Raw genomic sequence first — 55,395 nt, 5'->3', positions numbered from 1 at the left:
AACGGCCGGCCGTTCCCCAAGGAGCGCTGGCTGGCGGCGTCCTGCCACAGTGCCGAAGAGCTGGCGCTGGCGGAGCAGATGGGCGTGGACTTTGTCACCTTGTCGCCGGTGCAGGCGACCCGGACCCACCCCGAGGCGGTGCCGTTGGGGTGGGATGAGGCGCAGCGGTTGATTGCCGGGTTCAACAAGCCGGTCTACCTGCTGGGTGGGGTAGGGCCGGGCGAGCGTGAACAGGCCTGGGAAGCGGGGGCGCAGGGTGTTGCCGGCATCCGGGCGTTCTGGCCCGAGATCTGAGTCGCCTGTAATTGGGGCCGCTTTGCGCCCCTTCGCGACACAAGGCCGCTCCTACAAAGGAATCGCGTAATCCTGAATGAATCGCGAACCCCCTGTAGGAGCGGCCTTGTGTCGCGACGGGCTGCAAAGCAGCCCCAGAAATATCAGCCTTTTGGTTTCTCAGCAGGCTGCCACAAAACCTCAGCCACCCCTTGCCGCCGCCCAATGATCCGGGCCGCCACGAACAGCAGATCCGAAAGCCGGTTGATATACGCCAACCCAACCCCCGCCAACGGCTCCAGCGCATTCAGCTGCTGACACCGCCGCTCCGCACTGCGCGCCAGGCTCCGGCACACATGCGCCTGCGCCACCAGCGCCGAGCCACTGGGCAAGATGAAGTTCTTCAACGGCCCCAGCTCTTCATTCCACACATCGATCGCCGCTTCCAGGCGTTCCACTTCCGCCAGGTTCAACGCCTGATAACTGGGCATCGCCAATTCACCGCCCAGGTCGAACAGGCGGTGCTGACACGGCGCCAACACTGTGCTCACTTCATCCAACCCTTGTTCGGCCAGCCCCGCCAGCAACAAACCCAGCTGGCTGTTCAAGCTGTCCACCTCGCCAATCGCTTCGATCCGTGGGTGGTCCTTGGGCACCCGGCGCCCGTCGCCCAGGCCGGTTTCGCCTTTGTCGCCGGTGCGGGTGTAGATCTTCGACAGACGGTAGCCCATGTCACTTCTCCGTTTTGGCCGGCGCCGCCGTTGCCGGCTGGCCGAGGGGCAGGCGCAGGGTGAAGCAGGTGCCCTGGCCGGGCGTGGACTGCACTTCCATCTGCCCCTTGTGGTTGTTGGTGATGATGAAGTACGAGACCGACAGGCCCAGGCCGGTGCCCTGGCCGATTTCCTTGGTGGTGAAGAACGGCTCGAAGGTGCGTTTGCGCACCCCCTCGGGCATGCCGACGCCGTTGTCCTCGACCTGGATTTCTGCCCATGGCGGGTTCAAGCGGGTGCGCAGGGTGATGCGCCCAGGCTCGCTCGGCTGAGGTCGCTGGTGGATGGCCTGGGCGGCGTTTTTCAGCAGGTTGAGCAGCACCTGCTCCAGTTCGTTGGCGGTGCACGGTACCGGCCCCAGCTCGGGGTCGAACTGACGCACGATGGCTTGGCCCTTGAAGTCGAAGCCGATGGCCAGGTCGAAGTCGTTGCTGGCAATCTCCACTGCCTGGTCGATCAGCGCCGGCAGGTCGCACGGCGCCAGCTGCCGGTTGCTGCGGCGGCTGAAGCTGAGCATGTGGGTGACGATCTTCGCTGCCCGGGCACCGGCCTGCTGGATGCCGTCGAGCAATTGCGGCACTTCGCGGCTTTCCAGATAGCGGTTGACCATGGGCAGGTCGATGCCCAGTTCTTCGGCCTGCTCCAGGTTGCGCGGCAGCTCTGGTGACAGGCGCCGGCGAATGTTCTGCACGTTATGCAGGATCGCACCCAGCGGGTTGTTGATCTCATGGGCCATGCCGGCGGCCAGGCCGCCAACCGAAAGCATCTTCTCGGATTGCACCATCATTTCTTCCAGTGACAGGCGCTGGGTGATGTCGTCGATGCGGATGACCACGCCACGGCCGCCGCCACCGGTCAGCGGGTAGAAGGTCAGGGCGTAGTGGCGCAGGTCGTCGCCCTTGGGCCAGGTGACCCGCTCGATCTTCGCCACCCGGTGTTTTTCCACGGTCTCCTTCAACTGCGGCAAGAACGGCTTGAGCGGTTCGAAGGCGATGAAGATCGGCTGGTTCAGCGCTTCGTCCAGTGGCGTGCCGGAAAGCACCGTGGCTTCGTGGTTCCATTGGGTCACGTAGAGCTGTTCGTCGAGGGCGATCAGCGCCGAGGGCATCGAGTCGATAATGCTGTTGAGGTAGTTCTGGAAGCCGGTGAGCTTTTTCTCGATCTTGCTGCGCACCTGGACTTCCAGCTCCAGCTTGCGGTTGGTGTGGCGGGTTTCCTCGGCCAGGCCCTGGGCCTGGTCATAGGCTTCCTGGAATTCGTCGCGGGTGCGCTTGAGTTGCTGTTCGCGGGCTTCGATGCGCGAGAGCATGGTGTTGAACGCTTCGGCCAGGCTGCCGATTTCGTCGTCGTTGCCTCGCTGGGCACGCAGGGCATAGCTCTCTTCGCGGGTGACCTGGCGGCTGAGCTCTTCGAGCTGGTTGATCGGCTGGGTGATCAGGCGTTTGATCTGTCGGGCGATGACGATCCACAACAGGATGCTGAACACCAGGATGCCCAGGCTGGCGCTGAGGGTACCGGTGTAGAAAGCCGTGGGCAATTCGCTGCTTGCCACCAGCAGCAGGTGCGCCGGCGGGTTGGCGTCACGTGGCATGCGGATCAGCTGGGTGCTGCGAAACTCCATCAGGCGCCAGCCGTCGATGTCGCGAAAACGCCTGGGCAGGGCCAGCGGCTCGCCGTGCTGCAGCTGCGCCAGTATACGGCCATCACCACCGTAGACGGCGGCGGCGCGCAGCGGCGTGTAGCTGTCCAGTTCCTTGAGCAGGGCGCTGGCGGTGTCCGGGGTGTCGCCGGCGCGGGCCGCCAGCTGCGGGTTGGCCACCAGTCGGCCGATGGTGTGCAGCGCCTGTGGCGCCATGCTTTCCTGGGTGATCCAGTATGCGGCGCTGATGAAGGTGAGGTTGGCCACCAGCAGGATGGTCACCAGCAACACCAGCAGGGCCGCCAGCAGCTTCTGCCCGACCGGGAGGTTTTCCAGGCGTTGGCGCAAGGTCATGGGCTAGGCAATGTCCGTATCCGGTTGAAAGGGCCGCGTCAGTCGCAGGGCAAACCACGCACGCGCAGGTTATCGACCAGGCGCTGCAGCAGGCGTTCCAGCTCTGGCAGCTGCAGGCCATGACGGCCAGCGGCGCGACAGGCGTGGCCAAGCAGGTAGTGCACCTCGGTGCGCCGGCCAGCGCGTACGTCCTGGTACATGGAAGAGTAGTTGGCCGCGGTGGCTAGGATCACCCGCTGTACTTCTTCGTCCAGCCCGTCTGCCGCTTCTGGCTGGCCACAATGGTGCAGCAGCTGGGACAGCTCGACGCACAGGGCATCCACTTCATCCAGGTGCCCCAGCAGCCCGCCGTTCTGGCAGTCATGCAGCACGGTCAGCGGGTTGATGGCGCAGTTGAGCGCCAGCTTGCGCCACAGGCGAGTGAGGATATCCACCGTCCACTCGGCGGGGATGCCGCCCTCGTGCAGGTCATCGAACCAGGTCGGGATGGTCGGGTTGCGTGGGTCGCCCAGCCAGTTGAAGCCGTGGCCGGCAAAGCGTACCTGCCAGTCACCCTCGCGGAACGCCCCTTCGGTACTGGAGGCGAAGATGCAGCGCACGTGGGGCACCAGGTCGGCGACTTCGTCCTGGCTGCCCAGGCCGTTCTGCAGCAGCACCACTTCGGCGCCCTCGGCCAGGCGCGCTGCCACGCCGGCAATGGCCGGTGCAGCGTCGTAGGCCTTGCAGGCCACCAGCAGACGGTGGATCGGGCCGTGTGCCTGCGCGGTTTCGGCGGGGATGGCGTAGTGGTGGGGCTGGTCCTGTTCGACCAGGGTAAGGCCGCCGGCCTGCTGGTAGGCCTGCAGCCGTTGCCCGTCACGCAGGATCAGGCGCACTGCCTTGCCGGCGCGCGCCAGGCGGCAAGCCCACAGGCTGCCCAGGCTACCGGCGCCGAGAATATGCCAGGTGCTGCTCATATGCGTTTCGCAACCCGTTATAATGAGCCCGCATTTTAACCGTCAAACCCGGCGCGCTCCATCTTCAGGCTGAGCGCGCTTTTATTTTGGGAGAACAACCATGCCTTCGTTCGACGTGGTATCGGAACTGGACAAGCACGAAGTGCAGAACGCGGTCGACAACGCCATCAAGGACCTGGACCGTCGCTACGACCTCAAGGGCAAGGGTACTTTCGAGTTCAAGGACAAAGAGCAGACTGTGATGCTCACCGCCGAGGAAGAGTTCCAGCTCGAAGCGATGCTGGAAATCCTGCGCCTTGCGCTGGTCAAGCGCAAGATCGACGTGAAGTGCCTGGAAACCAAGGACCCGTACGCCTCGGGCAAGGAAAAGAAACAGGAAGCCAAGTTCCGCGAAGGCATCGACAAGGACCTGGCGAAGAAGATTGTCGCCACCATCAAGGATGCCAAGCTGAAAGTGCAGGCCGCCATTCAGGGCGAGCAGGTACGCGTTACCGGCAAGAAGCGTGACGACCTGCAGGAAGCCATTGCCCTGCTGCGTACCAAGGAATTCGACATGCCGTTGCAGTTCAACAACTTCCGCGACTGATCGCAGGGTTGTCCGGAACCCCGATGGCGTAATGATGTCCATGGGGGCCATGGCCGCCGAACCGACGGCGGCCTGCTATACGTGTGCATGCCCTTCGGCATCAGGAGATGAATATGGATTTGAGCGCTGAAGTCGATCAACTGGTCCGCCAATCGCAGACCTGGGTCCCCTTGATCATGGAATACGGCAGCCGTCTGCTGCTGGCCCTGCTGACCTTGGCGATCGGCTGGTGGCTTACCAACGTGGTCAGTGATCGACTCGCCAGGCTGGTGGGTTTGCGCGTACAAGACCCGGCATTGCAGGGCTTCATCCGTACCCTGGCTAACATAATCCTCAAGGTCATGCTGGCGATCAGCGTTGCCTCGATGATCGGCATTGAGACCACTTCGTTCGTGGCCGCGATTGGTGGTGCCACGCTGGCCATCGGTCTGGCGTTGCAGGGCAGCCTGGCAAACTTCGCCGGTGGTGTGCTGATCCTGCTATTCCGCCCGTTCCGCATCGGCGACTGGATCGAGGCGCAAGGCGTGGCCGGTACCGTCGACAGCATCCAGATCTTCCACACCGTGGTGCGTACCGGTGACAACAAGACCGTGATCATGCCCAACGGCAGCCTGTCCAACGGCATCATCACCAACACCAACCGCCAGCCGACGCGCAAGGTGGTGTTCGACGTGGGCGTGGACTACGAGGCCGACCTGCAGAAGGCCCGCAATGTATTGCTGGAGCTGGCGCAGGACCCGCGTGTGCTGCCTGACCCGGCGCCGCAGGCGGTGGTCGCGACCCTGGGCGACAGTTCGATCACCGTGTCGTTGCGCTTGTGGACCAAGACTGCCGATTACTGGGATGTGATGTTCATGCTCAACGAGCATGCGCGTGACCGGTTGAAGGCCGAAGGGATCGACATTCCGTTCCCGCAGCGGGTGATTCGCGTGGTGCAGGAGACTGCAGCGCAGTAATACCGCGTTGTCATTGATCGGGGCCGCTTCGCACCCCTTCGCGCCGAACCGCCGCGAAGGGTCGCAAAGCGGCCCTGGCTTTTTGTGCCCGGGATTACACTTGTTCACAGCAATACCCTGCCATTTCTGGCATATAACCTGGCCCCACCTGCCACACCCGATACGCCATCATGAAACCACTGCTGTACATTACCCCCCTGCGCGCCTTGCTATTCGGCCTGACCCTGGCCCTGTTCGAGCTGCTCACCTACCTGGCCAGCGACGCCGTCATGCCGGCCATGCCGGTGGTGGTCGGCGATCTGAACGCCAGCCCCGAATACATTCCCCACGCCCTCAACCTGTACCTGCTGGGGGGCGTGGTGCTGCAATGGCTGATCGGCCCGCTGGCCGACCGCTATGGCCGGCGCCCGTTGCTGCTGATTGGTTGCGCGTTCTTCGGCCTGGCCTGCATGGCCACCTTCTGGGTCCACGACATTGGCCTGTTCAACTTGCTGCGCCTGCTGCAGGGCATCGGCCTGGGCTTCGTGGTCACGGTCAGCTACCCGGCCCTGAACGAAGCCTTCAGCGAAGCCGACGCCGTGCGCATGATGGCGCTGCTGGCCAATATCGCCTTGCTTTCGCCACTGCTCGGGCCGCTGGTGGGCACCTTGCTGCTGCAGTGGCTGGATTGGCGCTGGCTGTTCGTGGCCTTTGCCATCGGCGCGGTTCTGGCCTGGCTGCTGCTGTACCGGCTGATGCCGGAAACCCTGGGCGTGGAGCGGCGTGACGGCTCGCGCCTGGCGTTCACGCCGATCCACCTGCTGCCGCTGCTGGCCGGTTACGGCCAGTTGCTGGCCAACCGCCGTTTTGTCGCTGGTAGCGCGGCCCTGGGCCTGGTCGGTCTGCCGCTGATCGGCTGGATCGGCCTGTCGCCGGTGCTGCTGATCCACGACGAGGGGCTAAGCACCATGGCGTACGCCTTGTGGCAATTGCCGGTGTTTGGCGGGCTGATCCTTGGCAACCTGATCATCAACCGCATCGCCGACCGCTATCCGCTGCCGGCGCTGGTGCGGGGTGCATTGTGGCCATACCTGGCCGGTCTGTGCCTGATGGTGCTGGCGACCTGGTACTGGCCGAGCGTGACCAGCGTGGTGGCTGGCATGTCGCTGTACGCGCTGGGGTTGGGCGTGGCCAACGCGGTGCTGTATCGCATGACGCTGTTTGCCAGCGAGCAGAGCAAGGGCCTGGTCTCGGCCATGCTGGGGATGATCACCATCGCCTTGCTGGGGCTGGGTGGGGCGGTGCTGGCGATGATCGGTGCCGGGGCCAGTTTGTTGCACTTTGCCCTGGCGGCGGGTGTGGCGGGTGCCTTGGCACTGTGGCCGCTGTGGTTCGTCGTGGGTGGACGGCCTGGGGAAGGAGCTGTTGCTCAGTAATCTTTATTGCCTGTACTGGCCTCTTCGCAGCACAAGGCTGCTCCTACAGGTACACCAGGGCTTTCGGAACCTGTGATGTACCTGTAGGAGCAGCCTTGTGCTACGAAGAGGCCGGTACAAGGTGGTACAAAGCTGTCAGGGCCGCTCGGCCGCTGAACCTTCCTCTGCCACCGGCTTGCCTGGCCCGGCCTCCTGGCGCCACTGCAGGGCAATCAGGATCAGGGTCGGCACGCCCAGCAGGGCAGTGATCAGGAAGAAGTCGTGGTAACCGAACTTCTCCACCATGACTCCCGAATATCCCCCGATCAGCCTTGGCAACAGCAGCATGATCGAGCTGAGCAACGCGTACTGGGTGGCCGAGAACTTCAGGTTGGTCAGGCTAGACAGGTAGGCGACGAAGGCCGAGGTGGCCATGCCGGAGCTGAAGTTGTCCAGCGAGATGGTCACCACCAGCATTTGCAGGTTCGGGCCCATGTCGGCCAGCATCAGGAACAGGATGTTGGTGCCCGCCGAAGCCGCACCACCGATGAACAGGATCGGCATGATGCCGAAGCGCACGATCAGCAGGCCGCCAACCCCGGCGCCGACCAGGGTCATGATCAGGCCGAAGATCTTGCTGACGCTGGCGATCTGGTCCTTGGTGAAGCCCATGTCGATGTAGAACACGTTGGCCATCACGCCCATCACCGTGTCCGACATGCGATAGGTGGCGATCAGACCGAGCAACAGCAGGGCCTGCCAGCGGTAGCGGGCGATGAAATCGTTGACCGGGGTCAGCACCGGAGCCAGGCCGCGGCGGCCCAGGCTCGACAGGCACGCCCAGGTCAGCAGCACGTAGAGGATCAGGCGCAGGAAGGCGCGGTCTTCCAGCAGCAGGTCCAGTGGCGTTGCATCGCCGGAGATGACGCTGGACCAGCCGGTATTGAACATCTGGGTGAAGCTGGCCGGTACCGAGACCAGCAGGATGATCAGCACGAATACCGAGGCCAACTGGTGCACCAGCCCATAGCGCGCTGCCGACAACTGGGTACGCATGGGTACGGGCGGTTCGCGCATGATCAGGGTGGTGAACACCGCGGGTAGCATCATTACCGCGAACATGACGTAGGTGCCGGCCCAGGCCTTGTGCAGGTAGCTGAAGCCGGTGGAGCCGAACCACTCGGCGAAGAACAGGGCGCCAGCCGTGGCCAGCAGGGCCGCCACTCGGTAACCGGCCATGTAGCTGGCGGCGAGCGCGGCCTGGCGCTGGTCGTCGGCGATTTCCAGGCGGTAGGCATCGACGGCGATGTCCTGGGTGGCCGAAGCGAAGGCCACCAGCACCGCCAAGGCGATCAACCATGACAGGTGTTGCTGCGGGTCGCACAGGCTCATGCCGACCAGCCCGATCACCACCAGCGCTTGCGACAGCAACAGCCACGAACGCCGGCGCCCCAGGCTGCCGAGCAGCGGCAGGCGCCATTGGTCGAGCAGCGGCGACCACACCCACTTGAAGGCGTAGGCCAGGCCGATCAGGCTGGCATAACCGATGGTCTCGCGGGCCACGCCCGCTTCGCGCAACCACACCGAAAGGGTGGAGAACACCAGCATGTAGGGCAGACCGGCAGCGAAGCCGAGCAGCAAAAGTACCAAGGTTGACGGGCTGGCATAGGCAGCAAGCGCAGCGCGCCAGGTTTTACGGGGCATGGGCCAACATCTGCCTCAAGTTTACGAAAACAAAGCGCGCACTCTAACCGCTGTGCTCCATCGGGCGCCAGCCATGGCGCGTCATATCCACACGATTGTTGGTTACATTCACACCCTCCGCGCGCAGCCGCGCCCGTTGTTCATCCCCCGACGGGGTACCCAGTGCCAGGCTCAGCCGACCACCTGCGCCGAGCACCCGGTGCCAGGGTAGACGGGTGTCAGCGGGCAGTTGCCCAAGGGTGCGCCCGACCCAGCGTGCTGCCCGCCCAAGCCCCGCCAGCTCGGCCAGCTGGCCATAGCTGACCACCTTGCCGGCCGGCACTTGGCCGAGTACCGAATACAGCGCCGTTCGTCGGCCCTCGGCGGAGTCGAGGGCGTGGTCATATCCATCAGACATCAGGCCCTCCCTGGGCTGCAGATGAAACCGGACCGGCGGTCTGGCAAATGAGAGTTGAACTCAACGGCATGCTCCCGGTCTGTCCTTGCTCTGGTCGTCGTTATCTGGATAATGCCCGGCTTTTTTCGTCAAATCGAACCCGTAGTCTGCAAACAATAGCCCGCTTATGTATTCTAGATCCTTGTTGTGCCTGCTTGCTGTTTCCCTGTGCGCCTCTCCGGTGTTCGCCGACACCGTGTGGATGAAGAACGGTGACCGGCTCAGCGGCAAGATCAAAGTCTTCGACGGTGGCAAGCTGCTGCTGGAAACTCCCTATGGTGGTTCCATCGCCCTGGACTGGAAAGAAGTCCAGACCCTGGAGAGCGACCAGGAGATGCTGGTCAAGCAGGACGCCTACAGCGGTGAGCGGGCCAAGTCGCTGAAGGCCGCCGAGCCCGGCAAGGTGACCTTGGCCAATGGCGAGGCGCCGAAGACCGTGGAGCTGGCCAGCATCGAGCAGATCATGAAGCCCAAGCCGCTGGTCGAGGACTTCGTGTGGAAGGGCAACGTCGACGTGGCGCTGGACTACAAGCGCGCCGAGAACGACACCGACGACTACGACGTCGGCTTCAAGACCAGCGCCCGCCACGGCCGTTGGCGGCACAACGCCGAAGGCGAATACAACCGCGAGACCAAGGACGACGTCACCACCACCGACAACTGGAGTGCCGAGTACGCCCTGGACCGCTTCCTCACCGAGAAGTGGTTCTGGCAGGGGCGCATGGAGTACAAGCGCGACCGCATCGAAGACCTGGCCCGGCAGCGCACCGTGGGTACCGGCCCGGGTTACCAGTTCTGGGACAACGAGTTGGGCGCGTTCTCGCTGGGTTCGCTGATCAACCGTACCGACTTCGAATACCAGGATGGTTCCAAGGACAACTTCTATTCCGCAGCGGTGAAGTGGGACTACACCCGCTACCTGATTGGCAAGAACGTGCAGCTGTTCACCAATGGCGAGTTCGCCAAGCCACTGGGTGGCGTAGCCGACTACGCGCTGGATGCCGAGGTTGGCCTGCGTTACAAGGTCACCGAGTGGGCCTCGCTCAACCTCAAGGCGGAGAAGGACATCATCACCGGTACCCGAGAGAGTGACCTGGACAAGACCCGCTATACAGCGGGCTTCGGCGTTACCTGGTAAACCGCCGGGGGCGCGTTGCGCCCCTTTCGCGACACAAGGCCGCTCCCACAAAGGCAAGATGTACATCGGTCCATGTGGGAGCGGCCTTGTGTCGCGATGGGCTGCAAAGCAGCCCCATTGGCACTGGATCTGATAATGCTTATCTTGTCCCATCCAGCCCGATATCAGGAGCCGCCCGCAAGTGAGTACTAACGCCATCCGTCCCGCCCGGGAGCTGCTGCTGAAGGAATACCGCGGCGTGCTTTCGACCCATTCCAAGTCGATGCCCGGCTACCCCTTCGGCTCGGTGGTGCCGTACTGCCTGGACGCCCAGGGCAACCCGCTGATCCTCATCAGCCGCATCGCCCAGCACACCCACAACCTGCAGAAAGACCCCAAGTGCTCGCTGCTGGTGGGTGAGCGCGAAGCCGAGGACGTACAGGCCGTGGGGCGCCTGACGGTGATGGCCGAGGCGCACAAGCTGGTGGAGGCGGCCGCCATCGAGGCCTCCGCCGAGCGCTACTACCGCTATTTCCCGGACGCAGCCGACTACCACAAGGCCCACGACTTCGACTTCTGGGTGCTGCAGCCGGTGCGCCACCGCTACATCGGCGGCTTCGGCGCCATCCACTGGCTCGACCAGGTGACCCTGGCCAACCCGTTCGCCGGCAAGGCCGAGGCGAGCATGGTCGAGCACATGAACAATGACCACGTCAACGCCATCGCCCATTATGTGGAACTGACCGATTTGCCACGCCATGCGCCGGCGCAAATGGTCGGGGTGGACAGCGAAGGCATGCACCTGCGTATCGGCCAGGCGGTGTACTGGTTGCCTTTCCCCAGCACTTGCAACACGCCGACACAAGTCCGCGAAGCCCTGGTTTTGCTGGCCCGCGCCGACCAGTGGCCGGTTGCGTCGGAAGTCGAGGGTTGAAAAGCCGGGCGCACGCATCCATTTGTTGGTCTTACAGGAAGGTTCTCTTCCAACGAGGATTGCTTTGATGCGTGCTTTTCTACTGCTGTTTCTCCTGTTTCCCGTGCTGGAGCTGTTCGTCTTTGTGAAGGTCAGTGCCGCCATCGGTTTCTTCCCGGCGCTGCTACTGATCATCGCCGGCTCCGCCCTGGGTGTGCTGGTGATGCGGGTGGCCGGGCTGGCGACTGCACTGCGCGCCCGTGAAAGCCTGCAGCGTGGCGAACTGCCCGCCGAGGACATGTTCCAGGGCATGATGCTGGCCGTTGGCGGTGGCCTGCTGTTGCTGCCAGGTTTCATCAGCGACGTGCTGGGCCTGCTGTGCCTGTTGCCATTCACCCGTCACCTGGCCGCGCGCAAGTTGCGCGAGCGTGCCGAGGCGCAGTCGATGCGCCAGCGTGCGTTCCAGGACGACCCGTTCCAGGCCCGGCCGCGTGAGGGCGGGCACCAGCCGAATGTGATCGAGGGCGAGTACGAGCGCCGCGACAAGTAATACCCGGGGCCGCTTCGCGCCCCTTTCGCGACACAAGGCCGCTCCCACAGGGGACGTATACCTCCTGTGGGAGTGGCCTTGTGTCGCGAAAGGGGCGCGAAGCGGCCCCAGCTTTTTGCGGGATCAAGGCGCTAATGAAAAATTTTCTGCAGCAAGCCTTGTAATTGAATATGGCGGCCTCATGTAGTGGTCACCGCAAGGTTTCTGGTGGCAACACCAGTCATTACTCAGGCGGTTCGCCTAGGGCGAGCGGCCTTCCGGCAACGCCGGAATTGCATCAAACCGCCGGTGTCGACACCGGCCGATGAAAACCACTATTTGGGAGAGATCGACAATGAAGCTTCGTCCTCTGCATGACCGCGTCGTCATCCGTCGCAGCGAAGAAGAATCGAAAACCGCTGGCGGTATCGTCCTGCCGGGTTCGGCCGCTGAAAAACCAAACCGCGGCGAAGTCGTCGCCGTCGGCACCGGTCGTATCCTGGACAACGGCGAAGTTCGCGCGCTGGCCGTGAAAGTGGGTGACAAAGTGGTTTTCGGCCCTTACTCGGGCAGCAACACCGTGAAAGTCGATGGCGAAGACCTGCTGGTCATGGCCGAGAACGAAATCCTCGCCGTTATCGAAGGCTGATTTCCCGACTTCCCGTTACTCCAAAGAAATTCCAAGGATTAAACGATCATGGCTGCTAAAGACGTAAAATTCGGCGATTCCGCTCGTAAGAAAATGCTGGTTGGTGTCAACGTTCTGGCTGACGCGGTAAAAGCGACCCTGGGCCCGAAAGGCCGCAACGTGGTGCTGGCCAAGAGCTTCGGCGCGCCGACCATCACCAAGGACGGCGTTTCCGTCGCCAAGGAAATCGAGCTGAAAGACGCCTTCGAGAACATGGGCGCCCAGCTGGTCAAGGAAGTTGCTTCCAAGGCCAACGACGCTGCTGGTGACGGCACCACCACCGCTACCGTCCTGGCTCAGGCCATCGTCAACGAAGGCCTGAAAGCCGTCGCTGCCGGCATGAACCCGATGGACCTGAAGCGCGGTATCGACAAGGCCACCGCTGCCGTTGTTGCCGAACTGAAGAACCTGTCCAAGCCATGCGCCGACTCCAAGGCCATCGCCCAGGTAGGTACCATCTCCGCCAACTCCGACAACTCCATCGGTGAAATCATCGCCGAAGCCATGGAAAAAGTCGGTAAAGAAGGCGTGATCACCGTTGAAGAAGGCTCGGGCCTGGAAAACGAACTGTCGGTCGTAGAAGGCATGCAGTTCGACCGTGGCTACCTGTCGCCGTACTTCGTCAACAAGCCGGACACCATGGTTGCCGAGCTGGAAGGCCCGCTGCTGCTGCTGGTCGACAAGAAGATCTCCAACATCCGTGAGCTGCTGCCAGTTCTGGAAGCCGTTGCCAAGGCCGGCCGCCCACTGCTGATCGTTGCCGAAGACGTTGAAGGCGAAGCCCTGGCTACCCTGGTAGTCAACAACATGCGCGGCATCGTCAAGGTTGCTGCGGTCAAGGCTCCGGGCTTCGGCGACCGTCGCAAGGCCATGCTGCAGGACATCGCCGTCCTGACTGGCGGCCAGGTCATCTCCGAAGAAATCGGCCTGTCCCTGGAAACCGCTACCCTGGAGCACCTGGGTAACGCCAAGCGCGTCATCCTGTCCAAGGAAAACACCACCATCATCGACGGCGCTGGCGCCGACACCGAGATCGAAGCACGCGTCAAGCAGATCCGCGCCCAGATCGAAGAGACTTCCTCGGACTACGACCGTGAGAAGCTGCAAGAGCGTCTGGCCAAGCTGGCTGGCGGTGTTGCCGTGATCAAGGTCGGTGCCGGCACCGAAGTTGAAATGAAAGAGAAGAAAGCCCGCGTTGAAGACGCCCTGCACGCTACCCGTGCAGCCGTTGAAGAAGGCGTGGTGCCTGGCGGTGGTGTGGCCCTGGTTCGCTCCCTGGCTGCCCTGGCCAACCTCAAAGGCGACAACGAAGACCAGAACGTCGGTATCGCCCTGCTGCGTCGCGCCGTTGAAGCGCCGCTGCGCCAGATCACTGCCAACGCCGGCGACGAGCCAAGCGTGGTTGCTGACAAGGTCAAGCAAGGTTCGGGTAACTTCGGTTACAACGCGGCTACCGGCGAATACGGCGACATGATCGAGATGGGTATCCTGGACCCAGCCAAGGTTACCCGTTCGGCGCTGCAAGCTGCTGCTTCGATCGGCGGTCTGATGATCACCACCGAAGCCATGGTTGCCGACCTGCCGGAAGACAAGCCAGCTGCTGGCATGCCTGACATGGGCGGCATGGGTGGCATGGGCGGCATGATGTAAGCCAGCCTTACCCCCTGCACCATCAAAAAGCCCCGGGTCGCGAGAACCGGGGCTTTTTCTTTTCGGCGTGTTTTGTGTGGCGCCTGTGAGATCGAGCGCCGCCCGCGCGGCGCTTCGCGGGGCAAGCCCGCTCCCACATTTGTTGCAACGTGGCCATGCCTGTGGAAGAGGCGTTGCCAGCCTTGGCACAAGGCTTGAGACAAGTGGGGCTGCAGCAATGCCAACTCAGAAATCCAGTCAACCCAACAAAGCTGACAACCATGGCCTTTCAGGTTCGGTACGTTGCAACAAATGTGGGAGCGGGCTTGCCCCGCGAAGCGCCGCGCGGGCGGCGCTCGGTTTACGCACCACATCTAACTCAAGGCAGGCACCTGGCTCAGGCGACGCTGCGCTCGACGGCGGGCACCTCAGCTACCCCACGCCGATAAAGAACCAGGTAATACGACCCCAATCCGATCAACCAGCAGAACACCGCTGTCCACACGTTGTGCGACAGGAAGTGCGCCCCCTGCATCATCCGTCCCAGTGACAGCACCGACCCGGCCACGAAGGCTACCGTCAACGCCACCCGTGCCAGCCGCGGCTTGCGATCACGCAACATGAAGAACAAACCAAACAGGCAGAACCCGGTCGCGGCATGCCCACCCGGCCAGCACAGCCCGGGCTTGTCGGTCACCGGCCGTGGTTCCAGCAGTTTGCTGTAGGTTTCCTTCCCGCCAAACTGGGTCAGGCTCCACGGGCATTGCACCTGGGTCACTTTCTTCAGCGGCGTGACAAATGCCGTGGACAGGCCCAGCGCAAGCACCAGGCAGCCTAGCTCACGGCGCCAGCCGAACAGGCGCTTCCAGAAGAAGCTGGCAGCAAAGGTCACCAGCGACAATACCCCCAGCAGGATCACCCCCTGCTTGACCCGGTCATGCAGGATGTTCTCCAGCAAATAGCTGTGGCGGCCGATGAACTGCCCGGCAGCAGGGTCGAAGAACAGGTTGGCAATGTCCATGTCGACCGAGGTCAGTTCAAGCAGGATCAAGCCCAGCGCGGTCGCCAGGGGTAGCCCCAGATACAGCCAGAAATTGATCGGGCGAGGTCGGGTTGGTTGCAGCATGACGGCTCCAGGGCGCAAAAAAGATCGGGCATTGTCGGCCGCCCGCTATCCTGTGTCCGTGAAGGATCAGTGAAAAAACCGTCAAGTGCGGTGAATTTTCCCTGGGGCTGGCACCCTGCAGGCATAGGCCTTAAGCTGCGCCTGCCGCGCACCACAGCGAGAAGCGCCGCACAGGAGAAACCGATGCGCATTCTTTTGGTTGAAGACAACCGCGATATCCTGGCCAACCTGGCCGATTACCTCGGCATGAAGGGCTACACCGTCGACTGCGCCCAGGATGGCCTGTCCGGCCTGCACCTGGCTGCCACCGAGCACTATGACCTGATCGTGCTCGACATCATGCTGCCCGGCATCGACGGCTACACCCTGTGCAAGCGCTTGCGCGAAGACGCCCGTCGCGACACGCCGGTGATCATGCTCACCGCCCGCGACCAACTGGACGACCGCCTGCAAGGCTTCCGCTCCGGTGCCGACGATTACTTGCTCAAACCCTTCGCCCTGTCGGAGCTGGCCGCCCGCATCGAAGCGGTGCTGCGCCGGGCACAGGGCGGCGGGCGCCGCACCCTGCAGGTGGCCGACCTCAGCTATGACCTCGATACCCTTGAAGTCACCCGCCAAGGCCGCCTGCTCAAGCTCAACCCGGTTGGCCTCAAGCTGCTGGCAGTGCTGATGCAGAAAAGCCCGCACGTATTGCGCCGTGAAGTGCTGGAAGAAGCCCTGTGGGGCGATGACTGCCCCGACAGCGACAGTCTGCGCAGCCACGTGCACCAGCTGCGCCAGGTGATCGACAAACCGTTCGAAAAACCGCTGCTGCATACCGTCCATGGCGTCGGCTATCGCCTCGCCGAGGGCCGTGATGGAGTTTAAGCAAAGCCTTGCCCAGCGCATCATCATCGCCTTTGCCCTGATGAGCGCGCTGGTGGCCGGGGCCTTCGCCTTCGGTATCGTCGGCACGGTGCACCTGGTCGAAGAGCGGCTGATTTCCTCGGTGCTGGGTGGTGACCTGCAGCGCCTGCTGCGCATGGACAGCGTCAGTGACTGGAGCCACCGGCCACGCCCCGACCAGCTGTTCTATTTCAGCGGCGGGCGTGACGACTTCGAGCTGCCCAAGGACCTGCGCCACCTCGACCGCGGCTTCCACGAGGTATTCCGCGACCAGCTTTCGTACCACGCCATGGTCGAGATCGTCGATGGCCGCCGCTATGTGCTGCTGCAGGACCAGAGCGACTTCGAAGAGCGCGAGCGCGTGCTGTTCGCGGTGGTGGTGGTGGGCTTCGTGCTCAGCCTGGTGCTGGCGGTCATTCTCGGCTGGCTGGTGGCGCGCCGGGTGATGGCGCCGGTGATCCGCCTGGCGCGCCAGGTACGCCACCGTGACCAGTTGCTGGGCCTGGCCCCGCCGCTGGCGCCGGACTATGCCGCGGACGAAGTCGGCCAGTTGGCGGTAGCCTTCGACGATACCCTGGGCCGCCTGCGCGATGCGCTGACCCGCGAACGGTTGTTCACCAGCGACGTCAGCCACGAACTGCGCACGCCCTTGATGGTGCTGGCCACCTCGTGTGAACTGCTGATGGAGAACCCGACGCTGGACGCCCGCTCGCGCAGCCAGGTGGAGCGCGTGGCGCGGGCCACGGAAGAAATGCGCGAACTGGTCAAGACCTTCCTGATGCTGGCCCGGGCACAACGCGACGAGGGTGCAGTGGCTTCGCGGGCCACCCTGAGGGAGGTGGCCGATGAACTTGTCGGTGTCTGGCGCGACACCATCGAGCAGAAGGGCCTGGCCTTGTATTACGATGGCCGTGTCAGTGCCAGCCCGGTGTTGTACAACGCCACCTTCCTGCAGTCGGTGATGGGCAACCTGTTGCGCAATGCTGCGCACTATACCGACAGCGGTTACATTCGCTTGAGCCTGGAAGCCAATGGCTTCAGCGTGGAAGACAGCGGTGTGGGCATTCCTGAAGAGCAGCGCGAAGCGATGTTCAAGCCATTTGTGCGCGGCGATGAGCGGCGTGGCGAGGGCCTTGGGCTGGGCTTGTCGCTGGTGCAGCGGATCTGCGACGACCAGGGTTGGCAGGTGACCCTGACCTCGACCTTGCCGCATGGTTGCCGTTTCCGGGTTGACTTGAGCAATACCGCATCCAAAGGCGACCCGGAAGCGCTGGCTGAGTATCAGTTGTAACGAACCGTCCGGCGCTCAACATTTTTTTCACATCGGCATGACCTGATTCCTACGCTTGCTTACCTAATGTGGGTGGAATGGAGTCAGGAGATGCCCTATGCGTAGCCCCATCAAGCTTGAGTTTTCCGAGAAGTACGACAAAGAACATGCCCGCGAGTACTTTCTCAAGCACCAGGCTGGCCTGGCGCGACGCCTTTCCCACAAGCGAGATGAGCAACTGGCGCGTCGCGCCTTGGCATTGGCTGGTGAGCCTGGCCTGGTCCTCGACCTGCCATGCGGTGCCGGCCGCTTCTGGCCGTTGCTAGCAGAAAAGCCCAATCGGGTGATCATCGGCGCCGACAACTCCGAAGCGATGATCGAGACAGCCTGTACCGCACAAGCGCCAGAGGTGGTGGCACGGGTACGCCCTTTGCAAACTTCGGCGTTTGCTATCGACCTGCCGGACAACTCGGTGGACAGCATTTTCTGCATGCGCCTGTTCCACCACATTGGCGAAGCGGCGCACAGAAAAACCATTCTTTCGGAATTTCAAAGGGTTAGCCGTGATAGTGTGATCCTGTCGTTGTGGGTGGATGGAAACTTCAAGGCTTGGCGCCGGAAAAAGCTGGAAAAGCGCCGCAGCGCCAGGAAGGGCGACCAGGATAATTACCAGAACCGTTTTGTGTTACCGGCCGACACGGTCGAAGAAGAATTCCGAGCCGCCGGCTTCAGAATCCAGGAACGCCTCGACTTCCTGCCGTTCTATGCCATGTGGCGGGTCTATGTATTGCGTAAGGGGTAGTGTTTGATGGCTGTAGCCCAGAAAGGGGAGTCGCGGTTCGATTTTTACTGGCGCCAGCAGGGCGAGTGGGTCGAGGAGCCTAACCAGCGGCGCGGTGGCGAGAGTGGTGTGCAACGCCTCAGCGATGGCAATGGCAAGCTGCTGTATGCCAAGCGCCAGGTCGGGCATATCTACCGTAGCCTCCTGCACCCTTTCGGCCGGCCGACCGTATTGCGTGAACTCGATGCGTTGAACAGCTTCGAGCAACTGGGCGTGCGTGTACCGCGCATCGTCTTCTGTGGCGCCGAGCGTGATGCCGATCACCAGTGGCGTGCGCTGTTGGTGAGCGAAGCACTCGACGGCTTCGTCGAACTGGACACCTGGCATGCCGAAGGTGCCCGTGAGCGTTATCCGCAAGTGGTGCATGAGCGCATGCTCAAGGACCTGGCGGACAACCTGGCACGCATGCACCTGGGACACTGGCAGCACGGCTGCCTGTATGGCAAGCATGTGTTCATCAAGGTTATTGGCGAGGGCGATCAGGCCCGGGTCGAAGTCGCGCTACTGGATCTGGAAAAGTGCCGGCGGCGCATCAGCTGCCAGCGCGCGGCGAGCAATGACCTGCGCCAGCTGCGCCGCCACTCGTCGATCAATGACGCAGAATGGCAAACCCTGCTCTACTTTTACCAGATGGCGTTTGGCAGCGCTGTCAAAGGGTTAGGGTAATGAAACTAGAAATAGCTCGAGCTTTGTTCCTGGTAGCTGGACTGGCGGTGACCACCGTGGCAGTGGCGGCCTGGGAAGAGCCGAGGCCGACCGTGTTCAGCAAGGCCGAGATGGCCGACCAGTGCGCGTTGCCGCGGGATGTGAAACCGCAGCAACAGGCCAAGGTCGCGCCAGATCATGACCTGTTGCTGTTCCTGTTCGGCATGCGCCAGGGGTTGCGGCCGTTCGGTTGAACCCGGTGGTAGATGGAAATGCCTTGCCGGCTTCTTCGCGGGTAAACCCGCTCCCACAGGTACGGCACCGGATCCGAAATTGGTGCAGTACCTGTGGGAGCGGGTTTACCCGCGAAGAGGCCGGTTCAGGCAACCGATGTCTCTCTGGCCACCTCCTTGTGCGCCAGCAAGGTGTAGATACAAGGCAGCACAAACAGGGTAAACAGCGTGCCAATCGACATCCCGGTGGCAATCACCGTACCGATGTCAAAGCGGCTGACAGCCCCCGCCCCGGTCGCCAGAATCAGCGGCACCATGCCGAACACCATCGCCGCCGTGGTCATCAACACTGGTCGCAGGCGAATCGCAGCGGCTTCCTCGATCGCTTCACGCGCGCCCAGGCCGAGTTCCTTGCGCAACTGGTTGGCGAACTCGACAATGAGGATGCCGTGCTTGCTGATCAGACCGATCAGCGTCACCAGCCCGACCTGGGTGTAGATGTTCATGCTCGATACGCCAAGGAACAGCGGCAGCAGCGCGCCACAGATCGACAACGGCACTGTCACCAGAATCACCAACGGGTCGCGGAAGCTTTCGAACTGCGCCGCCAGCACCAGGAAGATGATCGCCAACGCCAGGCCGAAGGTCACCCAAAGCGCGCTGCCTTCCTGCACGTACTGGCGGGCCACGCCGGCGTAGTCGAAGGCGAAACCTTCCGGAGCCTCTTCGCGGGCGATACCCTGCACGGTCTTCAGTGCCTCGCCCAGGCTGACCGTGGGCACGCCCTGGATGATCGCCGAGTTCAATTGCTGGAACTGGTTGAGCTGGCGCGGGCGGGCGCGGTCGGTGAGGGTGATCAGGGTCGATAGCGGCAGCAGCTGGCCCTGGTCGTTCTTCACGTAGTAGTTGTTCAGCCAGCCGGGGTTGTCGCGGTACGGTCGCTCGACCTGGGCAATCACCTTGTAGCTGCGGCCTTCGAGGGTGAAGCGGTTGATTTCCGCCTCGCCCAGCAAGGTCGCCAGGCTACTGCCCAAAGTATCCATCGACACCCCCATCTGCGCCGCCTTGGCCCTGTCGATATCCACCACCACCTCGGGCTTGTCGAAGGCCAGGTCGATGTCGAGGAAGGCGAACTTGCAGGACTCCTGGGCGCGAGCCTTGATGCGCTGTGCCACATCCAGCAGTGCGGGGTAGTCGCCAGCGCTGTTGATCACGAACTGGAACGGCAAGCCCTCGCCGGTGCCGGGCAGTGAGGGCAGGTTGAAGCCGAAGATCTGCAGGCCAGCGATTTCCTCGAGCTTTGCCTGCACCAGTGGCAGCAGTTCCATTTGCGTGCGCTCGCGCTCGTTCCAGGGCTTGAGCAGGAAGCCACCGATGCCGGTCTGCACGCCATTGAAACCGTTGATCTGGAACGACGAGTAATACTCGGGGAAGGTCTTGAACAGCGGGGTGAATTCGTCGGTGTAGGCGTTGAGGTAATCAAGGTTGGCCGGCTGCGGCGAGCTGCTCATCATGAAGATCACCCCCTGGTCCTCGTTGGGCGCCAGTTCGTTCTGGGTGAACTTCAGCAGCACCGGGATCAGGCACAGGATGATCACGGCGAACACCAGCACCACCGGCCGGCTGTCGAGGGTTGCGTGCAGCAGGCGCTGGTAGCGCACCTTCAGGCGTTCGAACAGCACGTCCAGGCGATGGGCCAGGCCGCTGGGGTTCTGCTCCTGGCGCAGCAGAAGGGCACACATCATCGGTGACAGGGTAAGGGCAACGATACCGGAGATGATCACCGCACCGGCCAGGGTCAGGGCAAACTCCTTGAACAGGGCGCCGGTGAGTCCGGTAAGGAAGCCTATCGGTGCATACACCGCCGCCAGGGTGATGGTCATCGACACCACCGGCATGGCGATTTCGCGGGCGCCCTCGAGGGCTGCGTCGAACGGCGACTTGCCTTCTTCCATGTGCCGGTGGATGTTCTCCACCACGACAATCGCATCGTCCACCACCAGCCCGATAGCCAGCACCATGGCCAGCAGGGTCAGCAGGTTGAGCGAGTAGCCCATCATCTGCATGAAGAACAGCACGCCGATCATCGACAGCGGGATGGTCACCACCGGGATCAGCACCGAGCGCAGGGCACCGAGGAACAGGAACACCACCACAATGACGATCAATACCGCTTCGCCGAGGGTCTTGATCACTTCATCGATGGAGGCCTGGATGAACAGCGTGGCGTCGTAGGCGATCGATACCTTCAGTGCCGAGGGCAACTGGCTTTCCAGCTCGGGCATGATGTGCCGCACTTCCTTGATGACGTCAAGCGGGTTGGCGGCCGGTGTGGCCTTGATGCCGATGTACACCGATGGGGTGCCGTCGAACGAGCTGACCGTGTCGTAGTTTTCCGCACCCATCTCGACCCGTGCCACATCGCCCAGCAGCACGCGGCTGTCGCCACTGGTCTTGACCGGCAGGGCGGCGAACGCCTCGGCTGACTTCAGCTCGGTGCTGGCGTTGATGCTGGTGACCACGTATTCGCCCTTCACCTCGCCGGCGGCGGAAAGGAAGTTGTAGCGACGCACGGCATTGGTCACGTCGGTGGCCGACAGGCCGTAGCCGGCCAGTTTCACCGGGTCGATCCAGATGCGCATGGCAAACACCTGGTTGCCGAGGATTTCCGCTTCGGCCATGCCCGGCAGGGTCGCCAGCTTGGGCTGGATCACCCGCGACAGGTAGTCGGTGATTTGCGGGTTGCTCATCTCCTTGCTGTAGAAACTGATGTACATCAGCGCCGAGGCATCGGCGGCTTCCTTGCTCAGTACCGGGTCTTCCGAGTCCTGGGGCAGCTTGTTGCGCACTTCGTTGGCCTTGGCCAGCAGCTCGGTGAACAACCGGTCGCTGTCGGCGCCGACGCGTGCGTAGATGGAAATGATCGAGAAGTTCTGCCGGCTCACCGAAGTCATGTAGTCGATGCCTTCGGCGCTGGCCAGGCTTTGCTGCAGCGGCTGGGTGATATAGCCCTGGATGGTCTCGGCATTGGCACCGGGGTAAGCGGTGGTCACCGTGATCAGGGCGTTTTCCATTTGCGGGTACTGGCGGATCTGCAGCTTGTTCCAGGCCTGGAAGCCCAGCAGCAGGATCAGCAGGCTGACCACGCTGGCCAGCACCGGGCGGCGGATGAATGGGTCGGTGAACGCCATGCCAGCCTCCTGTCAGTCCTTGCCCGGCGCGCCCTGTGCGGGCTTGAGGGCTTTGTCCTGGCCGATGCGGATCGCGGCGCCGGGGGTAAGCTTCAGTTGGCCGGCGGTGACCACCTGTTCCCCGGCCTGCAGGCCCTTGCTGACCACCACCATGCCGTCACGGCGCTCTCCGGTCTGCACCGTGCGCTGCTCGGCGGTGAGCTGCGGCTGGCCGTTGTCGTCGTTTTCCGGCTTGCCGTCCTTGTCCTTTTTCGGTGTGGCGACATACACCGAGTTGCCATACAGGGTGTAGGTGATGGCGCTTTCCGGCACTACCACTTGCGGCTGCGGGTTGGGCAGCAGGATCAGCAGGCTGGCGAACATGCCCGGCAGCAGCTTGCCGTCCGGGTTGGCCATGGTCGCGCGCACCAGCAGGTTGCGCGTGGTTTCCTCGACCTTGGGGTTGATGGCGCTGAGGCGGGCGGGGAAGGTCTGGCCCGGGTAGGCAGCCACCTGCACCAGCACCTGCTGGCCCAGGCTCAGGTGCGGCAGGGACTGTTCCGGGACGTTGAAGTCGACGTAGAGGCTGGACGTGTCCTGCAGGGTGGCGATCACCGTGCCGGCGGCCAGGTAGTCGCCAACGTCCACCTGGCGAATGCCAATGGTGCCGTTGAACGGGGCGCTGATGCTCTTCTTGGTCTTTGACGCCTTGAGCTGATCGACCACCGCCTGGTTGCGCCGGTACTGGGCGGTGAGGCGGTCGAACTCGCCCCGGGAGATGGCCGAGTCGCCGACCAGCTGGCTGCCACGGCCGAAATCGACCTTGGCCAGGCCCAGGTCGGCCTGGGCGGTGCCGAGCAGGGCGGTTTCCTGGTCGTCATTGAGTTGCAGTAGCAGTTGCCCGGCCTTGACCTGCTGGCCCGAGTCGAAGTGCAGGGCCTTGACGATGCCTTCCACCTCCAGGCTCAGCTCCACGCCCTGTAGCGCCTTGAGGCTGCCGACGGCAGGCAGGCGCTCTTGCCACGGGCGCTGTTCGGCCAAGGCGGCCGCCACGGTGATTGGCGGCTTGGGGGCAGTGAACATCTGGATCTGCTGGTAGATCGAAAAGGCTTTGTAGCCCCCCAGGGCCAGCACGATCAGCAGAACCACGGCCAACATGATGAGCATGCGGCGGCGCAGCATAGGTCCGGTTCCTTGGATTCGGTTGTTATTCGCTTGGACACGACAACGGGCGATCCTGCCCACGTGGATGGGGGAATTATTGACTGTTTTTTGATGGAAGGGGAGTGGAATGCCGGTAAGGACCCCTTCGCGGCTAAAGCTGCTCCCACAGGGACCGCGTAGTCAGCGGGTTGCGCGGTCCCTGTGGGAGCGGCTTTAGCCGCGAAGAGGCCAGTACGGCCAACCCGAAAATCAGACGAGATGCAGGTGGTTGTCCCAAAAACCGGACGGCAGGTTCATCGGCTGCCCGACCAGCTCGGCCTTGCGGCAATCATAGAACCGGCAACGGCCCTGCCCGGAGGTGACGACAAAACCGTCCTGCACCGCGCCCACCCCCGCGCAATCGGGCATTGGTGCATCCAGCCGTACCGCGCCGCTGTCCAGGTCCCAGACGAACAGGCGGTTGGCCCGTGGCGCAGTCAGCGCTACCAGCCGCAGCTCGCTGTGAATAGCCACGCTGGCGGTGTACTGGGCCATGGCCTGCAACTGCCGTTCTGGCACCGGGAAGGCCTTGAACGGCTCACCCGGGCGCTTGATTGCCAGCAGTTCGGCGGTTTCATCGGCATCACCCATGAACTGCTGGCAGGCGGCGATGGTGCCATCGCTGCCCACCGCCAAGTGGCGCACGCTGTTCATCGGCTGGGCCAGGGTTTCCTTGCTCAGCAGGGTACCGCCGCGCTGCATCAGCACCAGGCTCGGTTCCATTGCGTCGAGGTTCATCTCCACACGGCTTTCGGCTTCGGTGCGGATACCGCCGTTGGCCACGACCAGCGTCTCGCCGTCCGGCAGCCAGGCCACTTCGTGCGGGCCAATGCCGTGGGTCGGAATCTCGCCGCTGTGCACCAGGCGCTCGCCATCGAAGCGATACACACCGAGTACGCCACGCCCCGGGTCGGTGGTGTCGTTCTCGGTGGCATACAGCCATTCGCCACCTTTGTGGATGACGGCGTGGCCGTAGAAGTGCCGGTTCGGCTGTGAGGTGACGGTCTGCAGCAGGCGCCCGTCGCGCAGGTCGACCAGGTAGCTTTCGGTGCCGGGGCGGCGGGCGACGAACAGGGCGATCGGCAGTTGCGGGTGATGGATGATGGCATGGCAACGTTGGGCGACCTGGGTGCTGAACACCTGGGTGCCGTCCAGGCGGAACCCGACCGCGTAGTGCTTGCCGTCGCCGTCGTCACGCGCCGACAGCAGCAGGGGCTCGCTGCCTTTGTTGCGGAACAGGCTCCAGCCGCCCAGGGTGAGGGCGCTGAGCAATACGCTACCGAGTTTGAGGGCCTGGCGTCGCAGCATGATCAGTCACCGTCGTTGGCATTGAAGCCCAGCTGGATGTTCAACGCCTTGGCCAGGTCGCCTTCGTGCAGGCGGTGGACGGCGTTGAGGCTGTCGTAGATCTGGTTCAGGGTTTGCTGGCCAGCGTCGTCCGCCAGCAGCTCGCCCAGGGTTTTCTGGTTATCGGCCAGCAGTTTGAGCGAGGCAGCGTAGGCGGCGTCGATCTTGTCCGCCAGGGCTTTCTGATCGCTGGACAGCAAGCCGCGCAGGCCTTGGTTGTCGACCCCGACCCAGACCGCTTCGGCGGCCTTGAGGCTGGCCTCCAGGCTTTTGAGCGAGTTGTGGCTGCGCCAGGCTTCGGCCTGCAGTGGCTGCGGGATACCCTTGCTCTGGCGGCCCATCGGCGCACCGAGCTTTTTCTTCAGGCTGTCCAGGGCGGTGACCTGGGCGCGTAGCAGGTCGGCGATGGCCTCGTGGGAATCGGCGTAGCGCTGGTTGGGGAACTTGGTCATCTGCGAGAGCATGCCGTCGGTGCTGTTCCAGCCCTTGAGGATCTCTTCGGCCAGGGCCTTCTGGTGTTCACCGATGGCCACCAGCAGCGGGCAGTAGCGGGCTTTCTGCTCGGCAGTGGCGATGTCCGGCTTGCTGTCGAAGAGGATGTACTCGTAGGCCGACAGGCCACGTACCACCACGCTGGCCTTGCCCAAGGCCGCGGCATCGACCGGCTGGTCGGTGCTGACCAGCTGCTCAACCTGGCGGCCGACAAGGTTCTTCTTGTCGGGCCAGAACTGTACCTGCCAGGCGCGGTTGCCTTCGGCCAGAGGGCCGACCAGCAGCGGTTGCAGCTCGGCCCATGCCTTTTGCGCGTTGAGGAAGTCGGCACGGGCCTTGTCCAGGGTTTCCTTGCCTTCGCAGTAAGCCAGGGCGCTAGCGGCCAGCATGCGGTCGGCTTCGACCCAGCGGCTGTAGGTGGGCAGGATTACCTGCTTGGCGATGGCAGCGGAGGTCACGGCTTGCGGGTCCTGCGGCGAGCAGGCGCCGAGGGCGAGTGCGGCGAGGCTGGTGAACAACAGTTTGGGTCGGAACATGCCCGGCTCCTTTGCGCTTTAAAGTGAGTTCAGGAAAGCCAGCAACGCGGCACGCTGCCCGGCATTGAAAGTGAGTACGAAATTGCGTGCCGCCTCGGCCTCGCCACCGTGCCAGAGCACGGCTTCGAGCAGGTTGCGGGCGCGGCCATCGTGCAGGAACTGGCTGTGGCCACTGACCGTTTCGCTCAGGCCTATGCCCCACAGTGGCGGGGTGCGCCAGTCCTGGCCGTTGGCTGCGAATTCGGTGCGTTCATCGGCCAGGCCCGGGCCCATGTCGTGCAGCAGCAGGTCGCTGTAAGGGCGGATCACCTGGTTGGCCAGTTCCGGCTCGGCGGCGTTCGCGGCGGTGGTGAACTGTGGTGTATGGCATCCCTGGCAACCGGCCTGGTAGAACAGGTTCTTGCCCGCCAGCACTTGCGGTGAGCCCACGTCACGACGGGCCGGTACGGCCAGGTTGCGGGTGTAGAAGGTGACCAGCCGCAGGATGTTGTCGCTGACTTCCTTTTCGCCGTCGGCACCGTCGCCGTTGGCTGCGGCCAGGCAGTCGGCCTGCGCCGGGGTGCAGTCGTCGTTGGGCTGCAGGGTGGTGGTCAGGCCCATGTCACCGGCAAAGGCGTGCACGTTCTGCTGGTTTACGTTGGGCTGCCCGGCCTTCCAGCCGAAGCGGCCGACCACGGTCTTGCCCAGGGCGTCGTCCCACACCCGGTTGGCCCGGCCACGGATGCCGTCGCGGTTACGGTCGTCGGGGTCTTCGTTGGCCAGCAGGTCGGCTTCGGGGATGGCTTCGAGCAGGCCCAGGCCGATCATCGGCGGTGCCACCCGCGCCGAAAAGCGTGTGTCGGGGTGCATCACGCCATAGCCGAGCTGGGTGATCTGCAAGGCCGGCTTGCGCAGCTCGACCTGGTGGCCGTCCTTGAACGACACCGTTTCGCTGGTGTAGCTGACCCGCACCTTGCCTTCCGGTGTGACGCCCGGGATGGCCATGTCCTGCAACTGGGTGCCATAGACCGGCTCCGGCACCACGCCAAGGCGTTCAACCACCTTGGCAAGGTAGGGCTGGTCGGGGATCGAAAGGCGTACCAGCATCGATACGGCGTTGCTGTCGCCTGGCTCTGGCGGGTGGCCTCGGCCGTCGCGCACGTGGCAGTTCTGGCAGGCATTGGTGTTGAACAGGGGCCCCAGGCCGTCACGTGCGGTGGTGGTGGATGGGGCGATCACCCAGGGGTTGCGGAAGAAGCTGTTGCCTACGGCGAAGTCCAGGCGCCGCTCGGGCGAGAGGTTGGCCGAGGGCAGGGAATAGGCATGGCGGTCAGTGCGCTGCACGGTGGCTTTGCCGCCCGACAACGCTTCACCGGGCTCGGCCTGGGTGAAACGCGGGGCGTCGTCACAGGCGGCGAGGGCAAAGGTCAGCAGCAGGGGGGAGAGTCGGGACAGCGACAAGGACATCGAGAATCCTGGGCGTGAGCGAAAAACCGGCGTGCAAGCTTAGCAGGGTGAGGGAGTTTGAATAAGAGCAATTTGCAATTGCTGGATGAAATCGGCGCCAGTTGGCCATGCAGGCATGCTCGGTCTCTTGTGGGAGCGGCCTTGTGTCGCGAAAGGGCCGCAAAGCGGCCCCCCGCATTGTTTGCATCGGTGCCGAAATCCTGGGAATGCTTTGCAGCCCTTTCGCGACACAAGGCAGCTCCCACAAGGGTGTGTGTTGCCTGAACGAAAAAGGCGACCCGAAGGCCGCCTCTTCCAGAACCACTACAGCAGGATCAGAACTCGTGATCCGCGGTATCCGGGTTCAGGTTGGCAATGCCCAGCTTGCCCGCGGCCTGCTCGATCGCACCGGTCTGCTTGACCAGGGCGGCGATGGCGTCGCGTACGATCTGGTTGCCGGCAGCGTTGTCGGCTGCGATCAGCTGGTCGTAGTGCTCGCCCTTGAGAGCGTGGTCGACGATTACCTGGATCTTGGCTTCGGTGGCTTCCAGGTCGGCCTTGAGGGTGGCGTCGGCGGCCGGGTCGACCTTGGCCACCAGCGACGACAGGCTCGGGCCGGTCACCTTGCTGCCGTCCGGTCGGGTGTACTCGCCCAGGTAGACGTTGCGGATGCCCTTGGCGTCGTAGAAGTGCGAGTAGTGGGTGTTGTCGCTGAAGCAGTCGTGCTCGTCTTCCGGCGAATTGGCTTCAAGCGAAACCTTCATGCGCTCGCCAGCCAGTTCGCCCAGCGACAGGCTGCCCATGCCGAACAGCATCTTGCGCAGGCCGTCGTTGACCGACTCGGCTTCCAGCTTGGCGCGGTAGTTGTCGGCGACGTTCGGTGCCCAGTTGCCGACCATCTCTTCGAGGTCCTTGACCAACAGGTCGGTGACCGCTTTCAGGTAGGCACGACGGCGGTCGTTGTGGCCACCGGTGGCGCCGTTGCCTTCCAGGTAGTCCGACGCTGGACGGTTGCCCGCGCCCGGGCCGGTGCCGTTCAGGTCCTGGCCCCAGAGCAGGAACTCGATGGCGTGGTAGCCGGTGGCGACGTTGGCCTCGGAGCCGCCCAGCTCGTTCAGGCTGGCCAGCTTCTCGGGGGTGATGTCCTTGACGTCGATCTTCTCTTCGCCCACCTGGATCTCGGTATTGGCGATGATGTTGGCGTTGGCCGCCGGGTTGCCGAGGGCGTGCTCATAGCTCTTGTCGACGTAGTCGATCAGGCCTTCGTCCAGCGGCCAGGCGTTCACCTGGCCTTCCCAGTCATCGATGATGGTGTTGCCGAAGCGGAAGGCTTCGCTCTGCAGGTAAGGTACACGCGAGGCGACCCAGGCTTCCTTGGCTGCCTTCAGGGTTTCGTCATTGGGCTTGGCCAGGAACGCGTCGACTGCGGTCTGCAGGGTCTTGGCGGTGCTCAGCGAGTCGCTGTACACGGCGTAGACAAGCTCGGCGTAGTGTTTGACCACGGCTTTGCCGGCAGCTTCGTCGACAGCCCCGGGCGCCGTTGCAGTGGTGCTGGCGGCAGCAGGTGCCTGGGCTTGCGGCGCGGCGGCCTTGTCGTCCTTGCCTTCACCGCAACCGGCGAGAGCGATGGCAATGGCCAGCAGACTGGCGGAGGCCAGAGGCATTCGAATCATTATTGGTTTCCTGCGTCGTGTGGTTGGACCAAGGGGTGGACCGTGCGCCGTGGCACGCGAAACGGCAACATCATGCGAAAGATTTGCATTTGCTGTAAAGGGGCGGGCGTGCAATTCGTGTAAATGCCAGTCACGGCCTGTAACCGGTCAGGCGGCTCAGAGTATCGAAACCTGATTGCGCTGCGCCTGCTTGAGGAAGTTGGTCAGCTCACGGGCCGACAGCGGCTTGCTGTAGTGGTAGCCCTGGCCTTCGTGGCAACCCTGGGCGACGATGTAGGTTTCCTGTTCGGCTGTTTCCACGCCTTCGGCGATCACCTGCATTCCCAGGCTCTTGCCCAGCTGGATGATGGCGCGAACGATGGTGGCGTCGTCATCGTCGTCCAGCAGGTCCTGGACAAAGCTCTTGTCGATCTTGATCTTGTCCAGCGGCAGCGATTTCAGGTAACTGAGCGATGAGTAGCCGGTACCGAAGTCGTCGATGGCAATCAGTGCTCCGGAGCGGCGCAGGCTCAGCAGGTGCTGGGCGGCGGTGCTGATGTCTTCCATCAGGCCGGTCTCGGTGACTTCCAGCTCCAGGCTGCGTGGCGGCAGGCGGTAGGCCTGCAGCAGGTTGTTGACTACCCGTGGCAGTTCGTTGTGGTGCAGTTGCACCGTGGACAGGTTGACTGCCATGCGCAGGTCGCTGAAGCCCATGTCATGCCATTCGCGCAATTGCCGGCAGGCCTGGTCGAGCACCCATTCGCCGATGCTGATGATGCTGCCGTTCTGTTCGGCCAGGGGAATGAACTGGTCTGGCGGTACCATGCCCAGTTCCGGATGCTGCCAGCGCAGCAGTGCCTCGACACCGACCACGCGGTGATCGCGGTAGCTGATCTGTGGCTGGTACACCAGGTACAGCTGGTTGCGCGGCAGGGCTTCGCGCAGGTCCTTTTCCAGTTCGCGACGGCGGCGCATCTCGCTGTCGACGCTGGCGATGTAGAACTGGTAGCGGTTGCGTGAACGGGCCTTGGCCAGGGTCATGGTCTGTTCGGCTTTCTGCAGCAGCTTCTCGGTGCTGTCGCCGTCTTCCGGGAACAGGGTGATGCCGATGGTGGCGCGCAGGCGAATCTGCCGGTGGTGGTCGAGGTCGAACGGCACTTCCAGGTCGTCGAGGATACTCTGCGCCAGTTCGGCCGCTTCGTAGGGCTGCTCGATATTGGCCTGCACCAGGGCGAACTGGTCACCGCCCAGCCGGGCCAGGGCGCCCAGGCGGCCGCTGTGGGCGCGCAGGCGGTCGGCCAGGGCCAGCAGCAACTGGTCGCCGACCTGATAGCTGAACTGTTCGTTGATGCCCTTGAAGTCGTCCAGGCCCACGCACAGCACTGCCACCCGGTGTTGCAGGCGGCTGCCGTCGACGATGATCTTGTCCAGTTGCTGCTGCAGTTGCTGGCGGTTGGGCAGGCCGGTGAGGAAGTCGTACTGAGCCATGCGTTGCAGGCTGTTTTCCGCTTCGTGGCGCAGGTGAGTGTTACGCTCGATCGAGGCCAGTAGCTGGTTGGCGGTATTCACCCACAGGCCCAGTTCGTTCTTCTCGTGGCCCTTGAGCAACGGCAGTTGGTGCTGGCTGGGGCGGTCAGGGTTGATCTGGGTGAGGTGCTCGATGATCTTCGACAGCGGTTTGGTCAGCAGCCAATGGTAGACCAGATACAGCACCAGGCCCATGGCCAGGGCCCGCAGCACGCCGGAAATAAAGATGATCACGGCGTTGATCAGGAAGTCTTCGCCGTAGGACGAGGTGTCGAGGGTGATGCTCAGGTCGCCGTAGTATTCGCTGTAGGGGCCGCGGCCGACCAGTTGCGTGGTGTAGGTACGTTCCTGGCCGAGGATCAGGTCGGTCAGCCAGCGCATGGGCATGTCCTGCAGTGGGCGGGACTTTTCTGCCAGCATGGTTTCGTTGGGGTGGCCGATGGAGGCCATGCGTACCGATTCGTCCTGGAACAGGCCTTCCATTACCTGCATGCCCATTTCGCGGTCGAGGCTGTACACCGCCTGGGTCGAAGGGTCGCGGAACATGTCGAGGATGCGGTGGGCATCGTTGTTCACGGCCTGGCGGGTCTTGTAGGTGTCGTAGATGATTTGCGCACAGCTGAGCACTACGCCCACCGCCAGCGCAGACAGCAGCACGACCCTGAGCAACTTGACCGACAAGCTGTTCCGCAATTCCAGCTTCAATGGGGTTTCCTTAATCCATGCGCATGGCATCATTTTGCCATCAACGATGACGATACACTACCGGCCAACCTTGAGCAGTGTATCGGTTGCCTGACCCCGCAACTTGAATGCGCTGTATCAATCGTCCAAAGCTTTGATGTTAGCGTGGTATGCGGGCTGAGCAAGCGTTTTGCGGGTGGGGCGCAGGTGAAAACTGTGCTGGCCGATTGGCGCTCCAGTTGGTTTTGTCGTGGGACGCGGCGACGTTGGCGTTTGGTGATGTCACCGTGCTGCGGCTGAACGGTTGTTATGTATGCGCGGTGATAGCAGGCGAGTCGGCCAAGTGAACGGCGTTGGGAAAGAACTGCGGTGTCAGTAGGGTGGCAGCCATCAACAGCGGCAGTAGGCCCATGATGCTGAAATACACTGCCTTGTTGACGTTGGCAAAGTCGCGTCGTACCAGGGGCCAGAAGGCCAGAAAGATCACACTGAGTAGTGCCAGCCAGGCTTGGCGTGGGATATAGGCCCAGCCGTTGTCGCCGGACTCCCAGATCGCCCAGCCGTAGGTGGCCAGGGATGCTACGCCGTAGAGATAGATGCCGAGCGACTTCTTCAGGCCCATGAGTGCCGCTGCCAGCAGTAATGCGGTACCCATCATCGCGTAGTAAGGCGAGCTGGCGGCACTGACCAGCACGCCTCCCTGGCAGGCCAGCATCAGGCCAAGCAGGGCCAGCAGAATCGTGTACACCCCGAACAGTAGGCTCGAGATCCTCGTCCCTTTAGCCAACATTCCTTGATCCATTGCAATCATCCCTGTGTGATTCGGTGCCCCAGTGCATCCGATCGATGCGAATAATTGCTTGTTGTTGCAATGAAATACAATAAGTGACGCTAAATTTACTTCCGCTGCTGGTTTTCAGGTATTGTTTTGTATCTTGTGTGAATTGGGTGCAATAGCTAAGCTGCCCCTCTGATCTGGCGCGCGGGTAATGAAAGGAAGGTGGAGGAATGGGTTACGCCTGCTGGCTTTCCTGCAAGGCATCCTGACGGGTCTTGAGCCGGCCGACTTCGTCCAGGTGCTTCCAGAGAAATTGAGCGGCTTCCTCGCGCCGACCGGACTCGATCAAGTCGAGCAGGTGCAGATGCTCCAGGCATTGCGTCCTCAGGCGACTGCGGTCGACGTTGGCTTTGTAACTCATGAAGCGTCTGAGCTGGTTTTGCCTGCGTATGGCATCGATGAAGAAGAGGTTGCCCGAGCATTCCACGATCATTTCGTGAAACCGGGCGCCAATTTCGAACAGTTGGGCACGTGACAGCGTGTGAATTTCGCCGTCGAGCATGGCCTGCTGTTGCGCCCTTGCCTTGGCAAATGCGGCCTGGTTGACCTTGTAGTCCGGCTCGCGCAGTGCGGCCGGCTCGATGGCCATGCGGAAGCGGTAGCTCTGGATGTGGGTCTGGGCGTTGTGTACGAATTCGTTGAGGCTCCAGCCTTGTCCGGGCTTGCGCTCGACCATGGCTTCGCTTGCCAGCCGGTTGAGGACCTTGAGCAGTTGCCCGCGGGGCACGGAGTAGCGTCGCAGTAATTGGGCCTCAAAGAACTCGGCAGGGATTTCCCCGCTGAGTATGTCGTCCACCACGCGCAGGTAGAAGTCTTCGAACGGGTCGCAGGTGGGGGTGGTTTCCTGGATCTGCCCGGCGTCCTGTTTCAAAAAATAGCCGCGATTGGGCTCCTGCACCGCGATGTTCCACTCGGCAAGCAGGGCAAATACCCTGCGAATCGGGGAGCGGGAGACATCGAAGGCTTGGGCGAAGGTCTGCTCGCGCAATGGCTCGCCGGCCTTCATCGACCGGGTGCGGATCATCTCGATGACGCGAGGGGCCAACTGCAGGGCGAGGTCTTTCTTGATCACAGGCTGAATTCCGAAGGGTTGACTTCAGTCGACCCAGCAGATTTGGGGCGAACTGAGGCAGGAAAATACCACACACGGAGGATGTGAGTATTTGTACGCAGCGAGCTGGCGCAGTTGCTGCCAGCGCAGTGCCGGAGCCGCGACTCAGGCTTTGGATCGATGAATGTTTTCTTCCCGGGATGGATCTATACACATGCTCAAATTCAATGCTCACCTCGGCTTCCAGTTCAACGAACTGCCTTTTATGCAGCGTATCGAAGCCGCCGCTGCCGCAGGATTTCGTGCGGTGGAATTCCCGTCGCCCTATGAATTCGATGCGAGCCTGTTGGCTGATCAACTGGCGCAATATTCGTTGTCACTGGTCCAGTTTGCCGCACCGGCTGGCGTTACCAAGGGCATTGCTGCGGTGGCGGGCAAGGAGCCCGAGTTCCGTGACGGGTTGCGCCAGGCAGTCAGCTATGCCCGCACACTGGCGTGTGCGGATGTGCACCTGATGTCCGGGATAACCGACGAGGATGGCGCCGACAAGGTCTATGCGAGCAACCTGGACTATGCCGTGAAGTATTTCGAGGACCAGGGGCTGCGGCCATTGATCGAGGTGATCTGCGCGCAGGAAATGCCGGGGTATTACCTGTCCGATTTCAGCAAGGCGCAGCGGGTGCTGGAGATGCATGCGAGTGTCGGGTTGATCCTTGATCTCTACCATGCACAGTTACTGACCGGAAATGCTGCCGATGTGCTGTCGCAGTTCTTTGATCGGACGGTGCATGTGCAGGTGGCCGACTGTCCGGGGCGGCATCAGCCGGGGACGGGGCAGATGGATGTTGCTGGGTTGTTTGCGGCTCTGGAGCAGCGCGGGTATGCGGGGTGGGTTGGGTGTGAGTATCGGCCTACGGGTGCTACTGCGCAGAGCCTTGGCTGGCTTGAGCGGTACGTTTCCTGAAGGCACCGCAGCCCCCATGAAAAAATCCGATGCCAGGGGACTGGCATCGGATTTTCGAAGAAGCCCGGCGCGGATGGCAATGCTGGAATGACAGCATTGCGGCACGGGGCCGGGTCTTTCGTCAGGGCTGAACGACTCAGGCCTTGAAGGTCTTGCCTTCGAACTGTTCGGCAACGAAGGCCCAGTTGACCAGGTTCCAGAACGCCTCGACGTACTTCGGACGCAGGTTGCGGTAGTCGATGTAGTAGGCGTGTTCCCAGACATCGCAGGTCAGCAGCGGGGTGTCGCCGCTGGTCAGCGGGCAGCCGGCGCCGATGGTGCTGGCCAGGGCCAGGGAACCGTCAGCCTTCTTCACCAGCCAGCCCCAGCCGGAACCGAAGGTGCCAACCGAAGTCTTGGTGAACTCTTCCTTGAACTTGTCGAAGGAACCGAAAGCGGCGTTGATGGCGTCAGCCAGGGCACCGGTCGGCTGGCCACCGGCGTTTGGTGCCAGGCAGTTCCAGTAGAAGGTGTGGTTCCAGACTTGAGCGGCGTTATTGAAGATGCCGCCCGAAGAGGTCTTGACGATCTCTTCCAGGGTCTTGCCTTCGAATTCGGTGCCTGGGACCAGGTTGTTCAGGTTCACGACATAGGTGTTGTGGTGCTTGTCGTGGTGATACTCCAGGGTTTCCTTGGAGATGTGCGGCTGCAGGGCATCGTGGGCGTACGGCAGCGGCGGCAATTCAAAAGCCATGGTAGATCTCCTGATTCAGGTCTGTTTGCGGTTTGCGCAAGGCCGATCACGGGCGGCCCGATAAGCGTCGGCGAATCTGTACTCTTTGCGACGCAAGGGCTGGATCATAGCACCGGGCCCGGCGCATAACCACGCAACAAAGATAGGGAATAGAGGTTCCAGAGCGGGTGGGGCGTGCCGACCAGTGGTGCTCGGCTTACCCCTTGTGGCGCCTGGCAGATCGAGCGCCGCCCGCGCGGCGCTTCGCGGGGCAAGCCCGCTCCCACATTTGTTGCAACGTGCCGAACCTGCCAGGGCATGGTTGCTTGCCTTGGTGCCGGTCTTGAGGCAGGTGGGGCGGCATCAATGCCCACCTCGAAATCCAGTCATGCCAACAAGGCTGCCAACCATGGCCTCACAGGCATGGCCACGTTGCAACAAATGTGGGAGCGGGCTTGCCCCGCGAAGCGCCGCGCGGGCGGCGCTCGATCTGCCAGGCGCTAAAAATGTTGTGACAAGCCCAGGGTCAGTTGAAGATCAACTGCGCCGCCACCGCGAACATCATCACCGCCACCATCAGGTCGAGCATGCGCCAGGTCGCCGGCCGTGCCAGCCACGGTGCCAGCCAGGCCGCGCCGATCGCCAGGGTCGAGAACCACAGCAGCGAGGCACTGGCGGCGCCGGCCACGTAGGCACCAGGTGCGGTCTGCTGGGCGCCCAGCGAGCCGATCAGTAACACCGTATCGAGGTACACGTGCGGGTTCAGCAGGGTCACTGCCAGGGCGCTGAGCAGCACGGCACGGCGCGAGCGCATGCCTTGGCCTTGCTGGTGTTGCAGGCTCTGGCTTGAGCAGGCGCTGCGCAAAGCCTTGCTGCCGTACCAGATCAGGAACACCGCGCCGCCCCAGCGAGCCACCGCCAGCAAGGTCGGGTTGTGCGCCAGCACTGTTGCCAGGCCGAACACTCCAGCCGCTACCAGGATCGCGTCACAAATGATGCACAGCGCCGCCACCGGCAGGTGATGCTCGCGACGCAAGCTCTGGGCGAGGACGAAGGCGTTCTGTGCACCGATGGCCATGATCAGGCCGAAGGCCACGAGCATGCCGTTTAGATAGCTTTGCCACATGGCGTGCTCTCCAGAAATGAATTGCCGTAAAAGATGCTGGCCATTGTGATGAACCACGCTGTATAAGAAAAACAAATAAAGCTGATCTGTCATTAGGAAAATCGATGTTCGACTACAAGCTGCTGGCTGCCCTCGCTGCGGTGATCGAACAGGGTGGATTCGAACGCGCGGCGCAGGTACTGGGCTTGTCGCAGTCGGCCATCTCCCAGCGCATCAAGCTGCTCGAGGCGCGAGTCGGGCAGCCGGTGCTGGTGCGTGCCACACCACCAAGCCCGACCGAAGTCGGCCGCCAGTTGCTCAACCATGTACAGCAGGTGCGTCTGCTGGAACGCGACCTGCAGCGCCAGGTGCCGGCGCTGGACGAGGAGGGCATGCCGGAGCGCCTGCGCATTGCCCTCAACGCCGACAGCCTGGCCACCTGGTGGGCCGGCGCGGTGGGCAACTTTTGCGCACAGCAGAACGTGCTGACCGATCTGGTGGTGGAAGACCAGGAAGTGGGCCTGAAACGCATGCGTGCGGGCGAAGTGGCGGCCTGCCTGTGTGGCAGCGAGCGGCCGGTGGCCGGGGCGCGTAGCCTGCCGCTGGGCGCCATGCGTTACCGGGCGCTGGCCAGTCCCGGGTTCATGGCGCAGCATTTTCCGCAGGGCTTCGCCGCCAGCCGCCTGGCTCGTACCCCGGCGATCGTGTACGGCCCAGACGACTTCCTGCAACACCGCTACCTGGCATCACTGGGCATCGAGGGCGGCTTCCTGCACCACTTGTGTCCGTCGTCCGAAGGCTTCCTGCGTATGACCGAAGCCGGTCTGGGCTGGGGCCTGGTGCCCGAACTGCAGGCTCGCGAGCAACTGGCAGGCGGTCAGTTGGTAGAAATCTGCAGCGATACCCCCATCGATGTGCCGCTGTACTGGCATCATTGGCGCAATGGCGGGCAACTGCTCGCGCAACTGACCGACCACCTGCGGCACACCGCACGGCAATGGCTGGTGCCCTTGTAGGCACGGCTGGCGTCAGTTGCATCTGAAATCTGGCAAGACGGAGTCTTACATGCGAATTCTGGTCACCGGCGCGAGTGGCTTCATTGGCGGGCGCTTTGCGCGCTTTGCCCTGGAGCAGGGCCTGGACGTGCGGGTCAGCGGCCGTCGAGCCGAAGGGGTCGAGCACCTGGTCAAGCGCGGGGCCCAGTTCATCCCTGGCGACCTGGGTGATGCCGAGCTGGCCCGCCGCCTGTGTCAGGGTGTCGAGGCGGTGGTGCACTGCGCTGGCGCGGTGGGCAACTGGGGGCGCTACCAGGACTTCTACCAAGGCAATGTGGTGGTCACCGAAAACGTGGTCGAGGGCTGTTTGAAGGAGCACGTACGACGCCTGGTGCACCTGTCGTCGCCGTCGATCTACTTCAATGGCCGCTCGCGCCTGGACATCCGTGAAGACCAGGTGCCGCGCCGTTTCCACGACCACTACGGGCAGACCAAGCACATGGCCGAGCAGAAAGTGTTCGGTGCCCAGGAGTTCGGCCTCGAGGTGCTGGCGCTGCGCCCACGCTTCGTCACCGGCGCCGGCGATGCCAGTATCTTCCCGCGGCTGATGCAGATGCAGCGCAAAGGTCGTGTGGCGATCATCGGCAACGGCCTGAACAAAGTCGATTTCACCAGCGTGCACAACCTTAACGAGGCGCTTCTCAGCGCCCTGTTCGCCGACGACCGGGCGCTGGGGCAGGCCTACAACATCAGCAATGGCCAGCCACTGCCGCTGTGGGACGTGGTCAACTACGTGATGCGTCAGATGCAACTGCCGCAAGTTACCCGTTACCGCTCCTATGGCCTGGCCTACAGCCTGGCCGCGCTGAACGAGGCGGCCTGCATGTTGTGGCCGGGGCGCCCGCAACCGACCCTGTCGCGCCTGGGGATGCAGGTGATGAGCCGCGATTTCACCCTGGATATCAGCCGCGCCCGGCAGTACCTGGACTACCAGCCCAAGGTCAGCCTGTGGACGGCGCTGGATGAGTTCTGTGCCTGGTGGAAGCACCAGCCGCCGGGGCAATGATGTCGCGGGGCGGACAATGGTCATCAATGCGCCGCGCTGGCGGTTTATACTCGTGCCTCTTTGCGACTACCGCGGTTGAATGTATCCATGCGTAACCATGCTCACGATGACTACGATGACGTGCCTACCCTGCGGGCCGGCACCCATGACGATGACGAACTGATGCCGGCGCACGTGGTGCGTAGCCGCCAGAAAGCCGCTCGCGGTGCCAGCACGGCGCCGCTGTGGGCATTGCTCGGGGCCTCGTTCATTGCCTTGGCGGGCCTTGGCTGGTGGAGTTTCCAGCAGATCTCGCTGATGGAACAGCAACTGGTGGCAACCCAGGAAAGCTTCGCCCGCATCAGCGAAGAGGCGGCCGGGCGCCTGCAGGCGATCAGCGGCAAGGTGGCGGCCAGCGAATCCGGCGCCACTACCAACAGCGAGGCGCTGAAGCTGCAGCTGCGTCAGTTGCAGAAGGGGGTGGCCGGGCAGACCGGCGACCTGGGCAAACGCCTGGAGCAGGTGTTGGCCGATACCCGTGAACAGCAGAAGGTCGTGACCGAGCTGCAAAGCCAATTGCAGACGCAATTGAAGCTGGTGAATGGCGAGCTGGCCGCATTGCGCTCGGGCCAGGTCGATGGTGGCAAGCTGGATACCCAGCTCAAGGGCCTGAACGAACAGGTTGCGGCGCTGAAGGCCGCGCAGGTGGATGGCGCCAAGCTGGACGGGCAGCTCAAGAGCCTGGGCAGCGAGGTGGCTGCGCTGAAGAAGCAGGGTAACCCGAGTGCGGCCATCCAGGACCTGGAACAGGACATTCTGGTGCTCAAGAGCCAGATCGACAACCGCCCGGCTGCGGCAGCGTCCGGTGGTGCTTCGGTGCAGGAGTTCGATGCCTTCCGGGCGCAGACGACCCGCAACCTGAATACCTTGCAGAGCCAGATCCAGAACCTGCAGCAGCAGATCAATGCCCGGCCCTGAGATCACCTGAGCCTTCTTCGCGGGCACGCCCGCGAATGGCCCTCAATCACAACCGCGGATAGTCGATATACCCCACCGCCCCCTTGCCATAGAAGGTCTCCGGCCGCGCCTCGTTCAACGGCGCATCCGCTGCCAGCCGCGCCGGCAGGTCAGGGTTGGCGATGAACGGCACGCCAAACGCTACGGCGTCCGCCTTGCCACTGGCCAGGGCCTCATTGGCACTGGCCTTGTCAAACCGTTCATTGACGATATACGGGCCACCGAACGCCTCCTTGATCAACGGGCCGATGCTGTCATCGGCTTCCTTTTCCCGCGAGCAGATGAAAGCAATGCCCCGCTTGCCCAGTTCACGGGCCACGTAGGTAAAGGTTTCGGCGCGGTCAGCGTCGCCCATGTCATGGATATCGGCACGCGGTGACAGGTGCACGCCTACACGGCCCGCACCCCACACCTCGATGGCCGCATCGGTCACTTCCAGCAGCAGACGCGCACGGTTTTCCAGCGAGCCACCGTAGCGGTCGGTGCGCTGGTTGGTGCTGCTCTGCAGGAACTGGTCGAGCAGGTAGCCATTGGCACCGTGGATCTCCACGCCATCGAAACCGGCAGCCTTGGCATTCTCGGCACCGCTGCGGTAGGCCTCGACGATGTCGATGATTTCTTCGGTTTCCAGCGCGCGTGGGGTGGGGTAGTCACTGAGCGGGCGCACCAGGCTTACATGGCCCTTGGGCTGGATCGCGCTGGGGGCCACCGGCAGCTCGCCGTTCAGGTAGCTGGGGTGGGAGATGCGGCCAACGTGCCAAAGCTGCAGGAAGATGCGCCCGCCAGCGGCATGCACGGCCTTTGTCACATTGTTCCAGCCACGCACCTGCTCGTCGTTCCAGATACCAGGGGTATCCGGGTAGCCGACGCCCATGGCGCTGACCGAGGTCGCCTCGCTGAGGATCAGCCCGGCGCTGGCGCGTTGTACGTAGTATTCGGCCATCAGCGCATTGGGCACGCGGCCTTCATCGGCCCGGCAGCGCGTGAGCGGGGCCATGATGATGCGGTTGGGCAGTTGCAGGTCGCCCAGGGTGATCGGATCGAAAAGCGTGGTCATGACGGTTACCTGCCTGTTCAGAGTGCTTGGCGCAGTTGTTCGAGAAACGCCTGGATGGTGGCTTCGTTACGTTTGAAGAAGTGCCATTGGCCGATCTTCTGGCTGCTGATCAGCCCGGCGCGCTGCAGGGTGGCCAGGTGGGCGGAGACGGTCGACTGCGACAGGCCGCAGCGTTGGTCGATCTGCCCGGCACACACACCGTTCTCGGTGCTGTGATACTGGTCGGGAAATTGCGTTGCCGGGTCCTTCAGCCAGCTGAGGATTTCTCGCCTGACCGGATGGGCCAGCGCTTTTATGATTTCGTCGAGATCGAGAGGCATGGGTTGAGGCTCGTTGTAGCGGTATATCGCGATAAGGCGAAATGTAAATCGTGATTCCTCGATATACAAATACCAAGAGGTTCTGAGCTGAGCATGAATCGCTATATCGCGTTATAACGATATATTACCCAGCGGTGCTAGACTGCGCTCATGAACTACCTCGCACACCTGCACCTTGGCGGCCCGGCGCCGCAACAACTGCTTGGCAGCCTTTATGGTGACTTCGTCAAAGGCTCGCTGGAAGGGCGCTTCCCGCCTGCGCTGGAGGCGGCCATCCGTCTGCACCGGCATATCGACAGCTATACCGACCAGCACCCGTTGGTGCTGGCGGCGCTGGCGCGTTTCCCACGGGAACGGCGTCGTTTTGCCGGCATCGTTCTGGATGTGTTTTTCGACCATTGCCTGGCGCGGCATTGGCGGGATTATGCCGAGCAGCCGCTGGAGCAGTTCACCGGGGACTTTTATCGGGTGCTGCTGGCTGAGCCTGAGTTGCCGGGGCGGCTGGCGCGGATTGCGCCGTTCATGGCGGCGGATGACTGGCTGGGGGCGTATGGCGACTTTGCCACGCTGGAGCAGGTGTTCAACGGCATTGCCCGGCGCTTGTCGCGGCCAGAGGGAATGGTCGGGGTGATGGGTGAGCTGGAGCAGTTGTATGAGCCGCTGATGGCGGACTTCAGGGAGTTTTACCCGCAGTTGCAGGTATTTGCGGCGGCGGGGCGGATGTCTGACAGTTAATGCTGGGTTGGCATTGCCGGCCTCTTCGCGGGTAAACCCGCTCCCACAGGTACACCACAGAGTTCAGGATGTGTGCGGTCCCTGTGGGAGCGGGTTCACCCGCGAAAGGGCCAGAACAGATAGTGCAAAAGCTCAGGCAGCCCGCGCCTGCCGTCGTGGCGCCAGCTCAACCTCTTCAACCCCGAACAACGCCAGGTGAATCGCCTGCTGCGCCTGTAACGCCAGCACCGCTCGCTCCTTGCCCACGCTACCGATTGGCCGCAACAGGTGAATGCATACCTCACCCCGTGGCTGGGCGAACAGGCGCATCAGGTGCGACACCAGGTCATCATCGCCGATGAATGGCGCAATCGGGTCGGTCTGGCCATTGCGCAGGTACTGGATGGCGACCGGCTGCACCGCTACGCCGCGGTCGATGGCGCCTGCCAGCAGGCGGCCATGGAAGGTGCGCAGGGTACGGCCGCTGGTAGTAGTGCCTTCCGGGAAGATCAGCAGCGGTCGGCCCAGGCCCAGCTGCCCGGCGATCTGCTCACGCAGGCGCTGACTGTCGCCCCCGCCACGGCGGATGAACAGGGTGCCGGCCTTTTCCGCCAGCCAGCCGGCCATCGGCCAGTGGCGCACTTCAGCCTTGGACAGGAAGGACAGCGGCAGCAGCATGCCGAGCAGGGGGATATCGGTCCAGGACACGTGGTTGCTGACCCACAACATCGGCCGTTGTGGCAGTTCGCCGATCACCCGTACTTCGAAAGGCAGGGCTGCGACCAAGCGCTTCATGAACAGGCAGGTCCAGCGCTGGCGACGCTCGATGGGCGCCTTGAGTCCCAGGCGTTCGCCCAGGGCGATCAAGCTGGCCATCAGCATGCCCAGCAGCAGTACCAGCAGCAGTCGAGTCAGGCGGGTCAGTGCCCGCAACTTCGGCATCAGACCGCTGCCTTGAAGTGGCGGGCGTAGCGCGGGCACAGCTCGTCGCGCTTGAGCAGGATGAACACGTCGGCCACCTGGAAGTCTTCGTCCCAGCACGGCTCACCGCAGATCTTCGCGCCCAGGCGCATGTACGCCTTGAGTAGCGGTGGCATTTCGGCAATGACGTTGTTTGGTAGGGCCAGGTTGGGCAACGGGTTCTTTGGCTCGGCCCGCAGGTGTTCGGTGCACAGGTAGCGGTCACGCAGGCGCTGCATCACCGCATGGGCCTGTACCCCGCCATCGTGCATGGGGATGCTGGCGCAGCCCATCAGATAGCTGTAGCGGCCTTCGTTGAGCACTTCGGCCAGTTCGCCCCAGAGCACGGCGATGGTGCCGCCGTTGCGGTAGTCGGAGGCTACGCAGGTGCGGCCCAGTTCCAGGATCGGGCCCTGCAGTTGCATCAGGCCGTGCAGGCTGAATTCTTCTTCGCTATAGAAGCGGCCCAGGCTACTGGCGGCCTGATGGTCGAGCAGGCGGGTGGTGGCAACCAGCTCGCCGGTGTTCAGGTCGCGTACGCCAATGTGGCGGCAGTGCACGTCGTAGTCGTCCATGTCCAGGCCTTGCTCGGCACCTTTGAGCCTGGCCTTGAATTCGGCGCTGAACACTTTGTAGCGCAGGGCCTGGGCTTCTTGCAGGGCCGCGGCGCCAACCAGGCGTTCGGCTTGCAGACGGCGTTCGGTGCTGTTGTCGCCAGCGTGAGCGATCCGAGTCATTACGAGTCTCCATAAGCCAGCCATGAAGGGTTGCGGCCGGTCGGCTTTGTTGTGCAAAGTCAGCCTAGGTAGACGGGGTGTCACCCCTGTGAATCTTTGGTGATGCTTGCGTGACACCCTCTGAGTCTTAACAGAAAGCCCCTCAGCAAGGAGCCGACCGATGGCCTGGTTGCAACGACTCAACGACCCGCTTCGCCAAGCGTTGGCGGGCACCCTGGGCGAAACCTACGCAGCGCTGCTCGAGCGCCTTGGCCCGGTTGCCCCGTTCGAACTGGCGGTGCTCGGTGGGCGCGCAATGGCCACCCCGGGCCTGGCTTTCCTGGTCGGCTACCAGGCCGCCTTACGCGTGCTGTGGCCCAGTGCCCCACCCAGCCTCGGTGCCCTGTGTGCCACCGAACGGCGCAGCGTGCGGCCGGCGGACATGCGCACGCGCCTGGACGGCTTGCGGCTGACCGGCAGCAAGGACTTCGTCACTGCAGGCCTGGAGGCGGAATGGCTGCTGGTGGCGGCGCGCTGCGAGGCGACGGGCGCGGCCCCACAATTGAACCTGGCAGTGGTCTACCCCGGGGAGCCAGGTGTGACGCTGGAAGCGCTGCCGACCCTGCCGCTGATGCCGGAGGTGGGGCATGGGCGATTGATACTGGAGCAGGCGGCGTGCGAGTTGCTGGCCGGTGATGGTTGGGATGCTTATGTAAAGCCGTTCCGTTCGCTGGAGGACCTGTATGTGCTTACGGCGTTGACGGCCTGGCTGTATGGCGTGGGGCAGGAGTGTGCCTGGCCACAGGCCCTGCGCCTGCAGTTGCTTGGGTTACTGGCTGGGTGTGCCGAGGGCAGCCGGCAGTGTGCCGATAGTGTTGGCTGCCATTTGTTGCTGGGGGGCCTGTTTGCACAGTTCCAGGCGCTGCGGGGGGAGATCGATGCCGCGTTGGCGGCGGGGCCAGCGCATTGGGCGCAGATCTGGCAGCGTGACCAGGGGGTGATGGCGCTGGCGGCGGCGGCGCGGGAGAAGCGGCTGAACAAGGCGTGGGCTGCTGCGGGGTTGTCATGAATGCCTGTTAGATTTGTGTGATTCCATGAATCGTGGGGCCGCTTTGCGGCCCTTTCGCGACACAAGGCCGCTCCCACAAAAGCAAGAGCAGCGCTGTTCCCTGTGGGAGCGGCCTTGTGTCGCGAAAGGGCTGCGCAGCAGCCCCAAAAGTTGCGAGCCTGAAACGGGATGCTGAAAAGTCTGCTGCTGCTTTTTTGCATGGCTACGGGAACCGCCAAAGCCGAGGTCTGGCCAACTCCGGACTGGCCAATCGACAACACCTCCCTCGATTGGCAAGCCGTCGACGCCTACGCCTTCCCCGCACGCACCACCCCCGAGCGCAGCGGCATCCGCACCGACGCGCTGCTGATCATTCGCGACGGTCGCATCCTCCATGAACGCTACGCCCCCCCGACCAGTGCTGCCACCGCGCACCTCACCTGGTCGATCAGCAAGAGCGTCCTTGCCACGCTGCTGGGCGTAGCCCAGGGCGAAGGCCGCTTCCAGCTGCAGGACCCGGTTACCCGCTTCTACCCGCCCATGCAGGCCCATCCTGGCGTGCACATGGTCGACCTGCTGCATTGGGCCAGCGGCCTGGACTGGCAGGAGGACTACGAGTACGCCCCGCTCAAGTCCTCGGTGGTGGCCATGCTGTATACCCGTGGCCGCGAGGACATGGCGGCCTATGCGGCAGCGCGGGAAACGGTGGCCAGCCCAGGCCAGCGGTTTCTTTACTCCAGTGGCGACAGCAACCTGCTGGCCGCCGCGCTGTACGGCATGCTCGATGCTGGTCAGTACCCCGACTACCCCTGGCATGCGCTGTTCACCCCGCTGGGTATCGACAGCGCGGTATGGGAGCGCGATCGGGCGGGTACCTACGTGGGCTCGTCCTATCTGTACCTCACCGCTCGCGACCTGGCACGCATCGGCCTGCTGATGCAGCGCGACGGGCGCTGGCAGGATCGGCAATTGCTGCCCAAATCTTGGGTGGCCTTCAACCGCACGCCGTTTGCCGAGGCCGAAGCGGTGCCCGGCGAAGCCAACCCCGGCGGTCACTGGTGGCTGAACCAGCCGTTGGCCGGTGCTGCACGGCCGTGGCCGAGTGCGCCCGCAGACACCTACGCAGCTCTTGGCCACTGGGGCCAGGCGCTGTACGTGCTGCCCACGCAAAAACTGGTGATCGTGCGTTACGGCGATGACCGCGACGGCAGTTACCAGCACGACGAACTGCTCAAGCGGATACTGGCGGCGCTGTCCGGGGAGGGGGCATGAAGCGGGTAGTGCTGCTGGTGTTTCTGGGGCTGGTGTACTGGGTCTGGCACGAGCGCCAGGCCTTGGCGGACTTCCCCGGCATCCTTTCGGCCTACTCGGCCAAGGAATATTGCTCGTGCCGCTTCGTCATGGGTTTCGAGCCAGCGTATTGCCAAGGCTACGTGAAGCAATGGCTGCCGCTGAGCCTGCTGGAGGAAAACAGCCAGCAGCGCCAGGTGACCGCCGAAGGCCTGGGCCGACGCAACCAGGCCGCCTGGCAAGGCCCGCGCGAGGGCTGCCGCTTGCTGCCGTGAAGGCGGGCGGGTAAGGTTGGCGGCCTGGTTTCACGAGATCTGTCATGTTCAAGCTGCCCCGCCTTTTACCTGCCTTGTTGCTGGCTTTTTGCCTGCCCGCTCACGCCAACTGGCACCTCGATGGCGAGTCTTCGCGCCTTTCGTTCATTACCGGCAAGAACGGTAACACCGCCGAAGTTCACCGCTTTCTGGTGCTGCATGGCACGGTCGACCGCAAGGGCGTGGCCGGGCTGAGCATCGAGATGGATTCGGTGAGCAGCGGCATTCCGCTGCGTGACGAACGCATGCGCGAGGACCTGTTCGAGGTCGAGCGCTTTGCCGAAGCCAAAGTGCAGGCGCAACTGGACCTGCGGCCGATCAACGACCTGGCCAACGGTGCCCAGATCGAGCTGCGCCTGCCGCTGACCGTAACCCTTCACGGCCAGTCGCACAGCTACAACGCCTTGCTGCTGGCCACCCGCCTGGACGAGCGACGCTTCCAGGTGGTGACCCTTGAACCCCTGGTGCTGCGCGCCGAGGATTTCGGCCTGCTGCCAGGGCTGCAACGCCTGCGCAAGTTCGCCGGGCTCACGTCCATCAACCCGTCGGTACCGGTTAGCGCGGTGCTGATCTTCACCGCACGCTGACATGGCAGGGCCGGTCTTTCCCTGGCGGGATGGCAACCAGTTCGAACTGCTGATCGACGGCCCCGAGTTTTTTCCGCGCATGCTCCTGGCGATCGTGCGCGCCGAGTTCCAGGTCGATCTGGAGCTGTACCTGGTCGAGGCCGGTGATTGCGCGGATGCGGTGGTCGAAGCGCTGGAGCAGGCCGCTCGACGCGGCGTGCGGGTGCGCTGCCTGTTCGACGACTACGGCTCGCTGGCTTTCAACAGCAAGTTGCGTCAGCGCCTGTTGGATGCAGGTGTGTACCTGCGCTGGTATAACCGCCTGCGCTGGAAGCGTGGTCTGCGCAACCTGTACCGCGACCACCGCAAGCTGCTGTTGGTGGATGAGCGCTGGGCCGTGGTGGGCGGTACGGGCGTCACTGACGAGTTCTGGACGCCTGGCGAGGCGACCAGTGAATGGCACGAGGTGATGGTACAGATGCAGGGGCCGGTGGTGAACGACTGGCAGTTGCTGTTCGACCGTCAGTGGCACGCCAACAACCGTCGCACAGCCTGGCGCCCAGCCGAGGGCTTTGGCCTGCCGCGCCTGCCCAAGGTACCTGCACAGGGGCAGGGCATGGGCCGGGTAGCCTATGCCGACGCCCGCCAGCATCAGGACATCCTGCATTCGCTGGTGCGGGCGATCAACAGCGGCAAGCAGCGAGTGTGGCTGGCCACACCCTACTTCCTGCCGACCTGGAGCGTGCGCCGGTCACTGCGCCGGGCTGCCAGCAAGGGCGTCGATGTGCGGCTGCTGCTGACCGGGCCGCGTACCGATCACCCCTCGGTGCGTTACGCCGGGCACCGCTATTACCCCCGTTTGCTGCGCGCCGGGGTGCGCATCTACGAGTACCAGCCGTGTTTCCTGCACCTGAAGATGGTGCTGATCGACGACTGGGTCAGTATCGGCTCGTGCAACTTCGATCACTGGAACCTGCGCTTCAATCTCGAGGCCAATATCGAGGCCCTCGACCCGCCGCTGACAGCTGCCGTGCAAGCCAGCTTCGAGCGTGATTTCGCCTTGAGCGAGGTGGTCGACCTCGGCCATTGGCATTCCCGGCCGCTGTGGCGGCGGGTGAAGCAGCGGGTATGGGGCTGGCTGGACCGGTTGGTGGTCAACTTGCTCGACCGTCGCGACTGAGACCGGCTATCGTGCAGTGACTGTCTCTAGGCAAGCGAAGGAGTGGGTGCGATGACGGCTAAGAAGATTCTCATGTTGGTCGGCGACTACGTCGAAGATTATGAAGTCATGGTGCCGTTCCAGGCACTGAGCATGGTCGGGCACACGGTACATGCGGTATGCCCGGAAAAGGTCGCGGGGCAGACAGTGCGTACCGCGATTCATGATTTCGAGGGCGAACAGACCTACAGCGAAAAGCCGGGGCACAACTTTGCCTTGAATTATGACTTTGTGCGGGTGCGGGCCGAGAGTTACGACGCGTTGTTGATCCCGGGTGGCCGTGCGCCAGAGTATCTGCGTCTGGATGAAAAGGTGCTGGAGCTGGTGCGCGCATTCGACCAGGCCGGCAAGCCGATCGCGGCGGTATGCCATGGTGCCCAGTTGCTGGCAGCGGCCGGTGTGCTGGAAGGGCGTGAATGCAGTGCGTACCCGGCGTGTGCGCCGGAAGTGCGCCTGGCGGGTGGGACATTCATCGATATCGCGGTGGACCAGGCGCATGTGGACGGCAACCTGGTGACGGCACCGGCATGGCCGGCGCATCCGGCGTGGCTGGCGGCTTTCCTCAAATTGCTGGGCACTCGTATCGCCTGACCGGGCCTCTTCGCGGCGGTTCGACGCCTCGATAAACCCGCTCCCACATGTACCTCACTGCTCTCAAGTCGTGTGGGATCTCTGTGGGAGCTGGCTTGCCGGTGATGAGGCCAGTGCAGGCAACACAGCTCAACCAGGCTCAGGCCACCTGCTCGACCCAGTCATTGAGGTTGTAGTAGTTGGTCACCCGGGCAATCTTCCCGCAGTGGATATAGAAGAACGCCCCCGCCGGCAGTACATAGGTTTGCCCGTTGGCCGCCGGCAACCCGTCGTCATCGGCCAGATATTCCCCATGCACGGTGAACTCTGCCGCCGCGCGGCTGCCATCGGCGTTCTGCATCACCACGATATCGGCCAGGCGTTCGCGGTAGCAGCGGTTCATCTTGTCCATGAACGCGGCAAACCGGGCCTTGCCCATCTGTCGCTCGCCCTGGTTGATGTCGTGGATCACATCCTCGCTGAGCAGGGCGAGAAAGGCCGGCATGTCTCCGGCGTTGAAGGCGGCGTAGTAAGCATTTACCAGTTCGGTAGCGGTCATGGAACAATACCTGTCGTGGAGGGAAAAGGCGGGTCGTTGCTCCGGATGATAGGGTTTCCCCTCAAGCCCGGCTTAGCCGAGCGCGTCATCCACATCGACAAAACGACCGCCAAGCATGGAAATACGCCTGTTGCACGGCGCTGCTATCGCGCCTTACATCGATGACCTCGCTCGCCTGCGCCTTACCGTGTTCCGCGAGTTTCCCTACCTTTACGACGGCACCCCGGAGTACGAGGCCGACTACCTGGCCACCTATGCCCGCTCCGGGCGCAGCCTGGTGGTGCTGGCGCTGGACGACGGTAAGGTTGTCGGTGCCTCCACCGGCCTGCCGCTGGTCGATGTCGCCCCCGAGTTCCAGCAGCCGTTCCTGGCCCAGGGGCGCGACCCGGCCAGCGTGTACTACTTCGGTGAATCGGTGGTATTGCCCGAGTACCGTGGCCGGGGCCTGGGGGTGCGCTTTTTCATCGAGCGCGAGTCCTACGCGCACAAGCTGGCCGAGTTCGACTACTGCGCGTTCTGCGCGGTCGAGCGGCCAGGTGTGCATCCGCGGCGGCCTGCGGACTACAAGCCGTTGCATGGCTTCTGGCGTAACCGCGGCTTCTTGCACGACCCGTCACTGCGCACCAGTTACGCCTGGCGCGACCTGGACGAGCAGGAAAGCTCCGACAAGCTGATGTCGTTCTGGCTCAAGGAACTGCCGATATGATCCGCCTGGCGGCCTGCCAGTACGCCATCGAGCTGCATGAAACCTGGGAGGCCTATGCCGATCATCTGCAAGGCCTGTGCGCCGAGGCGGTGGAGGCGGGGGCCCGCCTGCTGCTGTTGCCGGAGTACGCCGGGCTGGTGCTCAGCGGGCAGCTGAGTGCCGAACAGCGAGGTGACCTGAAGGCCTCCATCGCCGGCATCCAGCCGCTGATCGAACCCTGGAAAGCCCTGTGCGAGAGCCTTGCCCGACGCTGGGGTATCTACCTGCAACCGGGAAGCGTACCTGTGCTGGACAGCGATGGGCGGTACCGCAACCGTGCCTGGCTATTCGGCCCCAAGGGCGTGCTGGGCTACCAGGACAAGCTGATGATGACCCGCTTCGAGCGGGAGCAGTGGGACATAGCCGCGGGCCAGGGACTACAGGTGTTTGACACCGAGCTGGGGCGCCTGGGGATCCTGATCTGCTACGACAACGAATTCCCGATGCTGGCCCGGCGCTTGGCCGAGGGTGGTGCCGACCTTATCCTGGCGCCGAGCTGTACTGACACCGAGGCGGGTTATCACCGGGTGCGCATTGGCGCGCAGGCGCGGGCGTTGGAGAACCAGCTTGCGGTGTTGCAGAGCCCTACGGTGGGGCTGGCGCCCTGGTCGCCGGCGCTGGATGAGAATATCGGTCGGGCAGGCTTGTTCGTGCCGCCGGATCACGGGATGCCGGGGGATGGGGTGGTGGCCTTGAGTGAAGAATTGAGCCCTGCCACTAGTCAGTGGCTGGTCTGTGAGGTGGACCTTGAGGAAGTACGGCGGGTGAGGCGGGAAGGGCAGGTGTTTACCCGCAGGGATTGGCCGGAGCAGTTCGAACGAATTGTGTAGAACAGGGGCGGCCTCTTCGCGGGTGAACCCGCTCCCACAGGTAGCGCGTAGCCCCAGGCTTGCGCTGTCCCTGTGGGAGCGGGTTTACCCGCGAAGAAGGCGACACGGTTACATCAGGCTTACTTCACTTCGACTGCCAGGCTCTGGGCAATCTTGCTCTGCCACAGGGCAGGGCCAGTGATGTGTACCGACTCACCGTTGCTGTCCACGGCGACGGTCACCGGCATGTCCTTGACCTCGAACTCGTAGATCGCTTCCATGCCCAGTTCGGCGAAGGCCAGGACCTTCGATTTGCGGATGGCCTGGGCCACCAGGTAGGCAGCGCCGCCGACGGCCATCAGGTACACGGCCTTGTTGTCCTTGATTGCCTCGATGGCGGCAGGGCCGCGCTCGGACTTGCCGATCATGCCCAGCAGGCCGGTCTGCTCGAGGATCTGGCGGGTGAACTTGTCCATGCGGGTAGCGGTGGTCGGGCCGGCCGGGCCTACCACTTCGTCACCGACCGGGTCGACCGGGCCGACGTAGTAGATGAAGCGGCCTTTCAGGTCCACCGGCAGCTCTTCGCCACGGTTGAGCATTTCGACCATGCGCTTGTGCGCGGCATCGCGGCCGGTCAGCATCTTGCCGTTGAGCAGGATGGTTTCGCCCGGCTTCCAGCTGGCGACCTCTTCCGGGGTGATGGCGTCGAGGTTGACGCGACGGGCGCTCGGGCCGGCTTCCCAGACGATTTCCGGGTAGGCGTCCAGCGACGGCGCTTCCAGCTCTGCCGGGCCGGAGCCATCGAGCACGAAGTGGGCGTGGCGGGTGGCAGCGCAGTTGGGGATCATGCACACCGGCAGCGAAGCGGCGTGGGTCGGGTAGTCCATGATCTTGACGTCGAGCACGGTGGTCAGGCCACCCAGGCCCTGGGCACCGATGCCCAGCTGGTTGACCTTCTCGAACAGCTCCAGGCGGATTTCTTCCAGGCGGTTCTGCGGGCCACGGGCTTTCAGTTCGTGGATGTCGATGGACTCCATCAACACTTCCTTGGCCATCACGGCGGCCTTCTCGGCGGTACCGCCGATGCCGATGCCGAGCATGCCAGGCGGGCACCAGCCAGCGCCCATGGTCGGGACGGTCTTCAGTACCCAGTCGACGATCGAGTCGGACGGGTTGAGCATGGCCATCTTCGACTTGTTCTCCGAGCCGCCGCCCTTGGCTGCGACATCGACCTCGACCTTGTCGCCGGGGACGATGGAGTAGTGGATCACTGCCGGGGTGTTGTCCTTGGTGTTCTTGCGGGCACCGGCCGGGTCGGCCAGGATCGAGGCGCGCAGGACGTTTTCAGGCAGGTTGTAGGCGCGACGCACACCCTCGTTGATCATGTCGTCGACGCTCAGGGTGGCGCCGTCCCAGCGTACGTCCATGCCCACGCGCACGAACACGGTAACGATACCGGTGTCCTGGCAGATCGGGCGGTGGCCGGTGGCGCACATGCGCGAGTTGATCAGGATCTGGGCGATGGAGTCGCGGGCAGCTGGCGACTCTTCACGCAGATAGGCCTCGTGCATGGCCTGGATGAAATCGACGGGGTGGTAGTACGAGATGAATTGCAGGGCGTCGGCGACGCTCTGAATCAGGTCGTCTTGCTTGATCACGGTCATGCAGCGCGCTCCTCTTAAAGACGGGAACATTCATATAGACGCTCGACGGTGCCGACCAGCGTGTCGAAACGCCTTGCAAAGGCGCGCCGGCAGCATGGCCGACGCAAAGGCGCGGCAGTATAGCGTGCCTCACGGTGTGAAACACCTGCGAGTAGTCTGGACCATGGTCGGCAGGGGGGCAGGCATTGTTCTTGCTGGCTTGCTGTAGAGATAGGATGCTTGGAGGGGGCCGCAAAGCGACCCCAGAAACCCAAGCGCTGGAAGAGATAGCTGAACATGCCCGAACTTTGCGTGGGCGAGCGCCGCTGGGCGGTGCCGACCGGCAGCAACCTGCTTGATGCCTTGAACGAGGCCGGGCTGAACGTGCCCTACAGTTGCCGCGCCGGCAGTTGCCATGCCTGCCTGGTGCACTGCCTGGCCGGGCAACCGCTGGATGCCATGCCCGAGGCCCTGGCGCTGGACAAGCATGCCTTGGGCTGGCGTCTGGCTTGCCAGTGCCGTGTGGTCGAGGACCTGCATGTAGCGTTGTTCGACCCGCAACAGGATGGTGTGCCGGCTCAGGTCTGTGCCCTGGACTGGTTCGGCGATGTGTTGCGCGTACGGCTGCGGCCCGAGCGGGCACTGCGTTACCAGGCGGGGCAACATGTGGTGCTGTGGAATGGCGTGGTAGCGCGGCCTTACTCCTTGGCCAGCCTGCCGGGCGAAGATGATTTCCTCGAGTTTCATATCGACTGCCAGCGCCCCGGTGCCTTTTGTGACAAGGCCCGTGGCTTGCAACTGGGTGATGTGTTGCGCCTGGGCGAGCTCAGGGGCGGTGCCTTGCATTACGACCCGGACTGGCAGGAGCGGCCGCTGTGGTTGCTGGCGGCGGGTACCGGGCTGGCGCCGTTGTGGGGCATCTTGCGCGAGGCAGTGCGTCAGGGGCACCAAGGGGAAATCAGGGTCATGCATGTTGCGCGCGAGCGCGTTGGGCATTATCTGGCCGAGCCGTTGCGAGAGATGGCGGATGTGAATGTCGAGCTGGTACTGGCAGAGCAGCTGGATGAAGCGTTGGCCGGGTTGCGGCCGTCATCGCGGCAGACGGTGGCGCTAGTGTGCGGGGCGCCGGGGAGTGTCGAGCGGTTTGCCCGGCGGCTGTTCATTGCCGGGGTGCCGCGGGGGCAGGTGTTTGCCGATGTGTTTGTCGAGCATGTCTGAGTGAGCAGGGGAGGGCTTTGCCCTCCTTTCGCGACACAAGGCCGCTCCTAGGGAATGCGTATCCCTTGTAGGAGCGGCCTTGCGTCGCGAAGGGCCGCAAAGCGGCCCCCTTTCAAGCAGGATCAACCGACCAGCGGATCACCGACATGCAGGATCTTCATGCCATTGGTGCCACCGATGGTGTGGTAGCTGTCACCTTTGGTCAGGATTACCCAGTCACCTTGCTCCACCAGGCCACGCTTGAGCAGTTCGTCGACCGCTGCCTGGCTCACCTTGTCGGCCGGCTGCGAGGCCGGGTCGAAGGCGATCGGGTACACGCCGCGGAACATCGATGCGCGCGCCTGGGTGGCGCGGTGCGGCGACAGGGCGAAGATCGGCACATGTGAACGCAGGCGCGACATGATCAGCGGGGTGTAGCCACTCTCGGTCAGGGCGATGATCGCCTTCACGCCCGGGAAGTGGTTGGCGGTGTACATGGCCGCCAGGGCGATGCTTTCGTCGCAGCGCTCGAAGGTGGTGTGCAGGCGGTGGCTGGACTTCTGGCTGGTCGGGTGCTTTTCGGCACCCAGGCAGATGCGGGCCATGGCCTGGACGGCTTCGATCGGGTAGGCACCGGCGGCACTCTCGGCCGACAGCATCACCGCATCGGTGTTGTCCAGCACGGCGTTGGCCACGTCGGACACTTCGGCGCGGGTCGGCATCGGGTTCTGGATCATCGACTCCATCATCTGGGTCGCCACGATCACCGCCTTGTTGTTGCGACGGGCGTGCTGGATGATCTTTTTCTGGATGGCGATCAGCTCGGCGTCGCCGATTTCCACGCCCAGGTCGCCACGAGCGACCATGACGGCGTCGGAGGCGAGGATCAGCTTGTCGAGGGTCTCGTCGTCGGCCACCGCTTCGGCGCGTTCGATCTTGGCCACCAGCCAGGCGCTGCCGCCGGCTTCATCGCGCAGCTTGCGCGCGTATTCCATGTCGCTGGCGTCACGCGGGAAGGACACGGCCAGGTAGTCCAGGTCCATTTCCGCGGCCAGTTTGATGTCGGCCTTGTCTTTTTCGGTCAGGGCCGGTGCGGTCAGGCCGCCACCTTTACGGTTGATGCCTTTGTGGTCCGACAGCGGGCCACCGATGATCACCACGCAGTGCAGGGCATCTGCGGTGGCGGTCTCGACGCGCATGACCACGCGCCCATCGTCGAGCAGCAATTCGTCACCAACGCCGCAGTCCTTGACCAGGTCGGGGTAGTCGATACCGACGATGTCCTGGTTGCCTTCGGTCAGCGGGTGGGCAGTGGAGAAGGTGAACTTGTCACCGATCTTCAATTCGATGCGCTTGTTGGCGAACTTGGCGATGCGGATCTTCGGACCCTGCAGGTCGCCCAGCAGTGCAACATGGCGGCCGTTCTTTGCGGCGATTTCTCGGATCAGGCGCGCGCGGGCCTTGTGCTCGTCCGGAGTGCCGTGGGAGAAGTTCAGGCGTGCCACGTCCAGGCCGGCGAGGATCAGCTGTTCGATCACTTCCGGCGAGTTGCTGGCGGGGCCAAGGGTGGCGACGATTTTGGTACGGCGGATGCTCATGCACAGACTCCTATAGTGAAGCGCAGCGAAAGGCTACTCCTGAATCTCGCTGTAGTCATTGTTCCGTTGCACTACCTGCGACCAAGGCAGGGTGGCATTTGAACGGGCAGGGTATCCTTGCAAAAGGGTGTGAAGATTTGCCGGCAAAGGCCGATACACTGGCATCAAAGGAGACCCCCATGCGAGCCCTGATCGTTTTAGCTCTGGCGGCCAGTGCCGTCGGCTGCACCCGCTGGTCCATGGACCACCACCTGAACAATGCCTACCGCGCCTACGACCGTGGCGATTGCGCACGGGTCATGCTCGAGCTGTCGCAGGTCGACCGCACCAGCCGTGCGCGACCGTTCATCCACCCCGAGGTGTCGCTGCTGCGTGGTCAGTGCCTGGAACGCCAGGCCTTGTACGTGGATGCCGCGCAGACTTACCAGTACCTGATCCAGCAGTACCCGGGCAATGAGTATGCCTATCGCGCCCAGGCACGCCTGCAGACCTTGGAGAAACTTGGCCATTGGCGCGGCGCCGAAGCTGCCGTGGCCAACCCGGTGACCGCCGCACCTTGGCGTTAACACCAAGGTTTGAATTTTTTCACGGGATTTGCAGTGCATGCTGAGCTAATCTGTAACTCAGGTGTTACAACAACCGCCAGTTCCACGTATTCCTGGCATCGGATACGGACTGCACTTGCGATCATGTTCAACAAGCGCCACATCGAACGCCATCAGTTGCCTTGTGTCCTCAAGGTGTTCAACCGCTTTACCGGTCAGGCGATCGGTCAACTGGGCAATGCCTCTGAAGACGGGCTGATGCTGATCAGCCAGCTACCTGTGCTGGTCGGGCCCGACTACGATCTGCAATTGCGCCTGCCGCTGGTCGGCGGCGGGCATCAATTCGTCAACCTTACCGCCAGCTGCCTGTGGTGCCGCGAAGACCAGACACCCGGGCACTACGATTCGGGCTTCATGCTGCTGCAGGCGCCCCGCGAGTACGACGAATTCGTCCACTCGTTGCGCGACTTTTTCAGTTTTCGCCCTGCCAACGCTTCCGCCTGAGCCCCGAGCCCACGAAGCCTTGGCTCGCTGGAGTCGCGCCAGAATCGCGCTAGAATCGGGTCGACCTCGATACAGGACGACCCCGTGACCTCCAGCATTTTCTGGCACGACTACGAAACCACCGGCATCAACCCGCGCTGCGACCGGCCGCTACAGGTGGCTGGCGTGCGCACCGACTTCGACCTCAACGAGATCGACGAGCCGATCAGCCTTTATTGCCGGCCTTCCGACGATATCCTGCCGCACCCGGCCGCCTGTCTGGTGACTGGCATCACCCCGCAATTGTTGGCCGAGCAAGGCCTGTGCGAAGCCGA

The 55,395-nt window shown here is 63.3% G+C and carries 55 protein-coding genes (2 of these 55 only partly in view); 31 read left to right on the top strand and 24 right to left on the bottom strand.

Features of this window, described 5'->3' with window-relative positions:
• Positions 1-294 carry the end of a Nudix family hydrolase gene (locus CAY82_RS06380; RefSeq protein WP_087500428.1) on the top strand. It extends 651 nt beyond the left edge of the window, so only the last 294 of its 945 coding nucleotides appear in the window; its start codon lies beyond the left edge, outside the window; its stop codon occupies positions 292-294.
• A gap of 143 nt (positions 295-437) precedes the next feature.
• Here the strand turns inward: CAY82_RS06380 and CAY82_RS06375 are convergent, their stop codons facing one another.
• The 3 genes from CAY82_RS06375 to CAY82_RS06365 are packed head-to-tail and all read right to left on the bottom strand — an operon-like array spanning position 438 to position 3,992.
• The gene (locus tag CAY82_RS06375) at positions 438-1,004 is read right to left on the bottom strand and encodes a cob(I)yrinic acid a,c-diamide adenosyltransferase (RefSeq protein WP_087500427.1); all 567 of its coding nucleotides are present in this window, start codon (positions 1,002-1,004) and stop codon (positions 438-440) included.
• A 1-nt stretch (position 1,005) separates the two neighbouring features.
• Entirely contained in the window at positions 1,006-3,036 is a 2,031-nt protein-coding gene (locus CAY82_RS06370; RefSeq protein WP_087500426.1) for an ATP-binding protein, read from the bottom strand.
• A gap of 38 nt (positions 3,037-3,074) precedes the next feature.
• Entirely contained in the window at positions 3,075-3,992 is a 918-nt protein-coding gene (locus CAY82_RS06365; protein ID WP_087500425.1) for a putative 2-dehydropantoate 2-reductase, read from the bottom strand.
• A 100-nt stretch (positions 3,993-4,092) separates the two neighbouring features.
• Here CAY82_RS06365 and CAY82_RS06360 point away from each other — a divergent pair, with 100 nt between their 5' ends.
• The 3 genes from CAY82_RS06360 to CAY82_RS06350 all read left to right on the top strand — a co-directional run bounded on the left by CAY82_RS06360 (position 4,093) and on the right by CAY82_RS06350 (position 6,949).
• Complete coding sequence (locus tag CAY82_RS06360; RefSeq protein WP_013974099.1) at positions 4,093-4,578, top strand: YajQ family cyclic di-GMP-binding protein; 486 nt, start codon at positions 4,093-4,095, stop codon at positions 4,576-4,578.
• 113 nt (positions 4,579-4,691) lie between these two features.
• Positions 4,692-5,534 (top strand): mechanosensitive ion channel family protein, encoded by an 843-nt coding sequence (locus tag CAY82_RS06355; protein WP_063913293.1) that lies wholly within the window; start codon positions 4,692-4,694, stop codon positions 5,532-5,534.
• Between the two features lie 170 nt (positions 5,535-5,704).
• Positions 5,705-6,949 (top strand): MFS transporter, encoded by a 1,245-nt coding sequence (locus CAY82_RS06350; RefSeq protein ID WP_087500424.1) that lies wholly within the window; start codon positions 5,705-5,707, stop codon positions 6,947-6,949.
• A gap of 135 nt (positions 6,950-7,084) precedes the next feature.
• On the opposite strand, the gene CAY82_RS06345 is transcribed toward CAY82_RS06350, so the two are convergent.
• Entirely contained in the window at positions 7,085-8,632 is a 1,548-nt protein-coding gene (locus CAY82_RS06345; protein WP_087500423.1) for an AmpG family muropeptide MFS transporter, read from the bottom strand.
• Between the two features lie 43 nt (positions 8,633-8,675).
• The gene (locus CAY82_RS06340) at positions 8,676-9,029 is read right to left on the bottom strand and encodes an MGMT family protein (RefSeq protein WP_087500422.1); all 354 of its coding nucleotides are present in this window, start codon (positions 9,027-9,029) and stop codon (positions 8,676-8,678) included.
• A gap of 166 nt (positions 9,030-9,195) precedes the next feature.
• Between CAY82_RS06340 and CAY82_RS06335 the strand changes: the two genes are divergently transcribed.
• The 5 genes from CAY82_RS06335 to groL all read left to right on the top strand — a co-directional run bounded on the left by CAY82_RS06335 (position 9,196) and on the right by groL (position 13,965).
• Positions 9,196-10,206 (top strand): DUF481 domain-containing protein, encoded by a 1,011-nt coding sequence (locus CAY82_RS06335; protein WP_087500421.1) that lies wholly within the window; start codon positions 9,196-9,198, stop codon positions 10,204-10,206.
• A 181-nt stretch (positions 10,207-10,387) separates the two neighbouring features.
• On the top strand, positions 10,388-11,119 hold the full coding sequence (locus CAY82_RS06330; RefSeq protein ID WP_087500420.1) for a HugZ family protein: 732 nt from the start codon (positions 10,388-10,390) through the stop codon (positions 11,117-11,119).
• Positions 11,120-11,186: 67 nt separating this feature from the next.
• Positions 11,187-11,648 carry an FxsA family protein gene (locus tag CAY82_RS06325; RefSeq protein WP_087500419.1) on the top strand — a complete coding sequence of 154 codons (462 nt, stop codon included), beginning with the start codon at positions 11,187-11,189 and terminating at the stop codon, positions 11,646-11,648.
• 334 nt (positions 11,649-11,982) lie between these two features.
• Complete coding sequence (locus CAY82_RS06320; protein WP_003260750.1) at positions 11,983-12,276, top strand: co-chaperone GroES; 294 nt, start codon at positions 11,983-11,985, stop codon at positions 12,274-12,276.
• Positions 12,277-12,324: 48 nt separating this feature from the next.
• Positions 12,325-13,965, top strand: coding sequence for a chaperonin GroEL (gene groL, locus CAY82_RS06315; RefSeq protein WP_087500418.1), 1,641 nt, complete (start codon positions 12,325-12,327; stop codon positions 13,963-13,965).
• Between the two features lie 376 nt (positions 13,966-14,341).
• On the opposite strand, the gene CAY82_RS06310 is transcribed toward groL, so the two are convergent.
• On the bottom strand, positions 14,342-15,070 hold the full coding sequence (locus tag CAY82_RS06310) for a phosphatase PAP2 family protein (RefSeq protein WP_087500417.1): 729 nt from the start codon (positions 15,068-15,070) through the stop codon (positions 14,342-14,344).
• Positions 15,071-15,253: 183 nt separating this feature from the next.
• Here CAY82_RS06310 and colR point away from each other — a divergent pair, with 183 nt between their 5' ends.
• From colR to CAY82_RS06285, 5 genes are all read left to right on the top strand, one after another.
• Entirely contained in the window at positions 15,254-15,937 is a 684-nt protein-coding gene (gene colR, locus CAY82_RS06305; RefSeq protein WP_003255215.1) for a two-component system response regulator ColR, read from the top strand.
• Entirely contained in the window at positions 15,927-17,246 is a 1,320-nt protein-coding gene (locus tag CAY82_RS06300; protein WP_087500416.1) for a HAMP domain-containing sensor histidine kinase, read from the top strand. Before colR ends, CAY82_RS06300 begins: the two co-directional genes overlap by 11 nt.
• Before the next feature lie 97 nt (positions 17,247-17,343).
• Complete coding sequence (locus tag CAY82_RS06295) at positions 17,344-18,027, top strand: class I SAM-dependent methyltransferase (protein WP_087500415.1); 684 nt, start codon at positions 17,344-17,346, stop codon at positions 18,025-18,027.
• 6 nt (positions 18,028-18,033) lie between these two features.
• Positions 18,034-18,732, top strand: a complete 699-nt coding sequence (locus tag CAY82_RS06290; RefSeq protein WP_087500414.1) for a lipopolysaccharide kinase InaA family protein — start codon at positions 18,034-18,036, stop codon at positions 18,730-18,732.
• Positions 18,732-18,965 carry a hypothetical protein gene (locus CAY82_RS06285; protein ID WP_087500413.1) on the top strand — a complete coding sequence of 78 codons (234 nt, stop codon included), beginning with the start codon at positions 18,732-18,734 and terminating at the stop codon, positions 18,963-18,965. Before CAY82_RS06290 ends, CAY82_RS06285 begins: the two co-directional genes overlap by 1 nt.
• Positions 18,966-19,090: 125 nt before the next feature.
• On the opposite strand, the gene CAY82_RS06280 is transcribed toward CAY82_RS06285, so the two are convergent.
• From CAY82_RS06280 to CAY82_RS06240, 9 genes are all read right to left on the bottom strand, one after another.
• Complete coding sequence (locus tag CAY82_RS06280) at positions 19,091-22,135, bottom strand: multidrug efflux RND transporter permease subunit (RefSeq protein WP_087500412.1); 3,045 nt, start codon at positions 22,133-22,135, stop codon at positions 19,091-19,093.
• A gap of 12 nt (positions 22,136-22,147) precedes the next feature.
• Complete coding sequence (locus tag CAY82_RS06275) at positions 22,148-23,296, bottom strand: efflux RND transporter periplasmic adaptor subunit (protein WP_087500411.1); 1,149 nt, start codon at positions 23,294-23,296, stop codon at positions 22,148-22,150.
• A gap of 231 nt (positions 23,297-23,527) precedes the next feature.
• Entirely contained in the window at positions 23,528-24,625 is a 1,098-nt protein-coding gene (locus CAY82_RS06270; protein WP_087500410.1) for a DUF1513 domain-containing protein, read from the bottom strand.
• A 2-nt stretch (positions 24,626-24,627) separates the two neighbouring features.
• On the bottom strand, positions 24,628-25,692 hold the full coding sequence (locus tag CAY82_RS06265) for an imelysin family protein (RefSeq protein ID WP_087500409.1): 1,065 nt from the start codon (positions 25,690-25,692) through the stop codon (positions 24,628-24,630).
• Positions 25,693-25,710: 18 nt separating this feature from the next.
• Positions 25,711-27,138 carry a di-heme oxidoredictase family protein gene (locus tag CAY82_RS06260; RefSeq protein WP_087500408.1) on the bottom strand — a complete coding sequence of 476 codons (1,428 nt, stop codon included), beginning with the start codon at positions 27,136-27,138 and terminating at the stop codon, positions 25,711-25,713.
• A gap of 314 nt (positions 27,139-27,452) precedes the next feature.
• Entirely contained in the window at positions 27,453-28,790 is a 1,338-nt protein-coding gene (locus CAY82_RS06255) for an imelysin family protein (RefSeq protein ID WP_087500407.1), read from the bottom strand.
• Positions 28,791-28,946: 156 nt separating this feature from the next.
• A complete protein-coding gene (locus tag CAY82_RS06250; RefSeq protein WP_170931031.1) occupies positions 28,947-31,001 on the bottom strand; it encodes a bifunctional diguanylate cyclase/phosphodiesterase in 2,055 nt (684 codons plus the stop codon).
• Between the two features lie 286 nt (positions 31,002-31,287).
• The gene (locus tag CAY82_RS06245; RefSeq protein ID WP_256576229.1) at positions 31,288-31,728 is read right to left on the bottom strand and encodes a hypothetical protein; all 441 of its coding nucleotides are present in this window, start codon (positions 31,726-31,728) and stop codon (positions 31,288-31,290) included.
• A gap of 265 nt (positions 31,729-31,993) precedes the next feature.
• Positions 31,994-32,890, bottom strand: a complete 897-nt coding sequence (locus tag CAY82_RS06240; RefSeq protein WP_087500405.1) for a GntR family transcriptional regulator — start codon at positions 32,888-32,890, stop codon at positions 31,994-31,996.
• A gap of 193 nt (positions 32,891-33,083) precedes the next feature.
• Between CAY82_RS06240 and CAY82_RS06235 the strand changes: the two genes are divergently transcribed.
• Complete coding sequence (locus tag CAY82_RS06235; protein ID WP_087500404.1) at positions 33,084-33,833, top strand: hydroxypyruvate isomerase family protein; 750 nt, start codon at positions 33,084-33,086, stop codon at positions 33,831-33,833.
• 136 nt (positions 33,834-33,969) lie between these two features.
• Here the strand turns inward: CAY82_RS06235 and CAY82_RS06230 are convergent, their stop codons facing one another.
• Together CAY82_RS06230 and CAY82_RS06225 are read right to left on the bottom strand one after the other, a co-directional pair.
• Positions 33,970-34,566: a superoxide dismutase gene (locus tag CAY82_RS06230; protein ID WP_039612983.1), complete on the bottom strand. Its 597-nt coding sequence runs from the start codon at positions 34,564-34,566 to the stop codon at positions 33,970-33,972.
• Positions 34,567-35,071: 505 nt separating this feature from the next.
• Positions 35,072-35,671, bottom strand: coding sequence for a LysE/ArgO family amino acid transporter (locus tag CAY82_RS06225; RefSeq protein ID WP_087500403.1), 600 nt, complete (start codon positions 35,669-35,671; stop codon positions 35,072-35,074).
• A gap of 104 nt (positions 35,672-35,775) precedes the next feature.
• Between CAY82_RS06225 and CAY82_RS06220 the strand changes: the two genes are divergently transcribed.
• From CAY82_RS06220 to CAY82_RS06210, 3 genes are all read left to right on the top strand, one after another.
• A complete protein-coding gene (locus CAY82_RS06220) occupies positions 35,776-36,666 on the top strand; it encodes a LysR family transcriptional regulator ArgP (RefSeq protein WP_087500402.1) in 891 nt (296 codons plus the stop codon).
• 49 nt (positions 36,667-36,715) lie between these two features.
• A complete protein-coding gene (locus CAY82_RS06215; protein WP_087500401.1) occupies positions 36,716-37,711 on the top strand; it encodes an NAD(P)-dependent oxidoreductase in 996 nt (331 codons plus the stop codon).
• A gap of 87 nt (positions 37,712-37,798) precedes the next feature.
• Positions 37,799-38,668, top strand: a complete 870-nt coding sequence (locus CAY82_RS06210) for an ATPase (protein ID WP_087500400.1) — start codon at positions 37,799-37,801, stop codon at positions 38,666-38,668.
• A 46-nt stretch (positions 38,669-38,714) separates the two neighbouring features.
• Here CAY82_RS06210 and CAY82_RS06205 read toward each other — a convergent pair whose 3' ends face one another.
• Positions 38,715-39,764 (bottom strand): alkene reductase, encoded by a 1,050-nt coding sequence (locus CAY82_RS06205; protein ID WP_087500399.1) that lies wholly within the window; start codon positions 39,762-39,764, stop codon positions 38,715-38,717.
• Between the two features lie 17 nt (positions 39,765-39,781).
• Positions 39,782-40,084, bottom strand: a complete 303-nt coding sequence (locus tag CAY82_RS06200; protein WP_003258229.1) for a helix-turn-helix transcriptional regulator — start codon at positions 40,082-40,084, stop codon at positions 39,782-39,784.
• Between the two features lie 150 nt (positions 40,085-40,234).
• On the opposite strand from CAY82_RS06200, the gene CAY82_RS06195 reads away from it, so the two are divergent.
• Complete coding sequence (locus CAY82_RS06195) at positions 40,235-40,819, top strand: ACP phosphodiesterase (protein WP_087500398.1); 585 nt, start codon at positions 40,235-40,237, stop codon at positions 40,817-40,819.
• 132 nt (positions 40,820-40,951) lie between these two features.
• On the opposite strand, the gene CAY82_RS06190 is transcribed toward CAY82_RS06195, so the two are convergent.
• Positions 40,952-41,740 carry a lysophospholipid acyltransferase family protein gene (locus CAY82_RS06190; protein ID WP_087500397.1) on the bottom strand — a complete coding sequence of 263 codons (789 nt, stop codon included), beginning with the start codon at positions 41,738-41,740 and terminating at the stop codon, positions 40,952-40,954.
• Complete coding sequence (gene olsB / locus CAY82_RS06185) at positions 41,740-42,495, bottom strand: L-ornithine N(alpha)-acyltransferase (RefSeq protein ID WP_087500396.1); 756 nt, start codon at positions 42,493-42,495, stop codon at positions 41,740-41,742. The genes CAY82_RS06190 and olsB overlap by 1 nt, the downstream gene beginning before the upstream one ends.
• A 160-nt stretch (positions 42,496-42,655) precedes the next feature.
• Here olsB and CAY82_RS06180 point away from each other — a divergent pair, with 160 nt between their 5' ends.
• From CAY82_RS06180 to CAY82_RS06155, 6 genes are all read left to right on the top strand, one after another.
• Positions 42,656-43,543, top strand: a complete 888-nt coding sequence (locus CAY82_RS06180) for an acyl-CoA dehydrogenase (protein WP_087500395.1) — start codon at positions 42,656-42,658, stop codon at positions 43,541-43,543.
• A 168-nt stretch (positions 43,544-43,711) separates the two neighbouring features.
• The gene (locus tag CAY82_RS06175; protein WP_087500394.1) at positions 43,712-44,794 is read left to right on the top strand and encodes a serine hydrolase; all 1,083 of its coding nucleotides are present in this window, start codon (positions 43,712-43,714) and stop codon (positions 44,792-44,794) included.
• Positions 44,791-45,087, top strand: a complete 297-nt coding sequence (locus CAY82_RS06170) for an amidase (protein WP_087500393.1) — start codon at positions 44,791-44,793, stop codon at positions 45,085-45,087. The genes CAY82_RS06175 and CAY82_RS06170 overlap by 4 nt, the downstream gene beginning before the upstream one ends.
• A 44-nt stretch (positions 45,088-45,131) precedes the next feature.
• Entirely contained in the window at positions 45,132-45,713 is a 582-nt protein-coding gene (locus CAY82_RS06165) for a YceI family protein (protein WP_087500392.1), read from the top strand.
• A 1-nt stretch (position 45,714) separates the two neighbouring features.
• Entirely contained in the window at positions 45,715-46,872 is a 1,158-nt protein-coding gene (locus tag CAY82_RS06160; RefSeq protein WP_087500391.1) for a phosphatidylserine/phosphatidylglycerophosphate/cardiolipin synthase family protein, read from the top strand.
• A gap of 51 nt (positions 46,873-46,923) precedes the next feature.
• Positions 46,924-47,502 carry a DJ-1/PfpI family protein gene (locus CAY82_RS06155; protein WP_087500390.1) on the top strand — a complete coding sequence of 193 codons (579 nt, stop codon included), beginning with the start codon at positions 46,924-46,926 and terminating at the stop codon, positions 47,500-47,502.
• A 139-nt stretch (positions 47,503-47,641) separates the two neighbouring features.
• On the opposite strand, the gene CAY82_RS06150 is transcribed toward CAY82_RS06155, so the two are convergent.
• The gene (locus CAY82_RS06150) at positions 47,642-48,040 is read right to left on the bottom strand and encodes a nuclear transport factor 2 family protein (protein ID WP_087500389.1); all 399 of its coding nucleotides are present in this window, start codon (positions 48,038-48,040) and stop codon (positions 47,642-47,644) included.
• Positions 48,041-48,155: 115 nt separating this feature from the next.
• Here CAY82_RS06150 and CAY82_RS06145 point away from each other — a divergent pair, with 115 nt between their 5' ends.
• Both CAY82_RS06145 and CAY82_RS06140 read left to right on the top strand, forming a co-directional pair.
• Positions 48,156-48,746, top strand: a complete 591-nt coding sequence (locus CAY82_RS06145; RefSeq protein ID WP_087500388.1) for a GNAT family N-acetyltransferase — start codon at positions 48,156-48,158, stop codon at positions 48,744-48,746.
• Positions 48,743-49,615, top strand: a complete 873-nt coding sequence (locus CAY82_RS06140; RefSeq protein ID WP_087500387.1) for a carbon-nitrogen hydrolase family protein — start codon at positions 48,743-48,745, stop codon at positions 49,613-49,615. The genes CAY82_RS06145 and CAY82_RS06140 overlap by 4 nt, the downstream gene beginning before the upstream one ends.
• 119 nt (positions 49,616-49,734) lie before the next feature.
• On the opposite strand, the gene CAY82_RS06135 is transcribed toward CAY82_RS06140, so the two are convergent.
• Positions 49,735-51,258 carry a fumarate hydratase gene (locus CAY82_RS06135; protein ID WP_025340505.1) on the bottom strand — a complete coding sequence of 508 codons (1,524 nt, stop codon included), beginning with the start codon at positions 51,256-51,258 and terminating at the stop codon, positions 49,735-49,737.
• Between the two features lie 276 nt (positions 51,259-51,534).
• On the opposite strand from CAY82_RS06135, the gene CAY82_RS06125 reads away from it, so the two are divergent.
• Positions 51,535-52,455 (top strand): iron-sulfur-binding ferredoxin reductase, encoded by a 921-nt coding sequence (locus CAY82_RS06125; protein WP_087500385.1) that lies wholly within the window; start codon positions 51,535-51,537, stop codon positions 52,453-52,455.
• A 122-nt stretch (positions 52,456-52,577) separates the two neighbouring features.
• On the opposite strand, the gene pyk is transcribed toward CAY82_RS06125, so the two are convergent.
• Positions 52,578-54,032, bottom strand: coding sequence for a pyruvate kinase (pyk, locus tag CAY82_RS06120; protein ID WP_087500384.1), 1,455 nt, complete (start codon positions 54,030-54,032; stop codon positions 52,578-52,580).
• 179 nt (positions 54,033-54,211) lie between these two features.
• Here pyk and CAY82_RS06115 point away from each other — a divergent pair, with 179 nt between their 5' ends.
• From CAY82_RS06115 to sbcB, 3 genes are all read left to right on the top strand, one after another.
• Positions 54,212-54,598 carry a hypothetical protein gene (locus tag CAY82_RS06115; protein WP_087500383.1) on the top strand — a complete coding sequence of 129 codons (387 nt, stop codon included), beginning with the start codon at positions 54,212-54,214 and terminating at the stop codon, positions 54,596-54,598.
• Between the two features lie 123 nt (positions 54,599-54,721).
• On the top strand, positions 54,722-55,081 hold the full coding sequence (locus CAY82_RS06110) for a PilZ domain-containing protein (protein ID WP_087500382.1): 360 nt from the start codon (positions 54,722-54,724) through the stop codon (positions 55,079-55,081).
• Positions 55,082-55,165: 84 nt separating this feature from the next.
• Positions 55,166-55,395, top strand: partial view of an exodeoxyribonuclease I gene (gene sbcB / locus CAY82_RS06105; RefSeq protein ID WP_087500381.1) — the 5' portion only. Its footprint extends 1,204 nt past the window's final position; 230 of the gene's 1,434 nt are visible here — the first part of the coding sequence; the start codon lies at positions 55,166-55,168; the stop codon falls past the right edge of the window.

Source organism: Pseudomonas sp. SID14000 (assembly GCF_002165135.1).
GTDB lineage: Bacteria > Pseudomonadota > Gammaproteobacteria > Pseudomonadales > Pseudomonadaceae > Aquipseudomonas.
This window is presented reverse-complemented; position numbering and strand designations above follow the sequence as displayed.

Bases quoted from the DNA above. Each gene is read 5' to 3' on its own strand.
- CAY82_RS06290 (WP_087500414.1), top strand. From the start codon at position 18,034: ATGGCTGTAGCCCAGAAAGGGGAGTCGCGGTTCGATTTTTACTGGCGC.
- CAY82_RS06280 (WP_087500412.1), bottom strand. From the start codon at position 22,135: ATGGCGTTCACCGACCCATTCATCCGCCGCCCGGTGCTGGCCAGCGTG.
- CAY82_RS06230 (WP_039612983.1), bottom strand. From the start codon at position 34,566: ATGGCTTTTGAATTGCCGCCGCTGCCGTACGCCCACGATGCCCTGCAG.
- CAY82_RS06255 (WP_087500407.1), bottom strand. From the start codon at position 28,790: ATGATTCGAATGCCTCTGGCCTCCGCCAGTCTGCTGGCCATTGCCATC.
- CAY82_RS06345 (WP_087500423.1), bottom strand. From the start codon at position 8,632: ATGCCCCGTAAAACCTGGCGCGCTGCGCTTGCTGCCTATGCCAGCCCG.
- CAY82_RS06260 (WP_087500408.1), bottom strand. From the start codon at position 27,138: ATGTCCTTGTCGCTGTCCCGACTCTCCCCCCTGCTGCTGACCTTTGCC.
- CAY82_RS06160 (WP_087500391.1), top strand. From the start codon at position 45,715: ATGGCAGGGCCGGTCTTTCCCTGGCGGGATGGCAACCAGTTCGAACTG.
- CAY82_RS06325 (WP_087500419.1), top strand. From the start codon at position 11,187: ATGCGTGCTTTTCTACTGCTGTTTCTCCTGTTTCCCGTGCTGGAGCTG.
- CAY82_RS06135 (WP_025340505.1), bottom strand. From the start codon at position 51,258: ATGACCGTGATCAAGCAAGACGACCTGATTCAGAGCGTCGCCGACGCC.
- CAY82_RS06175 (WP_087500394.1), top strand. From the start codon at position 43,712: ATGCTGAAAAGTCTGCTGCTGCTTTTTTGCATGGCTACGGGAACCGCC.
- CAY82_RS06320 (WP_003260750.1), top strand. From the start codon at position 11,983: ATGAAGCTTCGTCCTCTGCATGACCGCGTCGTCATCCGTCGCAGCGAA.
- CAY82_RS06335 (WP_087500421.1), top strand. From the start codon at position 9,196: ATGTATTCTAGATCCTTGTTGTGCCTGCTTGCTGTTTCCCTGTGCGCC.
- CAY82_RS06205 (WP_087500399.1), bottom strand. From the start codon at position 39,764: ATGACCACGCTTTTCGATCCGATCACCCTGGGCGACCTGCAACTGCCC.
- groL (WP_087500418.1), top strand. From the start codon at position 12,325: ATGGCTGCTAAAGACGTAAAATTCGGCGATTCCGCTCGTAAGAAAATG.
- CAY82_RS06125 (WP_087500385.1), top strand. From the start codon at position 51,535: ATGCCCGAACTTTGCGTGGGCGAGCGCCGCTGGGCGGTGCCGACCGGC.
- CAY82_RS06355 (WP_063913293.1), top strand. From the start codon at position 4,692: ATGGATTTGAGCGCTGAAGTCGATCAACTGGTCCGCCAATCGCAGACC.
- CAY82_RS06225 (WP_087500403.1), bottom strand. From the start codon at position 35,671: ATGTGGCAAAGCTATCTAAACGGCATGCTCGTGGCCTTCGGCCTGATC.
- olsB (WP_087500396.1), bottom strand. From the start codon at position 42,495: ATGACTCGGATCGCTCACGCTGGCGACAACAGCACCGAACGCCGTCTG.
- CAY82_RS06220 (WP_087500402.1), top strand. From the start codon at position 35,776: ATGTTCGACTACAAGCTGCTGGCTGCCCTCGCTGCGGTGATCGAACAG.
- CAY82_RS06150 (WP_087500389.1), bottom strand. From the start codon at position 48,040: ATGACCGCTACCGAACTGGTAAATGCTTACTACGCCGCCTTCAACGCC.
- CAY82_RS06200 (WP_003258229.1), bottom strand. From the start codon at position 40,084: ATGCCTCTCGATCTCGACGAAATCATAAAAGCGCTGGCCCATCCGGTC.
- CAY82_RS06235 (WP_087500404.1), top strand. From the start codon at position 33,084: ATGCTCAAATTCAATGCTCACCTCGGCTTCCAGTTCAACGAACTGCCT.
- CAY82_RS06215 (WP_087500401.1), top strand. From the start codon at position 36,716: ATGCGAATTCTGGTCACCGGCGCGAGTGGCTTCATTGGCGGGCGCTTT.
- CAY82_RS06375 (WP_087500427.1), bottom strand. From the start codon at position 1,004: ATGGGCTACCGTCTGTCGAAGATCTACACCCGCACCGGCGACAAAGGC.
- CAY82_RS06210 (WP_087500400.1), top strand. From the start codon at position 37,799: ATGCGTAACCATGCTCACGATGACTACGATGACGTGCCTACCCTGCGG.
- CAY82_RS06275 (WP_087500411.1), bottom strand. From the start codon at position 23,296: ATGCTGCGCCGCCGCATGCTCATCATGTTGGCCGTGGTTCTGCTGATC.
- CAY82_RS06310 (WP_087500417.1), bottom strand. From the start codon at position 15,070: ATGCTGCAACCAACCCGACCTCGCCCGATCAATTTCTGGCTGTATCTG.
- CAY82_RS06370 (WP_087500426.1), bottom strand. From the start codon at position 3,036: ATGACCTTGCGCCAACGCCTGGAAAACCTCCCGGTCGGGCAGAAGCTG.
- CAY82_RS06360 (WP_013974099.1), top strand. From the start codon at position 4,093: ATGCCTTCGTTCGACGTGGTATCGGAACTGGACAAGCACGAAGTGCAG.
- CAY82_RS06340 (WP_087500422.1), bottom strand. From the start codon at position 9,029: ATGTCTGATGGATATGACCACGCCCTCGACTCCGCCGAGGGCCGACGA.
- CAY82_RS06365 (WP_087500425.1), bottom strand. From the start codon at position 3,992: ATGAGCAGCACCTGGCATATTCTCGGCGCCGGTAGCCTGGGCAGCCTG.
- CAY82_RS06265 (WP_087500409.1), bottom strand. From the start codon at position 25,692: ATGTTCCGACCCAAACTGTTGTTCACCAGCCTCGCCGCACTCGCCCTC.
- CAY82_RS06115 (WP_087500383.1), top strand. From the start codon at position 54,212: ATGCGAGCCCTGATCGTTTTAGCTCTGGCGGCCAGTGCCGTCGGCTGC.
- CAY82_RS06190 (WP_087500397.1), bottom strand. From the start codon at position 41,740: ATGCCGAAGTTGCGGGCACTGACCCGCCTGACTCGACTGCTGCTGGTA.
- CAY82_RS06350 (WP_087500424.1), top strand. From the start codon at position 5,705: ATGAAACCACTGCTGTACATTACCCCCCTGCGCGCCTTGCTATTCGGC.
- CAY82_RS06285 (WP_087500413.1), top strand. From the start codon at position 18,732: ATGAAACTAGAAATAGCTCGAGCTTTGTTCCTGGTAGCTGGACTGGCG.
- pyk (WP_087500384.1), bottom strand. From the start codon at position 54,032: ATGAGCATCCGCCGTACCAAAATCGTCGCCACCCTTGGCCCCGCCAGC.
- CAY82_RS06300 (WP_087500416.1), top strand. From the start codon at position 15,927: ATGGAGTTTAAGCAAAGCCTTGCCCAGCGCATCATCATCGCCTTTGCC.
- CAY82_RS06170 (WP_087500393.1), top strand. From the start codon at position 44,791: ATGAAGCGGGTAGTGCTGCTGGTGTTTCTGGGGCTGGTGTACTGGGTC.
- CAY82_RS06270 (WP_087500410.1), bottom strand. From the start codon at position 24,625: ATGCTGCGACGCCAGGCCCTCAAACTCGGTAGCGTATTGCTCAGCGCC.
- colR (WP_003255215.1), top strand. From the start codon at position 15,254: ATGCGCATTCTTTTGGTTGAAGACAACCGCGATATCCTGGCCAACCTG.
- CAY82_RS06155 (WP_087500390.1), top strand. From the start codon at position 46,924: ATGACGGCTAAGAAGATTCTCATGTTGGTCGGCGACTACGTCGAAGAT.
- CAY82_RS06110 (WP_087500382.1), top strand. From the start codon at position 54,722: ATGTTCAACAAGCGCCACATCGAACGCCATCAGTTGCCTTGTGTCCTC.
- CAY82_RS06295 (WP_087500415.1), top strand. From the start codon at position 17,344: ATGCGTAGCCCCATCAAGCTTGAGTTTTCCGAGAAGTACGACAAAGAA.
- CAY82_RS06145 (WP_087500388.1), top strand. From the start codon at position 48,156: ATGGAAATACGCCTGTTGCACGGCGCTGCTATCGCGCCTTACATCGAT.
- CAY82_RS06165 (WP_087500392.1), top strand. From the start codon at position 45,132: ATGTTCAAGCTGCCCCGCCTTTTACCTGCCTTGTTGCTGGCTTTTTGC.
- CAY82_RS06180 (WP_087500395.1), top strand. From the start codon at position 42,656: ATGGCCTGGTTGCAACGACTCAACGACCCGCTTCGCCAAGCGTTGGCG.
- CAY82_RS06140 (WP_087500387.1), top strand. From the start codon at position 48,743: ATGATCCGCCTGGCGGCCTGCCAGTACGCCATCGAGCTGCATGAAACC.
- CAY82_RS06195 (WP_087500398.1), top strand. From the start codon at position 40,235: ATGAACTACCTCGCACACCTGCACCTTGGCGGCCCGGCGCCGCAACAA.